Raw genomic sequence first — 57671 nt, 5'->3', positions numbered from 1 at the left:
ACTTGCCACAGCCAGAAGGGCCGAGGAAAACAACAAACTCACCGGCCTCTATGCTCAGGGAAATATCATCGAGCACTGTCAGGGCTCCGTAAGCCTTGGTTACGCTATTGATGTCGATGGTCGCAGACATGGGTCTCTCTTTTCTAGAAACACTTCGATGGATCACAGGGTGGCTTGCAGGCAGCCGGAGCCAAACGCCTCCTCTATTTCAACCGGATCATGCGATAGCTGAGCGGGGCCAGCTTTACCGACAGCTTGCCATCAACAATGCTGGCATCGTTTCCATCGGCAGGGGCGACCGGCTCTTCATCCGGTCCGTTGGTCTTGTCCAGCGCGTAACCGCCGATCACCTTGTCCATGGTCACGGACGAATGGGCGAAGCCTTCAAGAGATAGTTCCACATCGAGTGCTTCGCTTTCATGACGGTTGACAAGGAAGAAGCTGAGGCCGCCATCGGCCTCTGTCAGTACGCCAGCTACATCCAGATATGGCACATTGTTGGCAAAGTCCGTTTCATACCCTTCCACGTCGACCGCCAGATCCAGCGCAGTGCCGCGGCCATATTTGGAGGCATAGAGATAAGGATAGAAGGTTGTCTGGCGCCATGCCGGGCCATCTTCGACGGTCATGATCGGGGCGATTACATTGACCAACTGGGCAAGACAACCGACCTTGACCACATCCGAGCGCCGAATGAAGGTGTTGAGAATGCAGCCAACGACGAGAACGTCGGCAAAGTCATAGATGTCTTCCAACAGCGCCGGGGCATGCGGCCAGCCATGTTTGCCTTCTAGAACCGGCTTGTCCTGCTCTGCGGAATGATACCAGACATTCCACTCATCAAAGGAAATATAGACGTCCTTGTTGGAGCGTTTCTTGGCCTTGATGGTTTTGATAACGCTCGAGATCGTCTCGATATAGGTTTCCAGCTCCATGGAGCGGGCGAGGAAATTCTTGGTATTCTGCTCATGATTTTCGAAATACATATGCAGCGAGATATAGTCGACGCTGTCATAGGTGTAATCGAGCACGGTATATTCCCATTCGGGATAGGTGGGCATGTTGGGCGTCGAAGAGCCGCAAACGACCAGCTCGATATCCTTGTCGAAAGCGCGCATGGCCTTGGCGGTTTCAAACGCGGTGCGGCCATATTCGGCGGCAGTTTTCTGGCCTATCTGCCATGGGCCGTCCATTTCGTTGCCAAGGCACCAGAGCTTGACGCCCCAAGGTTCTTCGCGGCCATTCTGGCGCCGCAGGTCTGACCAGTAGGACCCGCCGGGATGGTTCACATATTCAAGGAAGGCCCGGGCTTCATCCAGACCACGCGAACCCAGATTGACCGCCAGCATCATCTCGGTTTCAGCCTTGGCAGCCCAATCGGCGAATTCATGAATGCCGACCTGATTGCTCTCGGCGGTGTGCCAGGCCAGATCGAGTCTTACGGGGCGCTCTTCCTTGGGGCCAATACCATCTTCCCAGTTATAAGCTGAAACGAAGTTGCCACCGGGATAGCGCACGACAGGCACATCCAGTTCTTTCACTAGATCCAGCACATCCTGTCGGAAGCCCTGTTCATCAGCACTGGCGTGGCCGGGCTCATAAATGCCGCTGTAAACAGCACGGCCGAGATGCTCGACAAACGAGCCATACAAGCGAGGATCAATTTTGGCGACGGTAAATTCTTTGTGCGCAGTGACTGATGCACGCATGTTGGCTCCTCCCAATTATATCATGATTTATGATATTATTCAGTAATTATGATACTAACAGAGGGGGCAACATACCGTCAACAGGTTGTTGGGAAGAGAATTAAAACCCAATTTTCTGATATATTACGCAATTTCGAGATTTCATAAACCACTTAATGGCTTATCATCTTGATCTTGCGCCTCGTTTATCCGCATTCTTGATTAACTTCCCATTCACAAACGGCAGCTAAGTCCTTAGTCTAAGCACAATATCCTGATCATAATTGCCAAAGCCGCGACCAAAAATATTGAGCCCTCCAGGATTTTTGGCCTCATCCGGCACAGCAATCCGCACCCGGATCGAACGATGATCATCAAGCTCCAGATCAGCCAACGTGATGTCGGACACGCGCATGCCATCGACATAGGTGCCGTCAGCCGTGACGCGGAAACTTTTCAAATGACCATATTGAGAGCCCGCCAGTTTCCACCAGTCAGGCGTATATTTGCCGCGCTGATCGCCATAATCCCCTGGTGCCGTCCAGACAGCTATCAGCTTGTCATTGATAGAAATATTGATATCCGATGGCCAGTCATCCGATGTCCCCGGCACTTCAGATGAGAGCTCAAGAACCAGTTCCAGCTCCTTGATCTCCTTGCCGGCAATGCGAGCATTGTTGGGGAACTGATATCGGACATATCCCTTTGTAAACCATAGCAAACCAGCTTTCATCCGCTCTGGCGAATGAAAGGTATCGGGGCTGTCAAGGAAGCCAATGATGCCCTCACTGGAGCAAAGGCCACAGGGAGCCGTCGTATTGCAGCCGGAATAAAGCCCGACCGGCATAGCCACCTCGATCAGATCCTGATCGGTCTGTTTGGGCTCCTTGAAGGAGAGCACCACCTCATCATAGGCGGTGCGACAGATTTTCTGGCTCCCCTTTTTGGCCTTCTGACTCTCGGTCTCGATGAGCCCTGCTTTTTCAAGGGAGTTCACGTGAGTAGAAGTGGACGATTGGGGCAACCCAAGCACATCGGCTATGTCATTAACATTCATCGGGCCCTGCTTGTTGAGCAGGGTCAGAATGGACAGCCGCGCAGGAGCGGCCAGACTTTTGAGAATGTCTATTCCGTTTTCCGGCGTAATCAGCATATATCGTTTACTCATCCCACTCACCTCACTTTTTCGATATATATCTGATTTCTTGATTTTTTCCAAGCAAAACCGGATAGAATCCCCCATTTGCCGTCCACCCCACGGCCAACTGATGCCATTTCAATGGGTAAAATAGCCTTCCATCGGACTTGATGGAGGTAATTCACATCGATTTATTGAAAACTATTGCCGAGATCGGACCGCAGGCTCTTGAAGTCTTCCAGAGAGCGCATGGTCTTGTCTTCATCAATCGCAGCCAAATCCAGAATGACGGCATTGGCTATGGTCATCGGCACGACGAGGGATTGCGGCTGACCGGCCTCGCCGCGTGAGGCGGCTATATGCACATGGGGAGCGGGATCAATCCGCGCGCCCGAAAGATCCGTCAAAGCCAGCACCCGTGCGCCGCAGCTTTCCGCGATCCGCCGGATATCCAGCAACACGCCGGAGGGTTTGCGGAAACAATTGAGCCAGACCACGTCCCTCTCCGTCAGAGCTGCCAGTTTTTCCGGCAGCAAATGCAACTGACTTGAGAGGTCTTCTGCCGCATAGCCTGAGCGCACCAGGCGCCGGGCGATCAGATGCGACAGGGCTTCGGCGTGGCCCGTGCCGAAAATATAGATGCGTCTTGCTTTACTCAAACTAAGCGAAAAGGCACGGACTTCCGCATCAGTCACACTGTTGCGAACCTGCTCCAGCGCGGCAATTTCTCCATCCAGCATAGACGCCAGCAGGCCTGTTTCTTCGGCCTTGACCAGACGAGCCGCCATACGCGCTGAAGCATGCTGGAAATCATCGCCCCGCTCGATCAGATTTGTTTGCAAAAAGGCGCGGAACTCAGGATAGCCCTTGAAACCTAGCCGACGCGCTAGACGCACCGCCGAGGTGGGGTGCACTCCGGCCCGCGAGGAAACTTCCTTGCCATTTTCCATGGCGGCGCGAACTGGATCCCCCATAAGCACGTCCAGAATACGTGTATCAGCTTCAGTCAGCTTGGCTGAATTCTGCTTTATGAGATCGCCCAGAAAGATTGACATTGCCGTGTTATTGCTCATTGAAGATCCAAACCATCTCAGTCTGTATTATCGCGCCCTAGCCACCACCCCATGTCGCTGGCGCGATAACGCCTTCTTTCTTCATGCCCCATCGCCATTGGTAAGCGCAAGCCCGTTAAGCGGGATTGACCCGCCCTCCGTCAGCCTTGGAGAAATAATGGGCACGATCAAGATCCACATTGATCAGCACATCGCCGCCGCCCTTGGTCAGGCTCGTGCGTTCTTCAATCAAGGTCAGACGCCCTGCATCAGTATCGCAATGAAGGATCACATCCGAGCCGGTCATTTCAGAGATCGCTATCCTGCCCGGCAAGCAAAAGTCCCCTGCCCCGGCGGGGTTGATGGAAAGAGCCTCTGGCCGTAGCCCGATTTCAATATCGGCGTCACCCTTCCAAAATGGCACCTTGTCAGCAGGTAGGAAGTTCATTGGCGGCATACCCAGAAAGCTTGCAACAAACTGGTTTGCAGGCTGGTCATAGATGGCCTCAGGGGTGTCGAACTGCTGCAAATAACCATCCTTCATCACTGCGATCCGATCAGCTAGAGATAACGCTTCGGTCTGGTCATGGGTCACATAGATGATCGTCGCACCGAGCTGGCGGTGCAAAGCCTTGATCTCGGTGCGCATGGCCACGCGCAGGGCGTTATCCAGGTTTGAAAGCGGCTCATCCATGAGGAAGGTGGAGGTATTGCGTGCAATGGCACGCCCCATGGCGACACGCTGGCGCTGACCGCCGGACAAGGCGCCCGGCTTACGATCCAGATACCGCTCCAACTGAAGGGTGCGGGCCACTTCAAGAGCGCGGGCGTTACGCTCCTTTTTGGGCACTTTGCGCAGTTCCAGCCCGAAGGCGATATTCTCTCGCACGGTCAGATGCGGATAGAGCGCGTAGTTCTGGAAAATCATGGCGATGTCGCGATGCTGGGGCAATTGCTCGTTGGCCCGCTCCCCCGCTATCAGGATTTCCCCGTCCTGACACTGTTCCAGTCCGGCGATCAGCCGCAGTAATGTGGACTTGCCACAGCCGGACGGACCGACGATGACGATGAACTCCCCATCCTCGATGTCCATGGATACGTCATGGAGAACAGGGGTGGTGCCATCATAAGACTTGTTTATGGCCCTTAGGGAAATAGAGCTCATTGGCTTGTTCCTTCCCGCATCTGGTTGCGAATGGCGACCGCAAGGCTTGGGCGATCTGTGGTGAAAATCTTCACTCCCATTGTCAAAGCCTTGCTGATTTGTGGTGTCGTATGTGCAGCCCAGCAGCCAAAGGCCAAACCGGCGTCCTGCGTGGCAGCCATCAATTCGGGGCTCGCCTTATCGATATGCACTCCAATCTCAGGAATGCCCCGCGCGCGGGCAATGTCCAGCACGCCCTTCTCTCCCAGTTGGGTCAGAACAGCCGGGCTCACGAGCCAAAGACGAGGCCGGTCGGTGTGCTTGGCGATCTCGTCCAGATAGTCCAGCAGAAAGGATGAGAAATTGGCCGTGCGCAGCATGTCTTCCTTAGCAAGCAGCTCCATTACGCGGGGCACAAAACCCTGATAAGGCTTCCCGTCAGCGCCGGGCTTGAATTCACAGCGGAAGACCACCGAACTGTCGTCAAAGATTTCACACAGCTCCTGCAACAGAATCGGACGACTGTTATGGCTGAAATTGATGACCGCCGAGAGAACCTCGCGCGTGGGCAAGTCGGCTATGGCCCCTGCCGTATCGGTCGTGCGGTCCAGCGTGGCATCATGATGCACGATGATGTCGCCATCCTTTGTGGGGTGGACGTCAAACTCCACCTCTTCCACGGCCATGGCCGCAGTGGCCGTGAAGCCAGCCAGAGTGCTGTCGCCATATTCAAGCGTGCCGCCACGATGGGATGCAATACGCGTCATGTCTTTCGTTCCTTCAAATAATGTAGCGTGAGCCCGGCTGATCGGGTTCGTCATTTTACGGCCCCCATCGTGATCCCGCGGACCAGATGGCGTTCAACAAGGGCAAAGCCGAGCAGAACCGGCAGAATGGAAATGGTGGAAGCGGCCATAACGAGGGGCCAGTCGATCACCCCTTCGCCAGGATTGATGCGATAGAGCCGGGCCAACCCCACCTGCAGCGTGTAGAGATCATCCTTGCCGATAGCGACCAATGGCCAGATATAGCTGTTCCATTCGCCGATAAAGATAAAGAGCGCCATGGACAGGATGGCTGGTCTGGACAAGGGAACAATCACACGCCAGAGCACCTGCAGGGATGTCGCGCCATCCATATAGGCAGCTTCATCGAGCGAACGGGGAATGCCGCGAATATATTGCCGCAGAAAGAAGGTCGCAAAGGCGCTCGCCATGGCTGGCAGAATAAGACCGGCATAGCTATCCAGCAGCCCCACCTTGGCCAATGTCAGGTAATTGGGGATGAGGCTGATATGACTGGGGATCATCAGGGTGGCCACCACAGCTCCGAACAGCAGATCGCCACCGCGAAACCGAAAGCGCGCAAAGGCATAAGCAGCCAGCGTGGCAATGGAAATACCGCCCACAGTGACGATGCCCGACACGATGACGCTGTTGAGCAGATAGCGGGCAAAATGATACTGCCCCACGGCGCGCCCATAATTATCGACGGTGAATTCCAGCCCGCCGGCATAGTAGGCATCGGCCGTCTGGAAAGACAGCCAGATGGAATAGAGCGCTGGCGAAAGAAACAGCAATCCGAAAAGAAGCGCAAATAGGGACTGAACGGGATTTTCAAGCTTCATAATGCACCTTCCGGCCAATCACGCGAGATTTGATGAGAGACAGAGCGATCAGCAGAATAAACAGCAACACGGCCAGCGCAGAGCCCGTTCCGATATCAAACAGGGTAAAGCCGACGCGATAAAGCATATTGACCAACATGTCCGTGGCGCTTGCAGGGCCGCCGTGAGTCATCACATTGACAATGGTAAAGACCTGAAACGCCTCGATAACGGAGATAACCAGCAGAAAGTAGGTGGTTGGCATCACCAGAGGCATGGTAACGCGGCGAAAGACATGAAAACGGCGCCCGCCATCGACGGCAGCGGCATCGTAAAGTTCCTGCGGGATCGCCTGTAGACCGGCGATATAGATGACGATGTCATAGCCAATCTGCTTCCAGGTATTGACCAAAATCAGCACCAACAGCGCCAACTGCGGGTCTTGCATCCACGGGATTTTGCCCACGCCGATATGCTTGAGCAGAGCGTTGGCGACCCCATAGTCGGTGGAGAAAACCCACGAAAAGACGACGGCGATGGAAACGGTGGACGTGACCGAAGGCAAAAAGAATGCGCCACGCAACATACGCGGAGCGAATTTCTCCGATGTCAGGAAACTGGCGGCCATCAATGCCAACGCCAGACGCAAAGGCACGGAGATGATGGCAAAAATCGCCGTTATCTTCACCGAGTTCCAGAACTCGGTCGAGGTGAGCAGCAGCTGATAATTCTCAAGCCCGACAAAGGGCTTGGTGGCAGACATGAAGTCCCATTCACGAAAGCTAAGATTGATGCTCGTGGCAATCGGGATATAGGTAAAGACCGCAATGAAGGCCAAAAGCGGCAGAATGTAGAAATAGGGCAAGAACTTGCGGGCCATGGAGGCAACCTGTTGCAGATGGGTCTTGCGGCGGGGACTGCATGCAGCCCCCGCCCTGTAAGACACTCAGAGACTATGAAACCTTACTTGGCCAGACGGGCCGCTTCTTCGCGGGTCTTGGTTGCGAATTCAGAGAGGACGTCCTTGACGTCGCGCTGACCAAGAGCCATGGCTTCCCAGAGGCCATATTCGCTGGCACGCATCCAGGTAACCACCGGCGGACGCGGGCGACCACGGGCGAAGTCGAGCTGGTTGATGGCCACGTCGATGCCCGGCTTGCCAGCCAGTGCGTCTTTGGCAAGATCCTGCTCTGCCGTGTGCTTGTTGATCGGCATATAGCCGGTGCCAGAGAACCAGATCGCGTTGGATTCAGCAGACGCAGCAAAGCTGATGAACTTGTAGGCCGCGTCCTTGACGTCCTGTTCTGCGGTGGAAAGAATGCCAATACCGGCACCGCCGATTGGTACAGAGCAGACCTTGTTGCATGGCATCGGAAGCACGCCCAGATCATCTCCAAGGGCCTTTTTGGACCGCACATAGTTGCCGGTGGAATTCATCATGATGCCGACCTTGCCGGACAGAAAAGCGTCGCGGCCGCCTTTTTTCTCGTCGGTCACACCATCTGGCGAGGCAACATGATGCTCATGCACCAGAGAGGCCATCCACTGATAGGCTTCGATGGTATTGTCAGAATCAAGCAGGATTTCGCCGGTTTTGGAATCGATGAGGTCGCTGTCATTGTCCATCACCAGACCCCAACGGGCAAACTGCCCCGGGGCAACAATGCCGGTGATGCCATCATCGCCGAGCTTCTCGGTGATCTGTTTGGAAACCTTGAGCAGATCATCATAGGTTTTCAGAGCAGGCTCTTCAGTAAAGCCTGCGCGCTCGAAAATGCCTTTGTTGTAATAAAGCACTGGCGTGGAGGAGTTGAAGGGCACGATATAATTCTTGCCTTCAAATACACCAACCTCGCGGGCAAAGCCGAACAGATCCTCTTTGAGCGGATCATTGTTCACATAATCAGTTAGGTCCGTCAGCACACCACGATCAGCGAAAAGACCATAGCGCGTCACTTCCATGATTACAGCATCAGGCTCGCGGTGGGCAGGAATGGCAGCCTGTAGTTTGGCCACGATGTCGTTATAGTTGCCGATGAATTCGGGCTTGATTTCGACGCCGGGATTGGCAGCTTCGAAATTATCAATGATCTTTTCAAGGGCCTGACCGTTTGGTTTTTCCGGGTTGAAACTGTGCCAGAAAGTAACGGTGGTGGCGGCCATGGAAATATGGGCTGAACCGACGAGAGCGATCAGACTTGCTCCGGCCAGTTTAATGAAATTGCGGGTCAAAGGACTCTCCTTGCAACTAAAATTGCAGTAAATTACAAGGAGCAATTACAATAGCAATATAACAGCTTTTGTACGCCAGAATGAAAATTTGATGACAGGCAGCAATGCGCAAACCCGCTAAATTCCTCTATTTTTTCTAAAATTCAATAACTTGAAAGAGATATAAGACAAAACTCCTCAGCCGACAATTCTGCATAAGGAGCGTTGCAGACAGGTCTAGCACGCTCGTCTGACACTTTTAGGACAAGGGCGAGCTTAGTCTTTGTCGCCGATGAAGTCAGTGGAGACATGACAGCTGGTGCATCCCGCACCGCTGCTTGGGCAGGCATGGCAACTCTTGCGCCCTTTCCAAAGCCGGATATAGAGATAGCCGATCGCTGCGGCAATCACGAGCCCGAGGCCCAGTGAGTCCCAAACACCTTGCAAGGCTGATGCAGCCTCTGTCGCCGATTGCATTGCTTGCGTTTCCATAGCGGTCTCCTTTCATCGTGAACCGCTCCAGGTCTGGTCCCTCGCCGGTTCGACAACCAGCGAACCAAGATCAACCTTCCGCTATATGCCAGTCTACAACCGCTGCGTTCCTCTGTCTGCCCGTAAAGAAACGGATGGTTTGATGGTTAGCTCCGCTCCCGATCGCTTCAAAACGCGTCAATAGCGAAATCATCCATATTTGCGCAATTATTATCACTATTCTTTTGTCATAAAGAAAAACTGTTGAAAAGCACCTCTCACCGACCTGTGAATCAGTATTCATGCCGGTTGTCTGAAGAAAAACACACTAGCCTCACTCGGTGTAATGATAGATATCCCCGGTGGTGAGAAATTTGCGCCGATCTGCAGAAATGCGATAGTAGGACGGGCTCACACCCATATATTGCTTGAACATGCGCGAGAAGAAATAAACGTCATTATAGCCCACCGCGAGCGCCGTTGCGTTGACGCTTTTACCGGTCAACAGGATGTTCATTGCCTTCTCCATCCTCTTGAATTCCATGAACTTTCTCGGCGTGTAGCCAATCTTGGCCTTAAATGCCCGACGGAAGTAATCGTCATTATAGGGCACTGAGGCAATCAGGCGTTCGGCTTCATCCTTATCCAGAGGGTCGCGCGAGATCTGGGCGGCAATCAGCATGACATGCAGCGACAAAGCATCCTGCCCTCCCAGGTTCTGCAAAGAGTCCTCGCTCCAGCGCACAAAGGCACAATCGAGATAGGCCAGCAGGATCACCATGAAGAGATGCACTTGCTGCAGAGTTGTAGACGAAGATGGCGCGATTGAGCGGTAATAGCGCACCAGCGATTCCAGCTGTTCCCAGTTGGGCAACTGCACCACCGGCTTGAGTTCCATCTGCTGGATCAGGTCCACATTATCAAACAGTGTCAGCGTGAAATGTTGAGCAACTCCAGTATATTGGTCGCCATGATCAAGACGGCCTTCAAAATGCGATCCGGCAGGAATCAGCATCGCTTCGCCACGCTGCTGACGCACTTCAACACCGTCGAGAAAATACTGCGCGCCCCCCGTCAGACAGACAACCAGGTCATGCACATCGTTTGACTTATGCACACTCCAGGTTGAGGAATGGCGCATCTTAATCGTTGATCTTGAAAGATTCAGGTTCAACGAGGTGGCCGGAATTCCCTCCAAAATCGAATGTTCGGTTTTATCCATGATTTTGTTCATAATCCTTCATTCCATTCGCATCAGCACCGTGTTGATATGCGCGAAACAAGAATACTGGAGGAAATCAGAAGACGTCCCTTGCTTCTGTTGGTATTATCAAGAGGGTGACCTCGGAAATTCACTCTCATGATGTGCACTAAAATGAACATCTCGCATATCCATGTCAATATGTAGACGTCGTTTCGTGCATCAACCTTTAGGAATGCAACTCGATTTCCCGCGGATTCCTCGGCTGTTTGCCAAGGGTCCGGATTGTTTGACTGTCGGGTGGGGATTGGAGCCCTTGCCATAGGCAGCTCATTTCACGGTGATGAGCCGCGTTTGCAGCCATCATCCTTGTGTTAAACACCTAACGGGAGGATAGAGCCTTGGGCGGCGAAAATCGCTATCTCGGTCTTGCCTACCTGTCACCCTACATTGTGGGGTTACTGGTCTTTACGGCTTTTCCCTTTGCTTACTCATTCTATCTGAGCTTCACGGATTATTCCCTGATGAGCTCGCCGGAATGGGTTGGCCTGGACAACTATACCAAGCTGTTCACCCGGGACCGCACCTTTGACAAGTCACTCAAAGTGACCTTGATCTATGTGTTCTCAACGGTTCCGCTCAAACTGGTCTTTGCACTGTTTATTGCAGTCATCCTGAACTACAAGCTGAAGGCCATCAACTTTTTCCGCACAGCCTATTATGTCCCTTCCATTCTTGGCGGATCGATCGCGATCGCCGTGCTGTGGCGCTATGTTTTTGCTGACACAGGTCTGGTCAACATGGTTCTGGGAGCTGTTGGTATTGAGGGTATCAACTGGTTTGGCGATCCGACCAACGCGCTGTTCACCATCACGCTGTTGCGCTGCTGGCAGTTTGGTTCGGCCATGGTGATCTTCCTTGCTGCCCTGCAGGGGGTCGACAAATCACTCTATGAGGCTGCCGCCGTGGATGACGCCAACCAATGGCAAGTCTTCCGCCACATCACGTTACCGCTGATCACACCGGTGATCTTCTTCAACCTGATCATGCAGAGCGTGCAGGCTTTCCAGGAATTCAACGGCCCTTACATCATCACCAATGGTGGCCCGCTGAAATCAACCTATCTGTTGCCGCTTTACATCTATGACAAGGCCTTCAGGAACTTCGAAATGGGCTACGCCTCGGCGATTGCCTGGATCCTGTTCACCATGATCATGGTTCTGACCGTTGTCGCTTTCTGGTCTTCCAAAAAGTGGGTCTATTACGCTGGCGACAAAAGGAGCTGATCCCATGACCGTAGAAGTAGCTAATTCCTCGATTGCCGAAGATATGGATCGGGTCAATCGACAGATTGCCCGCCGTCAGAAGATCAACTCAATGGTCCGCTATGTCCTGTTGATCGCAGTTGGATTTGTGATGCTCTATCCGTTGATCTGGCTGGTAGGCGCATCCTTCAAGACCAACTCCGAGATCTTCACCAACCCGGGCTTCTGGCCCAAAGAACCAACCATCAGCGGCTATGTGAAAGGCTGGCAGACATCCACGCCCTACACCTTCGGGCATTTCTTCTGGAACACCTTCCTGATCATTCTGCCCAAAACGATCGGAACATGCATCAGCGCGTCGCTGGTGGCCTATGGCTTTGCCCGCTTCGAATTTCCGTTCAAGCGCGTGTTCTTCTCGCTGCTGATCGCAACGTTGCTGCTGCCAAACGTGGTGACCCGTATTCCGCAGTATCTCCTGTTCCGCGACATGGGCTGGCTTGATACCTTCCTGCCGCTCTGGGTGCCTTCGGCACTCGCGGGGGATGCGTTCTTCACCTTCATGCTGGTGCAGTTCCTGCGCGGTATTCCACGCGATATGGAAGAAGCGGCTCGTGTGGACGGCGCGAACAGTCTGCAGACCCTCTGGTACATCGTAACGCCGCTACTGGCGCCTGCGCTGATCTCGGTCGCCCTGTTCCAGTTCATGTGGACCATGAACGACTTCCTTGGTCCTCTCATCTATCTGTCCTCGGTAGACAAATTCCCTGTCTCCCTGGCTCTCAAACTATCCATCGACACGACGGAAGCCTTCGACTGGAACCAGATCCTGGCAATGTCCGTGCTCGCAATCACGCCTGCGCTGATCGTCTTCTTCATGGCGCAGAAATACTTCATCGAAGGCATCTCAACAGGCGGAGTTAAAGGGTAAATCATGGCACACCTTCAACTTAAGAAACTCGTAAAACGCTATCCCAACGGCTTCGAGGCTGTCCACGGCATCGATCTGGATGTTCAGGATGGTGAGTTCATGGTGCTGGTCGGCCCGTCGGGCTGCGCAAAATCCACCACGCTGCGCATGGTTGCCGGTCTGGAAACCATCACCGGCGGTGAAGTCCGCATCGGAGAACGGGTGGTCAACACCCTCGCTCCGGGACGTCGCGGCATCGCCATGGTGTTCCAAAACTACGCGCTTTATCCGCATATGAAAGTGAAGAACAACCTTTCATTTGGCCTGCGTCTTGCTGGCCGCCCCAAGGATGAGATCACAGCGGCAACCGCCGAGGTTGCTGAAATTCTGGAGATTGAGTCCCTGCTGGAACGCTTGCCAAAAGAGCTTTCTGGCGGTCAGGCCCAGCGTGTGGCGCTTGGACGTGCCCTGATCAAGAAACCGGAAGTTTTCCTGTTTGACGAACCGCTTTCCAACCTTGATGCCAAGCTGCGCGCGTCCATGCGTGTCCGCATCACGGATCTGCATCGCCGTCTCAAGGAAGAAGGGCGTCCGGCTACGGTCATTTATGTGACCCACGACCAGACGGAAGCCATGACCATGGGTGATCGCATCTGTGTCATGAAGGACGGCCACATCATGCAGGTTGCCGATCCGGTGACGCTCTATGACAAGCCGGAAAATGCCTTTGTGGCAGGTTTTATCGGCACGCCCGAAATGAACCTGATCCCGGCAGACCTGTCGATTGCAGGGTCTCACAGCCTCAAGATCGGCACCCAGACCATTGGTTTGCAGGATACCCTCGCCTCTCGCATTCAGGCATCTGCCGACAATAGCGAAGTGACGCTGGGCATTCGTCCGCAGCATTTCCATCTGGTCGACGATGGCACGCCGGATTCACTGACGGGCGAAGTTTCAGCGCTCGAATTCATGGGCCATGAAGTCTATCTGCATGTGAATGTAGAAGGCCATTCGCTCATCGTGGTTGTTCCGGGTGAAGAATATGACCCCTCCAAGGTGCGTGGTTCCAAGGTGACTCTCAAGGTCAATGAGGCCCGCGCCCATATCTTCGATCAGGCAAGCGGCAAGAATATTTCGCTTACCTAAGTCCTCCAGCACCTGTTGGCGGTGGCTCGACCGCCAGCAGTTGTCACCTGTCTGCGCTCAGTTCCTCCTCCTTCTCTTCTGCTGAGCGCAGACGCCCCCTCGAGCCACATTCACTGACAGGAGTGAAACTCTTGAAATCTACTGCGACTTTCCTGACGATTCTGGCTGCCGCGACGGCTCTTAGCGCATCAGTCAACGCCGCCGAGCTGCGCATGTCCTGGTGGGGTGGCGGAAGCCGCCATGAAGCAACCCAGGCCGCGCTGAAAATCTGTGGCGAGAAATATGGCCACACGATCAATCCGGAATTCACCGGTTGGAAAGGGTACCTGGAAAAACTGACCACACAGCTGGCTGGTGGCACAGAAGCCGATATCATGCAGGTCAACTGGCCATGGCTGCCGCTCTTCTCCTTCAAGGGTGATGGCTTTGCAGATCTCAATAGCTTCAAGGACACCATCGACCTCAGCCAATGGACAGATGCCCAGCTTGATGCCGCCACCATGAATGGCAAGCTCAATGGCCTGCCGCTGGCGACCACCGGGCGGGTCTTCATGTTCAACAAGACCGTATTTGACAAAGCTGGCCTTGATCTGCCCAAGGACTGGAGCGAGCTGATCGCCGATGCTGCTGTCATTCAGGAAAAGCTGGGTGAGGATTCTTACCCGCTGGAAGTGACCGAAGACAATCCGGTGCTCATCATCATGCTGATTGCCACCCAGAGAACCGGCAAGGACATGATCGATCCGGCAACCAACCGCATGGCATGGTCACTGGAAGAGCTGACCGATGCGGTCAAATTCTACGGCAATCTGGTTGACAAGAACGTCACCCGCAGCTGGAAGTCCTGGGCCTCGGAAGGCAATATCAAGCTTTATGAAAGCCCGAAATGGTCCGATGGCAAGATCGCTGGCTCTTATGAATGGGATTCCACCTATTTCAAATATGCCGATCCTCTTGAAGGCAAGGGCGAGCTGGTTCCCGTTTCCATGCTGAAGGTGGATGGCGCTGTCACTGAAGGTGTCTATCGCAAGCCATCTATGGTCTTTTCCATTTCCAAACGCAGTGAAAACCAGAAGGCCGCAGCGGAAATTCTCAACTGTCTGCTGACCGAGAAGGAAGGCATCGAGGCACTGGGCGCGACCCGTGGCCTCCCCGCCTCCAAGATTGCAGCCCAGACGCTGATGGATGCAGGCGTTGTGCGCCCCGAACTGGTCTCCGCCAACAAGATCGTCATGGCAGGCACAGGACCAACCGTTTCGCCATTCAACGAGCATCCTCGCATTCGTGAGAGCTTCAAGGATGCCATCGAGATGTATGCCTATGGCGAGTTCAGCGCGGAAGAAGCCGCTGATGAGATCATCTACAACGTCAATGACATTCTGGAAAAATACGACCAGTAAAGCAAGCAAGTTAGCGCCGGGCGGGGCACACCCTGCCCGGCGTCCCGACCCAAGATGAGCGAGAAACCATGATGACTATCACCGCGTCGGCAATCACCGCGCGAACAGTTGCCCTTTGTCTGAACCCGGATGGAAAAGCACGCTTTTTCCTGCCGCAAAAGAGCCACTGGACGCTTTACAAGACTGGAGAAATCGTGCGGTCGGGTGAAACGGATCGCGTGATCACCTTCATCGATTGCCTTGACCCTGCAACGCAGTATGTCTTTGAGGTAGACACTGGTGAGAGCTTCACCTTCACCACGGCAGAATGCGCTGGCCGGGTTGATATCAGGGATTTCGGAGCCCGCACGGAAGCGGCCAATAACGGCGCGGCGATTGCGGCTGCACTCGCTTCGGTTCCCGTGGGCGGAGCGCTTGCCATCCCGGAAGGACGCTGGCAAACGGGGCCCCTGTTTCTTAAAAGCGACATGACGCTCCATCTGGAGCCGGGTGCAACACTCGTTTTCATCACCGACCGTGATCAGATCCCCATTTTGCCCGCCCACACGGCTCAGGGCGACATGCTCGGCTCGTGGGAAGGGCTGCCCGATGCCTGTTATGCCTCCATCGTCACGGCCATCGGCTGCACCAATCTGGAAATCACCGGCTCGGGCACGCTGGATGGCGCTGGCGCCGAAGGCGACTGGTGGAGCTGGCCCAAGGAACGCCGCAATGGCGCGCGCCGCGCCCGCACCCTGTTCCTCAACAATTGCGAGGCGGTGACCGTTTCGGGCATCACCGTGCAGAATTCTCCTTCATGGACTGTGCACCCGCTCTATTGCCACGACATCGAATTTGTTGCTCTGGCCATTAAAAACCCGGCCGACTCTCCCAATACGGACGGGCTCGATCCGGAATGCTGCAGCGATGTGTTGCTTGAAGGCATTCATTTCACCGTGGGTGACGACTGCATTGCCATCAAAGCCTGCAAACGCGGTGACGATGGCTCGGACGATCACATCCGGCCGTGCGAGCATATCACCGTGCGCCATTGCTATATGGAGCGCGGCCATGGCGCGGTGGTCATTGGCTCTGAGATGAGCGGCTCTGTGCGCCATGTGACGGTTGAGCATTGCGAATTTCTGGGCACGGATCGTGGCTTGCGTCTCAAGACGCGACGCGGCCGTGGCGGTGAAATCGCTCATGTCCGATGCCGCAACATCATTATGCAGGAAGTCCACTCGGCCATCGTGGCCAACTGCTTCTATTTCTGCGACCATGATGGCCGCTCTGAATGGGTCCAATCCCGTGCGCCCTACCCGGTCGACGCCTCGACCCCTTCCATCCACGACATAGAGATCAGCGATCTTGTAATCCGTGACGTCCGCGTTGTGATTGGCGCCTTTTATGGCCTTCCGGAAATGCCCATTCGCTCCGTCTCAATCAACAATATCCATGCAAGCTTCGATAACAGCACCGAGGGGGATGTGCCCGTGATGGCTCTCCAAGTCCCGACCTGTCATCATGTTGGTTTCTCTACGGAATTTGCCGAATTGAATTTCCAGAACGAGCATGAGTATTTCCCTCTTTCCATTGAAAAAGAATAGGCAGACACATGTTGACTTCTTATTTCCGCCATTACGCAGAGACCTACAGCGCCTACAAGAGCGGTCCGATATGTTATGAAGATGGCTGCCTATATCGCGGGCTGATCACCCTTTATGAAGCGACAGGGGAGCAAAACTGGCTCGATACCCTCATTGCCTTTGCCCAGAAGCAGGTCGCACCTGACGGAAGCATGACGGGCTATGAGCTGGAAGAGTATAATATCGACAATATTCTTTCAGGCCGGGCTTTCCTCTATCTCTACAAGAACACGAAAGACGAGCGTTATTTGAAGGCTTGCCAGACTCTGGCTAAGCAGTTGGAATCCCACCCCAAAACAGACGGTGGCAACTATTGGCACAAAAAGCGCTACCCCTATCAGGTGTGGCTTGATGGCCTCTATATGGGCCTGCCGTTCCAGATCGAATATGGCCAGATGACTGGCGATGAGGCGCTGATCGACAACGCCATAAGCCAGCTCTCCCATGCACTTGAGATCATGGGTGTGGGGCAGAATGGTCTTTATGCCCATGGCTATGATGAATCCCGCGCACAATCTTGGGCAGACAAGGAAACGGGTCTTTCTCCCGCTCATTGGAGCCGCGCCATTGGTTGGTTGACCGTTGCGCTCGTCGATATCTGCGACCTTGTCGGCAAAGAGAAAATGGGGCCGGTCTTTGAACGTTCCGTTGATCTGCTTGGCGAGATCGTCAAACTGCAAAGAGAACAAGGCGCCTGGCTTCAGGTGATCGATCAGCCAGACCTTGAAGGCAATTATCTGGAAAGTTCCGCAACGGCCATGTTCAGCTACGCGCTTTTGAAAGGCGCCCGTCTAGGGCTCGGTGCGGAGTTTGTTGCACCGGGCCTCAAAGGGCACGCCTATCTGGAGCAGTTGGTTGCCGATAGTGATCCGCAGCTATTGCCAAACATCGTCTGTGTTGCCGGTCTTGGCGGCTTTGATGGCAACTATCGCGATGGGACGGCCGAATATTATGTAACTGAGACCATCCGGGCAGACGACGTCAAAGGCGTCGGGCCTTTCATGATGGCGTCAGCGGAAAAGCTGTTGCTTGAGAAATGACAAAATAGCTGCGCATTTGCCTTCGCAGCAATAGACACTGACTTAGATGTCAGTCGCCTTGAAAGCCCGGACAGACGCCCGGGTTTCTTTTTTGCTTCTTGCCAAAGAGGCAAAAAAAAGCCCCGTCATGACCTACGGGGCTTTTAGTTTGCTTACAGTTTTTACTTGTGGCCCAACGCCTGCTCTTTTTGCTCTGACCATCTACCGACCATGACCTGTCGGTGAGCTACTTGGAGCAGGCTAATTGGAACCTGGCGGACCGGATGTCCCCCTCGCCCATGCGGGTGGAAGTGACAAGAAACGGGAGGGGCATACGGCCTACGCCTTTTTCTTATTCTTATTTCTATGCGGGCTTTTTCTTCTCCGTCTTGAGGGTTACAACGCTCGCACTTTGTTCTTTCGCGCTTTCTTGCAGCGCCTTGGCTTCCTGCCGTTTGGCTTCTTCGCGCTCGTAGGCTTCGATGAAGGGGCGGCCGTAATAGCTGTCCATCATGATCTGCTTGAGCTCGGAGATGAGCGGGAAGCGCGGGTTGGCGCCGGTGCACTGATCATCAAAAGCAGCCACGGCCACTTCATCAATCTTGGCAAGGAAGTCGGCTTCGGCAACCCCTGCATCCTTGATGGAAGCGGGGATTTCCAGATCTGATTTCAGCTCTTCGATCCAAGCGATCAGATTTTCAACCTTGTTCTGCGTACGCTCACCGCCCAGCCCCAGATGATGGGCAACCTCGGCATAGCGAGCCCGTGCCTTCGGCCGGTCATACTGCGAGAATGCCGTCTGCTTGGTTGGGTTGTTGGTGGCGTTGTAGCGGATGACGTTGGAAATCAGCAATGCGTTGGCCAGACCATGTGGCAGATGGAAGGCTGCCCCGAGCTTATGCGCCATGGAGTGACACACGCCAAGGAAGGCGTTGGCAAAGGCGATCCCAGCGATGGTGGCGCCGCTATGCACATGTTCGCGAGCAACCGGATCATTCGCCCCGTTCTGATAGGCTGACGGCAGATTTTCCTTGAGCAATTTCAGCGCCATCAGCGCCTGCCCATCGGAAAATTCGTTGGCCATGACAGAAACATAGGCTTCCAGCGCATGGGTCACCGCATCGATGCCGCCAAAGGCCGTAAGGGACTTGGGCATATTCATGACGAGGTTGGCATCCACGATAGCCATATCCGGTGTCAGTTCATAATCGGCAAGAGGATATTTCTGACCGCTGACATCATCCGTCACCACGGCAAATGGGGTGGCTTCCGAGCCGGTACCCGAGGTGGTCGGGATGGCGATCATCATCGCCTTCTCGCCCATTTTCGGGAATTTGTAGATGCGTTTGCGAATATCCATGAAGCGCAAGGCCAGATCCTTGAAGCTGACATCTGGATGCTCATACATCACCCACATGATCTTGGCTGCATCCATGGGCGAGCCACCACCGATGGCGATGATCAGATCAGGATTGAAGGCATGGCATTTCTCGGTGCCCTTGCGGACGATGGAAAGCGTCGGATCGGCCTCCACATCGGCAAAGATGTCGACATCAATGCCCTGCGCCTTGAGCAGGCGAACAGCCTCATCGACATAGCCATTGGCAAAGAGGAACCGGTCGGTCACGATCAACGCGCGCTGTTTGCCCTTGAGATCCTTGAAGGCTTCAACCAGACAGCCGCGACGGAAATAAATGGATTTTGGAACCTTGTGCCAAAGCATGTTTTCCTCGCGTTTCGCCACGATCTTCTTGTTGATCAGATGCTTCGGCCCGACATTTTCAGAGATCGAGTTGCCACCCCATGAGCCACATCCGAGCGTAAGCGATGGGGCCACATTGAAGTTATAAAGATCACCGATGCCGCCTTGCGAGGAAGGCATATTGACCAGAATACGGGCGGTTTTCATCTTCTTGCCAAAGTCCTCGACACGGTCGGAGCATCGGTCCTGATCGGTGTAGAGAACGGAGGTGTGCCCAATGCCACCAAGGGCGACCAGCCGGGCTGCAGTATCGGCGGCGTCCTTGTAATCCTTGCGGCGATAAAGGGCGATGGTTGGCGAAAGCTTCTCATGCGCGAAGGCTTCATCTTCCACGCCATCCACCTCGGCCATGAGCACTTTGGTTTCCTGTGGCACGCTGAAACCGGCGAGTTCGGCAATCTTGTAAGCGGACTGGCCAACGATTTCACTGTTGAGACGGCCATCCGGGAACACAGTACGGCGCAGTGCGTCGGTCTGTTTTGGCGAAAGGATACAGCCGCCATATTTGGCAAAGCGATCCAGCACGGCCTCATAAACTGCATCGACGATAACCACCGCCTGCTCTGAAGCACAAATCATGCCGTTATCGAAGGTCTTGGACATCAGGATCGAGGAAACCGCACGCTTGATGTCGGCATGTTCATCAATCACGACGGGGGCATTCCCTGCGCCCACACCAATAGCCGGTTTGCCGGAAGAATAGGCTGCCTTCACCATGCCCGGGCCGCCGGTGGCCAGAATGAGATTGATATCGGAATGGCGCATCAGGGCGTTGGAGAGATCCAGTGTCGGTTCATCAATCCAGCCGATAATATCCTTTGGAGCACCAGCAGCAACAGCCGCTTCAAGCACCAGTCGCGCCGCTTCGCAGGTCGCCTTTTTGGCGCGTGGATGCGGGCTAAAGATAATGCCGTTGCGGGTTTTAAGCGAAATCAACGCCTTGAAAATGGCGGTAGAGGTTGGGTTGGTCGTCGGCACGATGCCACATATGACGCCAACGGGCTCGGCGATGGTCATCGTGCCACCAGCCTCATCCTCTTCAAGGATGCCGCAGGTGGGGGTATCCTTGTATTTGTTATAGATATACTCGGAGGCAAAGTGGTTCTTGATCACCTTGTCTTCGACAACGCCCATGCCGGTTTCCTCAGCAGCCATCATCGCAAGCGGAATGCGTGCGTTAGCGGCAGCAAAAGCGGCCTGACGAAAAATGCGATCAACTTGTTCCTGGGAGAAGCTTGCAAATTTTGCCTGCGCGTCTTTCACACGGGCAATCTTAAGATCAAGCTCGGCGGCATTGGTAACAGACATTTGTTACTCCGTATTTCAGACGCACCAACCCGTTCCGAGGCTTTCTGCACCCGGTTGGATCTGCGTCACATGTTGATTATCGCGTGCCCTGACGGGTGCCACGCGCCCCGCTCCAGCGAAAAAGCTGCCTGCATGCCATACAGGCGGGCCCTCCTCTGCCAGTTTCTCTTCATTACCCTTTGCGTGTAACGATACTGGCCGCCTTAGCAATAAACACAGTTTATAGTATTGAGGACAAAGACGAATTACGGAGCTTTACGTAACCTGCCGTTTTGCGCGGAAATCAGCGCTTCCCGCTTCATACCGGCCCGCTGCAACCGGCAGCAATCCTAGAGAAAAACAAATTTTTCCTAATTCAAAAATTCTGTGACTAATTTTTCCAAACGGTGAATTGCCTGAATTTTCCTTCTTTTCCCTACCCTGAACTTTTCATTATACATGCCTGTTATGCATTTTTTGCATATCAGATAGACAATTTGGGTGTCAACAAGCCTATAATCCTTCCAAAAAGTCCACCTCAGCTTCAATCGGCGGCAAGCCGGACCGACGCTGCCGCAAAATGGTCAGGCGCTTGGGTCGACCTGGCAGCAAGGTGAAACAATTGTCCGAATAAAGACGATCCCCGCCATGATGGTAGGAGACGAAGAAAGCAGGCTTGTCCGTTTGCAACTCGATCTCGCTATCACCGGTCGGCGTTGTCAACTCTTTGGCTGTGATGGTTGGCCGCTCGATGTGATAGTCTTTGGGACGCTTGGGCCAATAGTCATTCTCGCCCTGAATGGCCCCGTCTTCACTGCTCCAGATGATGTGCAGGATAGCATCCTCGCCGATCTCCTCATGCGACAGGGCCATCGCCTCGATGCTGCAATCAGTCGGCACATCGATAACGCAATCGCCCAAGGCACGCACAGCTCCCGTCATGGACACAACTTCCAGCCGAATAGAAAGGGTAACGGGCAGCGGGCTGTCATTCACCGCAAAGATGCTTACCTTTCCTCTCTGGGTGCCCGGTTGGGTGTCTTGTTGGGGGGCTGGTTGGGCAGTAACAAGCACCGGCGCATAGAAGCGCCTTGCCATATAGTGCAACAGCTTCCAGCCACCACCATATTCAAGGCTCGACCAGCTGGCCACCGGCCATGTGTCATTCAATTGCCAATAGAGCGTGCCCATGGTGCGTGGTTTGTTGCTGCGCCAGAATTCAATCGCCGTCTTCATGGCCAGTCCCTGCCCGATCTGACTGAGATAGGTCATATCCCGGAAGCCATCGGGAAAACGGAAATAGCGAGCGATTGTCTCAACGATTCGACTGTTCCCACCCTCATTGCGTTGATGCACGTCCATGATCGGAGATGAAACATTGCGATCCTGCGGCTCGGTAAAGCTCTCGATCACGCGCATGGAGGGGAAAGACTGGAAACCAAATTCGGAGCAGAATCGCGGGCGCACTGAGCGGTAATGCTCGAAATCCTTAGCCGAGTGCCATACATCCCAGAAATGCATGTCACCAGCTGTGTCATCATGCCAGCTATCACCGAAATTGAGCGGCCCGATGGAGGGCGAAGAGGGCCAGAAGGGAATCCCCGGATCTTCCTGAGCGAGGCATTCTTCAAGGGCGAAGTTCAGCCGCTCATACATAGCCAGATAACGGTCGCGATCCTTCTTGCTCTCGTCGAACCAACTGATCGCGCCAACCAGCTCATTGTCACCACACCAAAGGGTCATACACGGATGTCCAGAAAGCCGCCGCACCTGCTGTCGCGCCTCTTCGCGCACCAGACCGAGCCAATGATGATTGGCTGCGGGGTAGAGATTGCAGGCGAACATAAAATCATGCCAGACCATGATGCCCAGTTCCGAGCAAAGCTCATAGAACCAGTCCTGCTCATATTGACCCCCGCCCCAGACACGGATCATATTCATGTTGGCCTCAACAGCCGAGGTCAGCAGATCGCGGGCCTGCTCTGGCGTTGCACGCGCTGGCAATGCGTCGCCGGGTATCCAGTTTGCACCACGAGCAAAGATCTCTCGACCATTAATGCGGAAGGCAAAGCGCGATCCGATATCGTCCTTGTCGGTCACCAACTCCACAGTGCGCAGGCCGACCCGCCGGTTTATGCTCTGACCGTCCAGCATGACGGTTAGGTCATATAGGGGCTGGCTTCCCTGCCCGACAGGCCACCAGAGCTGAGGCTCTTTGACCTCTATCTCAAGGGTTGCCTTGCCCTCGCCGGGCCAAATGGTGACAAGGTCACTTATGACTCGCCCGTCGAAATTGGCGGCGAGCGTCAATTCTGCAGGCTCGAATGCCTCGTAAAAGGCAGTCAGTTCCAAGCGTACCTTTCCTTGCTCGTGGTGCTGGCGCACCAGCACATCATCAAGGCGCAGTTTGTCGATGCGTTTGAGGGTCACGCCACCATAAATGCCAAGCGGCGATAGGGCGATGTTCCAGTCCCAGCCAGCATGACATTGCGTCTTGCGCAGGAAATTATAATGCGGCAGTCGGCAGTTCCAGAAGATGTAGGGAACGGGAAAAGGAAAGGCATCCTTGGCAGCCTGCGCCACTTTGCTGTTAGAGAGGAACCGTATGGATAGCAGATTTTCACCCTTTTTGAGCGCCGCCCCGAGCCTGAAATCAGAGCGCAGGAACTGGCTTTCACAGCGCCCGATTTCGACATGATTGAGCGTGATGATTGCATGACAATCCACGTTGAAAAAGCTCAACGCATAGCGATCTGCCGGATCTCCCTCAAACAGGAATACCGTTTCGGCCTGCCAATCGCTTTCGTGAATCCAGTCAAGGCTCTCTTCGGTGTCGCGCCAGTAAGGATCGGGTATCAGCTCTTCGGCCAAAAGAGCCGAATGCACATCACCGGGCACAGCAAAGGGCACAGGACCTCCATCCGCGATGCCCTTGCTCAGGCATCGGATGGTCCATCCTTCATGAAGGGGCTGCTCGGTGGTAAGCGAAGAAAAATGCTGCGGCATCGGGGGCTGTCCTTCCGGCTCTGATATTCACCATATGCGCTAGGCTTGACATCAGAATAGGACGGAACGCCACGCTTGACCACAATGCTTGATGTATCAGCGACGAAAATTGAATGGAAACAACGGACTTCTAACGGCATGTTCGCCGGACGGGCAAGCTTCTGCGTGCAAAGACAGACCGGAAAACCAGCCTTTACGCCTCATAAGAGAGGCAGGTTTTTTTTCGTGGGAGGCTTGGAGTATGACCGAACTGAGCCAGACTTGGCGCAATTTCAGCACTGACTTTGTGTCAGGCTTTGCCCTGAGCGGGCTTTGTGATTGGTCATCCGGGTTAGAGAGGCTTTTGAGCCAGCCATGAGGCTGGAAAGTGCATCTCTGTATCGACTGTCCGATCCATATAACCGGGCAGGAAAGATTGGTATGCCTGTTTGCAGGCGGACAACTTAGTGGTCGAAATTGTCTCTGATGCCGAGAATGAACAGATCCTGTTCGTTTGGCTGACGGCCACTCTGAATATCGCTGGAAATACGGGATGCAGCGGGAACTGACATCAATACACTACCAACTGCTCCTGCAACACCTTTGATGCTATCAAACATTTTGTAATCCTCTTTCGTGTTTTTCTAAGCATTTCAACTGAGGACACAATAGCGCCAAATCCGATAAGCAAAAAGAGCTTATCTGCAAATCCTGCCTTGCACAAAATGCATAGCATTCGTTTTTTCTTTATTTCTCTTATAGTTACGCGATCAGTCATACCGCCAAGCAAGGCATTTCACCGCTATCTTGACTGGAATTCGGGCTGCCTAGACACAGACAGAAGCGGCAACGGCTTCTCCCATGGTTCAACGAAAACAATGGCAGTGTGGCCGATATTGCCCTGCGCCAATCGGGATGTACCCTTATCAATGGTGAGGGCATTGGGGTTGCCATGGATATCCATACGCGCCCCTTCCACCTCTGCCGCATCAAACCAGGCCCCCGTCTGCAAGGCGATGCAATCGCGCCGCAAATCCGGGTCAAAGTGAACACCAGCAAAGGTTGCCCCGCGTGCATTATGAAGCCTGACGATGCTCCCCGCCTTGATGCCTCTTTCTGCGGCCGTGTCCGGATGCAAGCGGCAGACCTCCCGCCCCTCTATCTTGCTTTGCAGAGATTCAGAGCCCTGATCATTCTGGCTGTGCAGGCGCGTGTCTGACTGGGCTGAAATCATATGCAACCCACCTTGCGGCGCGTTTAGCGTGCTTTCTACCGGCATCAGCCAAGCTGGGTGACCGGGACAATCATCCAGTCCGAATGAGGCAATGGTCTCGTTGAACAGCGTGATCTTGCCACTTTCCGATCCAAGTGGGTGCTTTTCCGGGTCCGCAATATAATCGGCAAGCGCAATGCGGGTCTCTTCATCGCCTTCGAGTCGGACATGCCCTTGCTGTTTGAACTGGTCAAACTCGGGTAGCTCCATGCCCTGCTCCTGAGCGAGCGTGCGGGAGCCCTCCCAAAGCCAGCGCAGCCACTCTTCCTGCGAACGCCCTTGAGTGAACGCCTCTTCCAGTCCCATTTTTCCCGCGATGAGGCGCAGGATTTCATGGTCGTCTCTAGCCTCGCCAACCGGCTCATGCACCGGCGACATGGAGATAAGAGATGGTTCGGTCTTGCTGAGCATGATGTCCGTGCGTTCCAGCGGCGTGGTGGCGGGAAGCACGATATCGGCGCGGCGAGCGGTGGCTGTCCAGCCCTGCTCGAACACCACGACGGTTTCAGGCTTCTGCCAGCCCTTCTCGAGACGCAGCAAATCCTGATGATGGTGGAAGGGGTTACCGCCAGACCAGAGCACCATGCGAATATCGGGATAGGTGCGCACTATACCATCATACTGATAGCTTTCACCCGGATGCAGCAACATGTCGGTGATGCGGGCAACGGGGATGAATTCATCAATCGGGTTTGTGCCCTGCGGAATGGACGGCCATGCCATATTCTTGGTGGAACGCCCGATGGAGGCCACGCAGCCATAGCCGAAACCATAACCGGTGCCCTTCTGTCCGATTTGTCCCAACATGCAAGCGAGCGCCAGGCCGGCCCAGATCGGCTGTTCACCATGATCCGTACGCTGAACACCCCACGCCACATTGATCATGGTGCGGCTAGCGGCCATATCGCGGGCCAATTGGCGGATCGCCTCAGGCGCCACATCACAGATGGGGGCGGCCCAGTCGGCGCTTTTGGCTTCCTCGCCCGTCTCTCCGAGCAGATAGGCGCGCAACTTTGGCCAACCAGAGGTGTATTTTTGTAGGAAGGCTTCGTCATGCAGGCCTTCCACCAGCAGCGTGTGGCAAAGCGCCAGCATGAGCGCAGCGTCCGTGCCTGGGCGGATGGAAAACCATTCTGCGTTGGGCATGTCGCTCTTTTGTGGCGAGACATTGACCATGCGGCCTTTCATCTGGCTAAGCCACTGCTCAGTCTGGTGCCGCGCGGTGCCAGAAGAAGCAACCTGCGCCGGACGCCCTGAAATTCCGCCAAAAGCAACAAGCATGGTGCAATGCTCGTTGATATGGGCCCAACTGGTCATCTGGTCCTGAAACTGTCCTTGAAGCATTCCAAGAATATGGGGAATGAGCACCTCGCCTGCCGCATGGGAATAGGTTTCCCGCGCCCGCACGAAACCGCCCGCCAGATTGAGAAAGCGCTTTAACTGGCTTTGCGCATGATGGAAGCGCCCGGCGCTCGCCCAACCATAAGAACCGCCATAGATTGCGCTGTTGCCATGGGTCTTACTGATGCGGGTCAGCTCTTCAGCCACGCGGGCAGCGGCCTCGTCCCAACTGACTTCAACAAAGGCATCATCATCGCAACGCTTGGCCCCGCCATCGCCTTCCAGCCAGCCCTTGCGGATCGCAGGCTTTAGAATGCGGCTATCAAGATTGCGCGAAGCACTGAGCCAGCCCTTGCCGATGCGCGAGGGTGCGGGATCATCCGCGACAGGTTTGAGTGCGTTGTCGTGGACTTCATAGGCACCCCAGTGCGCAGCGGTGTATTTCATTGTGATCATCTCTTGCGGCAGGATTGGTTTATACAGCGAAAGTATGTTGCTTTCATCGCTAGCATTTTGCGGGCCTGCTAGGCAAGCGATTGTAAAAGCCGGTCTGAACACCTTATATAAGAAAGATAACGGAAAACCCTTAGCCAACGCCACAGGAAGAGACCGGATAGTTTTATGGCCCAGCCAAACACACGCCCAGCCACAACATTTGCCTTTGACAACAGCTTTGCACGCTCGCTCGAAGGGTTCTATGTGCCATGGCAGGGCGAACAGGCGCCAAAGCCCCGGATTGCCCACCTCAACGAAGCCCTTGCAGAACAGCTTGGCTTGTCACTGGATGCTTCTGACGAGACATTGGCCGCGATCCTTGCTGGCAGTGAGACAGCCGAAGGCTCCGAACCGATTGCACAGGCCTATGCGGGGCATCAATTTGGCGGTTTCTCACCCCAGTTGGGAGATGGCCGTGCGCTGTTGCTTGGCGAATTGCTTGATACCGAAGGACAGCGTTTTGATCTTCAGCTGAAGGGCTCGGGCCGCACGCCCTTTTCCCGTGGCGGCGATGGCAAGGCGGTGCTCGGGCCGGTTTTGCGGGAATATATCATGGGGGAAGCCATGCATGCGCTCGGCATCCCGACCACGCGCGCCCTTGCTGCCGTAACAACGGGTGAACAGATCCGACGGCAGGGCCTTAAGCCCGGCGCCGTTCTGGCGCGCGTGGCATCGAGCCATATTCGCGTCGGAACGTTCCAGTTTTTCGCAGCGCGAGGGGCATGGGACGGCGTGAGCAAGCTGGCCGATTACACCATCATGCGTCATTATCCAGAGCTGATAGACAAGGAGAACCGCTATCTGGCTCTGTTTGAAGCTGTGGCTCGACGGCAAGCACAGTTGATCGCGCAATGGATGCAGGTCGGTTTCATTCACGGGGTGATGAATACCGACAATGTTGCCCTTTCCGGCGAAACCATTGATTACGGCCCCTGCGCCTTTATGGATCAGTATGATTCCGCCACGGTCTTCAGCTCGATTGACCGCAACGGGCGCTATGCCTATGGCAGTCAGCCCCAGATCGGGCAGTGGAATCTGGCCCGCTTTGCCGAAACGCTGGTGCCTCTGATCGCGCCAGATGACGAGAATCTCGCCGCCGAACTGCTCACTGATGCGCTCACGGAGTATATGGCCAGCTACAAACAGGCGTGGCTCACAGGCATGGGCCGCAAAATCGGCCTTGCGTCAGCAGAAGGCAAGGACACGGCCCTTATCCAGATTCTGATGGGCACGCTGCAAGGTGAGCATGTCGACTTCACGCTCTTTTTCCGCCGCCTTGGCGACAGCCTGGTGAGCACGGAAGGCAAAGTGGCTCTTCTGGCATTGTTTGATGATCCGGAAGCCATCGCCGGATGGTTGAAGGACTGGCAGGCAAGGCTGGAAGAGGAAGGTCGCCCGGCGGACGCAACTGCCGAAGCGATGGCCAAGGTGAATCCGATCTATATTCCGCGCAACCATCTGGTCGAGGCGGCCTTGCAAAAGGCGGAGGACTTTGCCGACCTCAGCGAAGTACGGCAATTGCTTGATGTGCTCTCCAATCCCTATGAAGAGCGCAAGGGGTTGGAAGACTATGCCCGCCCTGCCCCGAGCGATTTTGGCCCCTTTGTCAGCTATTGCGGAACCTGACCGGCTAATGCCGTCAGGAAAGCGGCCCTTCAAAGATGCGACGACGGGCGTTGCGGATATGCTCCTGCATCCGCATACGGGCGGCATCCATGTCGCGCGCGCGAATGGCGTTGAAGATACGGTGATGCTCTTCCTGCACGATGACGCGGCGGGCCTGCTTGCTGCGGGATGAGAGATTACGCGAAATATCCATCGCTTGCAGGGATACCTCGGTCAGCGCCTGAAAGGAACTGACGAAGAAGTGGTTGTCCGCCGCCTCGCAGATTGCAAGATGAAAGCGGTAGTCTTCCCCGGTTCCCATGTCGCCGGTTTCAATGGCATCATCCATGCGCTTCAGCTCGATGGACATCTTGTCCAGATGCTCGACACCGGCCCGCTCGGCCGCAAAATAGGCAGCTTCGCCTTCCAGCATGATACGATATTCATAAGAGCGCTGAATGTCGGCAATCGATTCAATGGGCGCAAATTGCAAAAAGCTGTCGTCTGGCCTCTTCAGCACGAAGCTGCCTGAACCGCGGCGAGAAGCCACAAGGCCGCTTTCACGCAAGCGCGCAATGGCAGCGCGTACCGTGGGGCGGGACGCTCCGAGGTCTTCAGCCAACTCGGCTTCGGTCGGCAGCTTGCTGTTTTCAGGATAAACGCCGGTCACAATGCGGCTCAGAAGCGCCTCATAAACGGCGTCGGCAAGGCTGGGGGCTTTCTGGTTGGTCGGGCTAGATTGCGTCACGGGTCTTTTTACCAATTGAGCAGGCGTGCGGGCTGTCCAGCGACGCCGCTTGACTTGAATTACGGTCTTTTTGAATCGGATGATACTTCGATTTGCGGCAGACGGTATCACCGATTGCCAAGGCGATCAATCTTGGCAGCTTATGCTTAAGTATGCCCAAATTGCATACAAAAGACTTAATCAATGTTGCAACACTCATGGGTCACATGAATTCTTTGCGCTTCTCAAATGGCCTATGGACTATTACCTAAGAAGTCAAGCAAGGGCACCCCAACGAGACGAAGCGCACAGGCTTCCGGCGGGTGTCTAAACAGTCAACAGATTTCCGGGAGCGCTTTGCTGCCCGTGATGGAGAAAAGAAATGTCGATCAGACCAATTCTTTCCACCACCCAAGCTCAGGAAACCATGGAAGGGGCTGGCGTGCGCCTGCACCGTGCCTTCGGCTTTCATGATCCCAAGCAGTGCGACCCGTTCCTGCTGTTCGATGATTTCCGCGGCGACGACCCGGAAGATTTCATTCGTGGCTTCCCCTGGCATCCGCATCGCGGCATCGAAACCATTACCTATGTGCTGAATGGGTCGGTAGAGCATGGCGATAGCCTGGGCAACCATGGCAGCCTCGGCGCTGGCGACATCCAGTGGATGACGGCCGGCTCTGGCATCATGCATCAGGAAATGCCCAAGGGAAACGAGAAGGGCCAGATGCATGGCTTCCAGCTCTGGGCCAACCTGCCGGCAAGCCTCAAAATGACGGCGCCGCGCTATCAGGATGTTGAAGCCAAGGAAATTCCGCAGGTCATTGATGACGATGGCACCAGCGTCAAGGTCGTTGTCGGTGAGTTCTGGGGCAAACGTGGCCCAGTCGACGGCATTGCAGCTGATCCGCTTTATCTGGATATTTTCGTTCCGGCTGGCGTGCGCAAACGCTTCAAGATCGACACCTATCGCAACGCCTTTGCCTATGTCTTCGAAGGCGCAGGCAAGTTTGACAATTCCTCCAAGCCACGCGGCATCCTGCTTGAAAAGGAAGTCATGGGTGAAGAGGTCAATATTCGTGACATGTCCGGCAACCGCACGCTGATCAATTTCGGCACCGGAGACGAAGTGGAAGTTCTGGCCGGTCCGCAAGGGGTCCGCTTTTTGCTGGTCTCGGGCGCGCCTCTTCAGGAACCCGTCGCCTGGCATGGTCCGATCGTGATGAATACCAAGCAGGAAATCCATCAGGCCATTCACGAATTGCGTAATGGAACCTTTATCAAGCCGGCTCATTAAGTCAGTAGGCCGGGAAAACTTTTAAATACAAAAACAGGCAGAGACAAAACCAATGGCAAAAGTACTCGTTCTTTATTATTCCGCATATGGCCACATCGAAACCATGGCCAACGCTGTTGCTGAAGGCGCAAAGGCCGAAGGCGCTGACGTCACCATCAAACGGGTTCCGGAACTTGTTCCCGAAGACGTGGCAAAGGCCTCTTACTACAAGATGGATCAAGAAGCCCCTATCGCAGATCCTAATGAGCTTGATCAGTATGATGCCATCGTCGTTGGCGCAGGCACTCGCTTCGGTACAGTTGCTTCCCAGATGCGCAATTTCTGGGATCAGACCGGTGGCCTCTGGGCTGCTGGCAAGCTGACCGGCAAGGTCGGCTCGGTCTTCACCTCCTCTGCGACCCAGCATGGCGGTCAGGAAACCACACTCATGGGCTTCATTCCGACCTTGCTGCATCATGGCATGGTGGTTGCAGGTCTGCCTTATGCATTCCAGGGCCAGATGGGTATTGAGGAAATGAAGGGTGGCTCCCCTTATGGTGCAACCACCATCACCGATGGTGACGGCTCCCGTCAGCCTTCCCAGATCGAGCTGGAAGGCGCTCGCTATCAAGGCTCTTACGTCGCCAAGCTTGCTTCCAAGCTTGCTGACTAACCTCTGTTTGTTGCGAGAAGAACGCGTATAAGCGGTGAAAACCGCAACCAAGGCCAACAAGAACAATAAAAACAACATCTCTGGTCTGGAGAAAAAACCAGCCTCCAGACCAGACAAGACTTAAAACAAAAGCACCGACAAGAAGGAAGGAAACATTATGGGACTGCTCGTTGATGGCAAATGGCATGATCAGTGGTATGACACCAAATCCACCGGCGGGCGCTTCGTGCGCAAGGATTCCGCTTTTCGCAACTGGGTGACGGCCGATGGCTCCGCAGGCCCCACAGGTGAAGCCGGTTTCAAGGCAGAAGCCGGGCGCTATCATCTTTATGTTTCCTATGCATGCCCATGGGCACACCGCACCCTTATTTTCCGCGCCCTCAAAGGGCTTGAGGACATGATTTCGGTTTCCGTGGTCAACAGCTTCATGGGCGAAAATGGCTGGACCTTCGAGGACGCCGATGGCGTCATTCCCGATCCTCTCTTCGGCGCTCGCTATCTGCATGAAATCTACACCAAGGCCGATGCGACCTATAGTGGACGCGTGACAGTGCCGGTGTTGTGGGACAAGAAAACCGGCACGATCGTTTCCAACGAGTCATCCGAAATTATCCGCATGCTGAATTCCGCTTTTGACGGCATCGGCGCAACAGCGGGTGACTACTGGCCGGAAGCCCATCGCGCAGAAATCGAAGAGCTGAATGAGCGGATTTATAACACCGTCAACAACGGCGTCTACAAGGCCGGCTTTGCTACAACGCAAGCGGCCTATGAGGAAGCGCTTGTTCCTCTGTTCGAGACGCTGGACTGGCTGGAAGAGCGGCTTTCAAAATCGCGTTTTCTGCTGGATTACGGCCAGACGGAAGCTGATTGGCGCCTGTTCACGACCCTTATTCGCTTTGACTCGGTCTATTACGGCCATTTCAAATGCAATCTGCGTTCGATTGAATCCTATCCGAACCTGTCCAACTATGTGCGCGACCTTTATCAGCAGTCAGGCGTAGCCAAGACAGTACGGATGGATCACATCAAGAACCATTATTACGCCAGCCATGACATGATCAATCCGACACGGATCGTGCCCATGGGCCCTCAAATCGACTATGGCCGGCCACATAACAGGGTGCAATTGAAGGCGGCCTAAATGCTGAAAAGCATTTAGAAAATTCAGCAACGAATAGATGTGAAGCAAGAGTGATGTCATCACTCTTGCTTTTGCTTTTTTAAGTAATCAGTGCACTCATTCAGATAGGTGCACAGGATTGTCTTTCGATGAGCTCGCAAGAGATCAGATTGACAAAGTTCGAGTGTTCGCTCCCCTTGACGATTTCAGAGACTGCACGCTGCCCCATTTCAAAATAAGGCAGGCTCACGGTCGTCAACTGAGGCCGAACATGTTCCGAGATGGTTTTGAAATCATCAAAACCCATGACAGACAGCTCGGAAGGCACTTTGATCCCCAGATCCCCAGCAGCATTCATAACCATGAGCGCTATGCGGTCATTGCCACAAATGATGGCCGAAGGTCGATTGGGTGCAGCCAGCACTTCACGGGCCTTTTCATAGGCGATGTAAGTTTCGCCGACATCGAAATAACCCGAAACGCCCAGATGGCACATGTCCGAATTGAGCGAGAGCCCCTGCTTTGCCATCGCCTTGGAGATCCCTTTCAGGCGCAATGAGGTGGCCGGATCTTCATGGGGCAGCGAGATAATCGCGATATTTCGATGCCCCAGTTCCAATAGATGCGATGCCTGCAAATAACCACCCGTTTCGTCATCAGGCAATATGATCTTGCCATTGCTATTGACAGGCGTGCAATTCATGTAAACCACACTTTCGTCACCAAAGCAGTCGGCATGGTTGACATATTGTCGATGCTGGGAAGCATAAATAAAGCCAGCCGCCTTGTATGTGCGAAACATTCGGCAGATTCCTGCGAGATTCTGCATTTCGCTTTCAAGCGACCCCACAAGCAAAATCCGGCCATGCGAGAGCGCTTCGGCTTGTGCCCCGCGCAACAACTCGACCGAATAAGGCGAAGTGGCAACATTGTCTGCTATAAAACCAATAAAGGAGAACTGCTCCAGATTGTTGGTTCTTGTTGTGTATTTTTCAAGGTATCCGGTTCGTTCCGCTACCTCGTAAATGCGCTTGGCTGTCTCTTCACTTGAGCATCTCTTACCGCGCAACGTAAGAGAAACAGTCTTATTAGAGACGCCAACTTCTCTAGCAATATCTGCTAAAGTTGCCATTGCCCACCCCACGGAAATAATAAAACGCTCTCATGTACAGACCCCAAATACAAACAAGAGAGCGTGGTCGTAATTCCAGCATATCTGTTAAATCACACGCGCATTTTTAAGCAAAAGACAGGAGGATATAAGCAGATACGCTGACCCCAGAAAAGAATCAACGCGCAATGGTTGAACCCACCTTTTATTGTCAAAATTGCTCTTTGTTTGCAAATAGAAATTTCCATTAGCCCTTGTTTTAAATCGGATATATTGTCACGGACACAGTTGTACAAAATCTATTTTTTCAATCTATTGGTTAGATTTCTCCAATTTGTCACAATAACCAATTCGTCTATTTGAATATTTCATGAAAGATAAAATTTTCATAAAGTTTGAAATTTACAGATTTTACAAATTCTCGCGTCCGGCCTGCAACGCGGGAAAACAAGCTTGTTATGCATAGACCAGTCGTCTATGCATATTGAAGCAGCAAAGATCTGTTACGGATCTGCGAGCTCTTCAAGATTTCACTTTGTTTGATCTATTTTCTTGCCTGAAAAGTCCCCAGCTCAAGTAAAGGCTCCCTTTCATGTCAGCGATCAGTTCTCCAAGAAATCTGGGCATCTTCTTTGCCATTCTAGCCACGATCATTTTCTCGATGCATGACGCAATTTCCAAATTGCTCGTGATGGATCATTCCGTCTGGTTCATCATGATGGTGCGCTACTGGTTTCATCTGATTGTCGCCATCATCTGGGCATTGATGAGCAAAGAGGGCCTCGCGGGAGCAGTGAGAACTCCGCGCCCGTTTTTGCAGATCTTGCGCGGTGTTTTGCTGGTCACAGAAATCGCTCTCATTATCTACTCCTACAGCATGCTCGGCCTTGCGGAAGTAACAACCATCATCATGGTGCATCCGCTTATCGTAACCGGTCTTGCCGCGGTCTTTCTGGGGGAAGTGGTTGGATGGCATCGCATCGGAGCTTTGGTTGTGGGACTGTTGGGTTTGGCGATCGCCATGCAGCCAAGCGGCAATATCTGGGGCTATGGCGGGTTCGTGGCTTTGGCGGCGACCTCTTCCTTTGCGCTCTACCAGCTGTTTACGCGCCTGGCGAGCCGCCATGACACTACTCTGACGTCTTTTTTCTATGCTGGTCTCATTGGTGTTATCGCGACCACATGGCCGGGGCTGCAAATGGCTCCTGCCCTGTCCGAGATGAACTTTCCCTTGCTGGCAGGCGCATGCATCTTCAGCACGGCGGCCCATTTCAGCGTCATGAAGGCCCTGTCTCTGACAGAGGCAAGCGCCATTCAGCCCTTCACCTATATGCAGATCGTCTGGTCCATTCCCATCGGTTTTCTGGTGTTTGGCGATCTACCGATCTGGTCCACCATTCTGGGCGCCATCATGATTGTTGGAGCCGGGCTTTATGCCATTCATCGCAGCAATCGCTGATGATGAATGCGCAGACCGGCAGCTTTAGAACCGCTTAGAACACCGCCCTGTTCCTAGATCTAAGGTCTATAGGCTTCTGCATAAGACGGACCGAACAAGCGACTGGGGCCCCTTGCTTCCGAATTATGACTATATTCCATATTGTTAGATATCCTTCCCTTTTCTAGAATATAGAGAAGGGTTCAATGGTGGATTGGCATTGCATGATGGTCATACCGTCGCGTTATTTCGATATCGAATATCGCAAACGACCCGTTCGCATCGGCGAAAAGGCCCAATATAGAATAATTGGCCGCGCAGAAGCGCTAAAGGGGCCTTGAAGTCGACACGGACGCTTCTTGCAGTGTTCCGGCAAAATGTGTGCGTCCCCCGCATGTTCCCTTTCCAGATTGCCATGTTCGGCAGATCTTTGCCGTCGACCACAGTGTGTCACAGGCTTTTATCTCTCCGAACGCGGCAGAGCGAGAAGGAGGAAGCATCATGACCATCAAGAGCATTCTCTATGCTTATAGCGGAGAACAGGATGAAGGGAGCGGTCTCGACTTCGCGATCAAGCTCGCTCATCATTATGACGCATGGCTCACTGGAATCGTGAGACATGGCTATTCCAAGATGGAACGGCGCATCGCAACGATTGTGTCTGACGAGGTGCATCTGGCCGTGCAGAACGCCGAGAAAAAGCGGATTGCCGATATAACGCAGCGGTTTCAGGACACAGTCAAGGCAGCCAGCCTTGAAGGCCGTACCAGCTTCATTGATGTCGAACCGCAAATGATGACCTCGGTCTCCGAGATCGCCCGCTGCTATGACATGGTGATTACTGGCAACCACCCCGAAGACGAGCAATATGAGTTTCTAGCCGCCTATCCCGATAGGATTGCACTGCAAAGCGGTCGGCCGGTTGTCGTCGTTCCGGATGGTTTCAAAGCCAAAGGACCAGCACGCAAGGTACTCATTGCCTGGGATGGCAAACGCACCATCGCCCGCGCGGTTGGCGACGCCATGCCAATGCTGGAACAGGGCACTCAGGTCACCCTATTGACTGTGGGCGCCTCCCATACGGTGGACCAACATCCAGACCATGGGATTATGGGGCTGTTGGAGCGACATAATGTGGAAGCATCCCACATCCATGACCGCGGCACAGGGCGCTCGGTCGCCGAAACCATTACTCAAACAGCAGACGAGATGGGCTCCGATCTGATTATCATGGGGGCTTATGAACACTCGAAATTTTCGCAAGACATTTTCGGCGGCGTGACCACCGAAATGCTGCAGAGTGTAAAAGTACCGGTCTTCATGGCCCACTGAAGGCCAGAGACGGGACGTTTGATAGTGGTAAGTGCGTCAGTCGGGATCAATAAGAAACTTGCACCTATTGACCCACGAAGCGTTCAGCTGGCGACATGAAGGATGGTTTCCAACGTTTCCCTGGGCAGGGGAAGCGGATTGCCCTTCATGGATGACGACATAGCGGACGCTTCGGCGACAGAAGGGATCTGGGCCGCCTCCAGCCCCAGATCTCCCAGACCGGGCAAAGCGTTGGCGCGAGACCAGCTTGCCAATTGATCAAACGCCTGATCGGCGGAGCATCCCAAGGCTCCGCCGATACAGTTTTTGACAAAGGCAAAGCGCTCGTTCAAATCGGAACGCACTGTCTCGCTCAGATCTTCGCTTGTCTGCACAGCCTCTTCATTCGCACTTAATACATATGGCAACAGAGCACCGCATAGTGCACCGTGCGCGCCCCCTGTAACGCCTCCCAGCACACCAGCCAGACCATGTACAGCGCCGAGCCCGGCATTGGCCAACGCAAGGCCGCCACACAGGCTGGTCCAAGCCAGAGCATCTCTGGCTGCTTTGTCTTCGGCTTCCATCAGCCTGGTCAAGGCTTTCATCCCCTTGGGGATCGCATCGTAACAGATGAGGTCTGTTAGCATATTGGCCTTACAGGAAAGATAGGGTTCGATGACCTGAGTCACAGCATCCAGCCCGCTGGCCAACGTAATGGCGCGCGGTAGATTGTCCGTCAGCGCCGGATCGACAATGGCCATGTTCGGCAGCATGCGCGGATCTCTGAGCGAAACCTTGCGCGCAGCCTCAGGCACAGTGAGCACAGCATTCTTCGTCACCTCGGCACCTGTGCCTGCCGTCGTTGGAAACGCGGCAAAGGGCAAAGGCTCTTGTTCCAGTGGCAATCCCTTGCCCACGACTTCCAGATGGTCCATCGCCGGACGCAATGCAGGCACCAAGGCAGCCAAAGCCTTGCCCGCATCGATCACCGCCCCCCCTCCGATCGCAACAACAGCGCGTACCCGCGTTGCGCGCGCATGAGCGACACCGTCTTCTATAAGAGCAATGTCTGGCTCCTTTGGAACGGAGAAACCAACCACCTCCACACCCTGCTCTACCAGAGTGTCTGATAGCCATTGCACGCGCCTGCCGTCACGCCCATGCACCAGAAGCAGGGGCGATCCCAGCTTTGCTATCTCTGATATGGCCTGTTCAGCTTTGCCGCGCCCGAAGTGAATGGCCGAGGCCGTCATGAACTGAAAGGAGGTAGAAGAGAGTGACATTGAATGCTCCGAGAAATGTAAATGGCCGAGCTATGAAAGAACGCTTCTAACATCAAAAGCCCCATAGCCTTGCACGTCAAGACAAGACCTGCATGCGCCGCGCATCGGAACACATTGCAGCGCACCATAAAACATACGTATAAACATCTAATTTTATTGAATTTTTTGTTCAGGTTCCCTTCAATTGGCGCCATCGACTCTCACCTGACCCATGCTTTGAGCGCATGGCAGAGCCGCTCGTTTGAAAAATTGCCTAAAACCAAAGGATTAGTTCTAAATATTAAACAGTCCCCCCTTAACAACATTTGCGTTGCAGTGCAAAAACCTCATCAGCATAAGTGTTTATACGGAATTATTTCCCCTGAATCGATGATTTTTGGGTACATCTTTTTTCGCCGACTGTACCGCGTGAGCTATGCATTTACTGCAAATCGCTCATTACAGCTATTATCATATTGATTTTAAACGTTTTTTTATCACAAATTTGGAACCATTCAGTTTGCGTCCCCCTAGGGCTTTGATATATACTGTACTCGAAAGTCAAGGAGGGAGTTCTTACTAGAACAAGGCTGCAAATCTCAAAATACTTCTTTCTTGCTAAAAACCCAGGCTACTTCCCCGATTTAGGCGAGCGGCACGTTCTGCTTGCAACGGGTGAGCTATGCCCAAATGATGGTTGTTGAGCCATCACACGAGACCGAAGCGAATTTACTCGTTTAACAGTGAGGATACCAACTATGAATTATATGAGTGATAAACCCGTTGTCGCCGATCCTTGGCAGGGTTTCTCTGATGGTGAATGGCGCAACAAGATCGATACGCGCGGCTTCATCCAGGAGAACTACACTCCATATGATGGTGACGACAGCTTCCTCGCAGACGCTACCGACCGCACCAAACAGCTCTGGGAAGAACTGGGCGTGCTGCTGAAGAAAGAACGCGAAGCTGGTGTCCTCGACGTTTCCGCGATCCCGACATCTATCGCTGCTCATGATGCTGGTTACATCAACAAGGACCTGGAAGTCATTGTTGGTCTGCAGACCGATGCGCCTCTCAAACGCGCCATCATGCCAAACGGTGGCCTGCGTATGGTTGAAGGCGGCATGGAAGCATTCGGCTTCAAGCCTGACGAAACCGTTCATGAAATTTGGACCAAATACCGCAAAGACCATAACCAGGGCGTTTTCGACGTATACAGCCCTGACATTCTGGCTTGCCGTAAGTCCGGCGTAATCACTGGCCTGCCTGATGCTTATGGCCGTGGCCGCATCATCGGCGACTATCGCCGTATCGCTCTTTATGGCATCGACTTCCTGAAGACCCAGAAGAAAGCCGAGTTCGACGAACTGAACGATGCTGTATTCGACATGGACACCATCCGTCTTCGTGAAGAGCTTTCCGAACAGTTCCGCGCTCTTGAAGAACTGCGTGAAATGGGCCTGAAATACGGCGTGGACATGTCCAAGCCTGCGACCAACGCTCGCGAAGCCATCCAGTTCACCTATATGGGCTACCTCGCTGCTGTTAAAGAACAGAACGGCGCGGCAATGTCCTTCGGTCGTACCTCTACCTTCCTTGACATCTATATCAAACGCGATATGGAAGCTGGCCTGCTGACCGAAGAACAGGCACAGGAAATGATCGACGACATGGTCATCAAGCTCCGCATCGTTCGCTTCCTGCGTACGCCGGAATATGATGAGCTGTTCTCTGGCGATCCAACTTGGGTTACCGAATCCATCGGCGGTATCGGCCTTGACGGTCGTTCCCTGGTTACCAAGAACTCCTTCCGCGTTCTGAACACACTGTTCAACCTGGGCCCTGCTCCGGAACCAAACCTGACTGTTCTGTGGTCTTCCAAACTGCCGCGCGGCTTTAAGGATTTCTGCGCAAAAGTTTCCAAGGAAACCTCTGCCATCCAGTATGAAAACGATGACCTGATGCGTCCGAAATGGGGCGACGACTATGGCATCGCATGCTGCGTGTCCGCTATGGCCATCGGCAAACAGATGCAGTTCTTCGGTGCTCGCGCCAACCTCGCAAAATGCATGCTCTATGCAATCAACGGCGGCGTTGACGAAAAATCCGGCAAGAAGGTTGCTGAAGGTCTGGAACCAATCAAGGGCGACATTCTTGACTATGATGAAGTCATGGCAAAATACGATATCGCCATGGAATGGCTGGCCAAGACCTACGTGAAGGCTCTGAACGCTATCCATTACATGCACGATAAATATGCCTACGAACGCATCGAAATGGCTCTGCATGACCGTGACATCCTGCGCACCATGGCTTGCGGCATCGCTGGCCTGTCCATCGCAGCCGACTCCCTGTCTGCAATGAAATATGCCAAGGTTCATGTGATCCGTAACGACGAAGGTCTGGCTGTCGACTACAAGATTGAAGGCGACTATCCTGCATTCGGTAACAACGATGATCGTGTTGACGAAATTGCATGCTACCTGACCGAAACCTTCATGAAGAAAGTTGCTGGTCAGCCTTACTTCTATCGTGATGCAATGCCAACCCAGTCCATCCTGACCATCACCTCCAACGTGGTCTATGGCAAGAAAACCGGTAACACCCCTGACGGACGTCGCTCTGGCGAACCATTTGCACCGGGTGCCAACCCAATGAACGGCCGCGACAAAAAAGGCTTTGTTGCTGCTGGCGCATCGGTTGCCAAACTGCCATATGACTTCGCACAGGACGGCATCAGCTGGACCGCTTCGGCAACCCCAAGCTCCATGGGCCACAACGACAACGAACAGATCCGCAACCTGGCAAACTGCCTTGACGGTTTCTGCGATGCCGGTGGCTTCCATGTGAACGTCAACATGCTTCGCCGCGAAACTCTGGAAGACGCAATGGAACATCCTGAGAATTATCCTCAGCTGACCGTCCGTGTTTCCGGTTACGCTGTGAACTTCATCAAGCTGACCCGCGAACAGCAGCTTGACGTTCTGAGCCGCACCTTCCATGACCACATGTAAGGTTGAGCTCAAAGCTCATCTGACCTGAAATGAGACGAGCCGGAAAGCACCGCTTTTCGGCTCTCTTTTTGCCGCTAATCTGTTCGCACCCCTCTGTGCATCTGTGTTCCAATCACCATATATCTGGTATGGTTCTAGCAATGATGCTAATGAGAAGCGACAGCATCGACTGCGGACCCGCAGGCCGAACATCCTGCAAAGCGCCTTGCTGCCCTTCCGCACGCGCCGGAAAGCAAGCGATAGGCACTGTCACCAGACCAAACGTTCCCCAAAGGAGGGCCGGCCTTGAGCACAGCCGAAAACCAATCCCACGTACATGAACGCAAAGATCCGTCCGAATATGGCTTCCTGCATTCCATGGAATCCGGCGCAGCCGTTGATGGGCCGGGCATGCGCTTTGTCTTTTTCATGTCTGGGTGTCAGTTCAAATGCCTCTATTGCCATAATCCGGATACTTGGAAGCTTCACAATGGCACCTATCTCGACATCGACAGCGTGCTCAAGGAAATCAAGGGGTATGCCCGCTTTCTCAAATTCGCTGGCGGGGTAACCTTCTCGGGCGGTGAGCCGATGATGCAGGCGCCTTTCGTAGGCGCTGCGGCACGCGCCATCAAAGAGAAATATGACCTTCATATTGCGCTCGATACGCAGGGCTTTCTGCATGGCAATGTGGAGGACGACTGGTTTGATGCCTTCGATCTGATCATGCTCGACATCAAGCATATCAATCCGGACACCTATCTGGAACTGACGTCTCAGCCGCTGCAGCCAACGCTTGATTTTGCCCAGCGCATGGTGCGCCTGAAGAAGGAAATGCGCATACGCTATGTGCTGGTTCCTGATTGGACGGACGCCAAGGAAGACGTTGAAAAGATGGCCGATTATGTCGCGAGCCTCGGTGATCTGGTTGAGCTGGTCGAGGTTCTGCCCTTCCATCAGCTGGGGACATCCAAATGGGAAAAACTGGGGCTGGAATATAAGCTCAAGGATCTTAGGACGCCGACACCGGAAGAAGCAGAAGCGGCTCGCGATATCTTCCGTGCACGCGGGTTGACCGCGACCTGATTTGCGCTATCGATACAAAAACTCAAAAGGCCCCTTTCCATGGCTCATATGGAAAGGGGCCTTTATTTTGCGTTTGGCTTTTTTGGAGGAGGCAAACCTGTCGATCCCCCCCTCCGGACGAGATGGCTTAAAAGGCGTCGAGTTCAACCCGCAAGCCAGCTTCCGCGCTTGAGCGTTCCATGGCCTCAATCAAACGCTGAACCGCCAGCGCATCGCGCCCCGGCGCGACCAAGCTGTCCGCCTTGCCTTCTACGACGTCGGCGAAGTTCTCGATGATCTTCATATGCCAGTCGGAGGGGAAGGCCATTGGATCGGCTCCGGCTCCGGAATTACCCTTCTCTGCGAAATTCTCTTCGGTTCCGTCGCGCCAAATAAGCCGCAGACTTCCCCCTTGGAGAATGACTGACCCCTTGGTGCCATCGATGCGGATGGATTCCGATGAACCGGGGAAACTCGCGGTTGTCGCACAGATATTACCCACGGCTCCGGATTCAAACAACACGGCGGCGCTGGCAAAATCTTCCGCTTCCATTTCATGCAACTGAGTGGTGGCCAACATGGCCTGCGCAGACTTAACCGGCCCGAGCAGGTGCAACATCAAATCCAAGACGTGAATGGCCTGCGTGATCAGCACGCCCCCGCCATCCTGATCGTAGGTCCCTCTGCCGGGCTGGTCGTAATAGTCTTGCGAGCGCCACCAGGGCACATCCACGCGCACCATAGCGATCTCGCCAAGCTGCTTTTCATCAAGCAGTTTTTTCAGGCGAAAAGACCCTGGACGAACGCGATGTTGGAGTACGGTTCCCAAGTGCACCCCAGCCTTTTCACACAGTTCGACAAGCTCAGTTGCTGCCGGAAGGGTGCGCTCAAGCGGCTTTTCCATCAGCACATGTTTTCCAGCCTCGGACAGCAGCTTTACGATATCCAGCCGGCTATCGGGCGGTGTCAGCAGCAAGACTGCGTCTGTTTCACTGTCCTCGGCAATGGCTTCCAGAGACGGAAACGCCTTGACCTGCATCGCCTCGGCGGCGGATGCCAACCGGTTCTTGTTTCGCATGTAAAGCCCGGTCAACTCGACACGCTCATGTAAGGACTCAAGCGCGGCAACATGGGCACGCGCGGCCATCCCCAACCCAATTACTGCAAGCTTCATGGTCCCTCCATCACCCGGCCTATTCTTTGTCTGGTTGATCCAGACTTTGGTCTGCCGGTGCATTCATCTTGCTTCCTGTAACGATGATCGAAACAGTCCTGTTTGGCAAGTCATGTTCTGGTATGGCGGCTAGTGTGCGGATGCAACAGCCGTTTTTAAACAACGGTCTTCGTGGCCGGTTGCTTACCGCACCTTTTGTTGTCGCAAAGGCTAAATTCAAGTATAGGAAATACTTCAAATATCGTTCATCATCTGTTTAGCGAGCGGCAGGACTGTCTTGATGCCGTCCCTCCCGTTTCTTCAGCCCTGTAGGTGTATCATGGCAAGCAGCTATTTCCGCCCAACTTCCCTACCCACTCCCTTGGCTGGCCTGGCGCTTGGCATTGGCAGTCTGGGCTGGTGTCTTGAGAATACCGGCCTGTTTACAGGCATGGCAGCAACCACAGGCGCCATTCTGAGCGGCATCCTTCTTGCCCTGTTGTTGGTCAAGTTCCTCAGGGCTCCGAACCTTCTCAAAGACGAGCTCAAGCATCCCGTGATCGGTAGCATCCTGCCGACCTACAGCATGGCTCTGATGCTTGTGTCTGCCGCTATTAGTGGACGGGTTGGCACCGGCCTGTGGCTTCTGGCGGTAAGCCTCCACATTATCCTGCTGCTGATTTTCTTTTGGGAGCGAGGAAAGAGCTTCCGATTGCCGCAACTGGTGCCCAGTTGGTATATTCCGCCTGTCGGCATTATTGTGGCAGATCTTACAAGTCCGGGAGGCAGTTGGGCAGGATTGGCGATGGCGCTTTTCTGGTTCGGGCTCATCAGCTATGCCATCATGCTCCCTGTCATGATCTATCGGCTCATTTTCGAGCCGGAAGTGCCCGATGCAGCCAAACCGACCATTGCCATTCTGGCGGCTCCTGCAAGCCTCTCGCTCGCGGGCTATCTGGCGATTTCCCCAGCCCCTTCCGGGCTGCTGGTTTTGATGTTGCTCGGCATCGCCATTCTGATGACGGCGATCACCTATCTGGGCTTTATCAGACTGCTTCGTTTGCCCTTTTCTCCGGGCTATGCCTCCTTCACCTTCCCCATGGTGATCGGAGCCACCGCACTTTTCAAATCCGTTCCCTTTCTGGCGCAGTGGGGCGCAAGCGATGGCACAGTGGCGACACTCCTCTGGCTGGCCAGACTGGAGCTGATCGGAGCAACGCTTGTGGTGGGTTATGTTTGCTGGTGTTATGCGCGATTCTTTCTGGCCAAACAGGCAAAGCCAGCAAACAATCACTGAGATTCGCGTCATTCCAATCGAAAAGGCGGTATTGCGCTCTATTTGCAACCCTATTGTCTATAAGATGACATAATTCGAATATAGAGAATTATAACATGAGCAGTAATCCGTATATTCCTTTAAAAAGGCAGTACACATGATGCTATACAAGCGGACCAGGCTTCCACGCATCTTCGGCTCATGAGGACCTTTTCCGGCCCTGTTTATCAAGACTTACAGAGCACCGGCCGGCGACAATCAAGACGAGACTGTCTGGCTGGGCCTTTCTCGGAGATTGTTATGACCAGCAATGCACCTCAGAAATATTCTAGTGCTATTATCCTTCTACATTGGCTTGGCGCATTATTAATAATCGGCCTAATTATCGTTGGTTCTCTTATGGAGGACATGACGGGAGCCAGCAAAATGCAGCTTCTTTCTTTTCATTATTATGCAGGTCTGGCCACCGGCGCCCTATTTCTAATACGGCTGGTGTTCTTTTTCATCAATGCACGCCCTGCTGCAGATCCTTCCTGGCCGCAATGGCAGGCAAAAGCCTCAAAGGCTGTTGAAGGTCTTCTCTATCTTCTGCCACTTATCATGGTTGCAACCGGCATGATCGCCATGTCGATCTACGGGCTGAGCAGCTTTGTCGAGAGTGGTGACTATGAAGGGTATCAGGCCGCTCACCGTATCTGGCCGATGCTTGTGCATAGCCTCACGGCCAATTTGCTCATTGCAGCGCTGGTGTTGCATGTGCTCGCTGCGCTTTATCATCATTTCGTGCAGAAAGACCATGTGTTCGATCGCATCACTTTCCGAAAGACGAACTAACGGCAAACCCTCCGGGCCGTCAGGCCCTTGCATAGGGGCATGCATTGAAGCGTAAGCATCGTGCCAAAGCGTAAAAAAAGCCGCTGCAGGATTTCTCCCGCAGCGGCTTTTTTCTTAGTGTAAGGATGTCTGTTTCTTATGCCTCAAATTCAATGAGCAGATCCTTGGCATCGATTTTGCCACCCGGTGACACATGCACTTCCTTGATCACCGCATCGCGTTCGGCATGAATGCCGGTTTCCATTTTCATCGCTTCGATGGTGAGCAGCAGATCGCCCGTGCGGACTTGCTGACCGGCCTTGACGCCGATGGTAGCGACAACACCGGGCATCGGGGCACCGATATGATTTGGATTGTTCGGCTCGGCCTTCGGACGCATGGCGGTGGTGGACTTGACCATGCGGTTCGGTACGGTGACGGAGCGTGGCTGGCCGTTCAGTTCGAAATAGACCTTCACGTCGCCTTCATCGTTGGTCTCCGAAATGGCCTGCATGCGGATTTCCAGCGTCTTGCCCGGAGAAATCTCTGCCGAGATCTCTTCGCCCTGCTCCATGCCATAGAAGAAGGTTTTTGTTGGCAGCGTGCGCACCGGACCATACATGCGATGACGGCCCATATAGTCGAGGAACACCTTCGGATACATCAGATAGCCGTTGAGATCCTCATCATCGATGGCAAAGCCTTCCAGCTCTTCGGAAAGCTTGGCACGCACCTCTTCCAGATCCACCGGAGGCAAATGCTTGCCCGGACGCTCGGTATTGGGTTTGTCCCCCTTGAGCACCTTCTCGATGATATTGGCCGGGAACCCTCCTTTCGGCTGGCCCAGATTGCCGCGCATCATGTCGATGACAGAGTCCGGGAAGGATAGGTCAACCGTTGGATCTTCCACCTGTTTACGTGTCAGCCCCTGAGATACCATCATCAGAGCCATATCGCCGACCACCTTGGATGACGGGGTCACCTTCGGGATATCGCCGAACATCAGGTTTACGTCAGCATAGGTCTGGGCGACTTCGTGCCAGCGCTCTTCCAGCCCCATGCTGCGGGCCTGTGCCTTGAGGTTGGTAAACTGTCCGCCGGGCATCTCATGTAGATATACCTCGGAAGCCGGTGCGGCGGTGCCGCTTTCAAAGGCCGCATACTGGCCGCGAACCGCTTCCCAATAACGGGAAATATCGCGGATCGCTTCTACATCAAGACCGGAATCCCGATCGGTATTGCGCAGAGCCTCGGCGATGGACCCAAGGCAAGGCTGCGAGGTAGAGCCGGAGAAGGCGTCCATGGCAGCATCCACCGCATCCACACCCGCTTCGCTTGCGGCCAGAACGGTGGCGGCGGAAATACCGGAGGTGTCATGGGTGTGCAGATGGATGGGCAGGCCGACCTCTTCCTTCAGGGCCTTGACCAGCACGCGCGCTTGGGCAGGCTTCAAAAGACCGGCCATGTCCTTGAGGCCGAGGATATGCGCACCAGCGTCGCGCAGCTCCTTACCCATCTTCACATAATAGTTGAGATCATATTTGGCCCTGTTTGGATCATAAATATCGCCGGTGTAACAGATGGTGCCTTCGCACAGCTTGTTATTTTCCAGCACAGCATCCATGGCAACACGCATATTCTCGACCCAGTTGAGGGAGTCGAACACGCGGAACAGGTCAACGCCCGAGATGGCGGCCTGTTTGACGAAGCTCTGGACCACATTGTCCGGATAATTGGTGTAGCCAACACCGTTTGATCCGCGCAGCAGCATCTGGATCATGATGTTGGGCATATGGCTGCGCAGATCGCGCAGACGCTGCCATGGGCATTCCTGCAGGAAGCGATAGGCCACATCGAAGGTTGCCCCACCCCACGCTTCAACGGAGAAGAGCTGCGGCAGGTTGACCGCGTAACTCGGTGCCACCTTGATCATGTCAATGGAGCGCATCCGGGTTGCCAGAAGGGACTGATGTCCATCACGCATGGTGGTGTCGGTCAACAGCAGTTGCTTCTGCTCCTTCATCCAGTCGGCAACCGCCTGCGGGCCTTTCTCATCAAGCAAGTTGCGGGTGCCTGCTGCTGGTTTCTCCGCCCGAGGCGCTGGGATGACAGGTGCGCGCAGCCCCTCGGCCGGGCGCGGTCTATCCTTGGCTTCAGGATGCCCGTTCACTGTGATATCGGCGATATAGGTGAGCACCTTGGTGCCACGGTCGCGCCGCTTCTTGAAGTCAAAGAGTTCCGGCGTGGTATCGATGAATTTGGTCGTGTAGCTATTTTCGAGGAAGGTCGGATGCTTGAGCAAATTCTCGACAAAGCGGATGTTGGTTGAAACACCGCGCACACGGAATTCACGCAAGGCGCGATCCATGCGAGCAATGGCCTGTTCTGGCGTTGGAGCCCATGCGGTCACCTTGGTCAGCAGACTATCATAATAGCGGGTGATGACACCGCCGGTGTAGGCGGTGCCGCCATCAAGACGCACACCCATGCCGGTGGCCGAACGATAGGCATTGAGACGCCCATAGTCGGGGATGAAGTTGTTTTGCGGGTCTTCAGTGGTCACACGGCACTGCAGGGCGTGGCCGTGCAGCTGGACCTCTTCCTGACTGGCAACGCCGGTGGCTTCCTCGATGGTCTTGCCTTCGGCGATCTTGATCTGAGATTGCACGATGTCGATGCCGGTCACTTCTTCCGTCACCGTGTGCTCGACCTGTACGCGCGGGTTCACTTCGATGAAGTAGAAGTTACCGCTCTCCATGTCCATCAGGAACTCGACGGTACCGGCGCATTCATAATTTACGTGCTTGCAGATCTTGTAGCCTAGTTCGCAGATTTCCTTGCGCTGTTCTTCGCTTAGATAAGGCGCAGGCGCGCGCTCGACCACTTTCTGGTTCCGGCGCTGCACAGAGCAATCGCGCTCAAACAGGTGATACATGCCACCGTGGCTGTCGCCCAGAATCTGAACCTCGACATGGCGGGCCTTGATGATCATCTTTTCCAGATAACCTTCGCCGTTGCCGAAGGCGTTTTCGGCTTCGCGCCGACCTTCGCGGATCTTGCCTTCCAGTTCATTCGGCCCATTGATCGGGCGCATGCCGCGACCGCCGCCACCCCAGCTGGCTTTCAGCATGAGGGGATAGCCGATCTTTTCGGCTTCACGGGCGATCTCTTCCATGTCATCGCCCAACACTTCGGTTGCCGGGATAACCGGAACACCCGCCTCGATTGCCACCTTACGCGCCGACGCCTTGTCGCCAAGCTTGCGCATGGTTTCCGCTCTCGGGCCGATGAAGGTGATTCCGGCCTCGGTGCAGGCATCCACGAATTCGGGATTCTCGGACAGCAGCCCGTAGCCTGGATGAATGGCATCGGCGCCAGATTCCTTGGCAACGCGGATGATCTCGGAAATGGAGAGATATGCAGCAACAGGGCCCATGCCAGCCCCAACACGATAAGCTTCGTCCGCCTTGAACCGGTGCAGGGAGAGTTTGTCTTCCTCCGCATAGATGGCAACTGTTCGCTTGCCCAGCTCATTTGCTGCGCGCATGACTCGAATGGCGATTTCGCCACGGTTAGCAATCAGAATCTTCTTGAAGTCAGCCATAACTATTCCCGGTTTCTGTCCCTTGAGCGAGCCCCTAGATGCCTCTCGCCGAAGGGTAAGGATGATCGAAAAGGATGGGTTCCTGTCCCGCCCTCTATCTCAAGCCCGTCCCCGACGGCCTTATTGGATAGGGCACTGCATTATCACGTTATACGGGTAATTCTACCAAGCACTTTTGTGAGAAATATACCTATTGTCGCATCGTAATACAGGTTTTGTGGACATTGCCTCCTCCCTTGATTTATATCAAATCGAAAGCGAAGAACAATAGCCCTTCAATGACTTGTGGACCATCGTCCCCTTTTGTCATCGTCATAGCCGAAGTGGAGACAATCAGTCTTCGCTTTTCAAAATCGACGTGAAGAGCGCTCGCACGGTGTCGCTCATGGGTTCGGGCGCGCGGCTTTTCTCATTGACATAAACATGAACAAAGTGGCCGCGTGCTGCCGTTACCAGGTCATCATTGCGGAACAGCCCGATTTCATAGCGCACCGAGCTGGTGCCGATATGCGTGATCCTCAAGCCTACGGTGACCACATCGGGGAAAGAGATCTCCTCAAAATAGTTGCAGCCATTTTCCACGACGACGCAGATCTGCTCATCATTGGCCACATCAAGGGATGTATTTTCCATCAGCCAGCCAGCAATGGCACTGTCAAACAGGGAATAATGAACAGCGTTGTTGAGGTGACCAAAGCTGTCATTGTCGTTCCAACGAGTCGGAACCACCTGAAACGTCTTGTAGTCGGCTCGTGTATCAGGTCCAATACGCATAGTGTCGTCTCACTGAATGTATCAAGATAGCAATAATGGCGCGCTTAACGACGGGTATTCCGCTTATAAAGGATCAGCGCCCTACGGGTGCCCGAGCCAAAATCGGCGTCGATGGCACTTTTGTAGAAGCCCTTGTCTTTAAGAATGATCTGTACGGCCTTGCGTGTTTCTTCAGAGAGCACGCCGGGGGCTTCAAAGAATATTTGCTGCGTGTCCTTGTCATCCTGCACATAGGCTTTTAGCAACAGGGTTGCTGCCTGCTGGGGGCTGCGCTCAACGCCTTGCCCGCGATCATAGAAGATGCCCAAATCGGCTGACGCTTCGGCAATGTCTTTGTCGCTGGCCATCTGGTAGAGCTCCGCAGCGCGCTTGTAGTTGCGCGCGGTGCCCACACCATCGCGATACATGGAGGCAGCGAACACCATGCCGCCCGGATTGCCGGCCTCTGCGGCCTTCTCAAACCATTGAAGGGCCTGCGCCTGATCCTCGGCGACCTGCTCACCATTCTTGTACATGACGCCCAGATAGGCCATGGATTGGCCGCTGCCAAGATCTGCCCCTTTTTGGGTCGCAGCATGGGCAAGCGCTGGCTTGCCTGCCTTATGCAGCCCGCGTGTCAGCTGGGTATAGAAGCGTGCTTCCTGCGGATAGGCGGCAATGGCGTCCTGACAGGCGGCGATCACTTTGTCTGCATCAAGATCGGCATAGAATACCCCTTTGGCAACGGCATCGGGATCGAAAGGATGGGCAGCCATGCGGTCACAGGCCATTTCTGGTGCGGGTGCGACAGGCGTTTGTTTCGCAACGGGGTCAGTTGCTTTTGGCTCGGCACTCTCGGGCTCAACGCTTGGTGCTTCAGGTTCCTTTGCTAAAGGAGCGTCAGCCTTTTCCTCGACAGATGCCTTCTCTGGAACTTTCTTTGTTGTCTCCAGCGTAGCGGTTGGCTTTGACGCTTCTTCAGGTTGGGCCATTTGAGAGGCAGCAGATGCCTCTGGTGCAGGCTCCTTAGCCATGGAAGGCTCTTCGGGCTTAACTGGCTCTGTTATATCATCTGTCTTGGGTTCAGAGGTTTCTTCAACTGGCGCCTTTGCATCGGCGGCCTCTGCTCCCGAGGGTTTTTCTACCGAGGGTTTTGCGGTTTCAGTCTTTTCTGCGACAGGAGCCTTTTGATCATGCCCCATCTGATCGGTTGTAGCGTCGGCTATTTCGGGTTCTGCCGAGTTGACCTCAGCGGCTTTGATTTTGGCTTCGCTCGAAGAGAGGATCATCGGCTGATTGGCCAAGGTCTTGATGGTTACGCGATAGCCCTGCTCGGGCATATTTTCCGGCTTTGCGCTGGGTTCAGCGATGATCACGCCATCCCCAAGGCCCTGCACGCTCCATTCAACGGTCGATTGACCATCTGCACCATCGGCATCCTTGCCGGAAAGTGGCGTGTCGAATTCGACTTTGTCACCAATGGCAACCATGCTGTCTTTGGGCAGGACCAGCTCGATGGCTCCCGAGTCATTGATAGACGACACAGTGGTTGTGACATCGACCGCCTGGGCATGGGACAGGACCGTGGAAAGCAGCAAAGACACGCCCCCAAGTCCTGCGCCTCTTAGTACCATCCTGCCTGTTCCAATCCAATTGCCAGCCATTCTCAAACCCCTTATTTCGCCAAATTCGACGCGAATCTTTGCTTAACACAATATAAAAGCGTTACCATTTTATGAGCCTGTTTGCATAATTTTGGCACAGACAATCAAGTCATTTTGATTGTTTGCCATGACTGTAGAAGAGCAAATGCAGCGCAAAAGCGCCGCAGTGCCGTCCGCATGAGAGGTGACAAGCGCAGCTTTACAGGCCGTATCAAAAGGGGACAAACGCGCATCAATCAAAAACATTTTATTTCTCTTATGACATATTTGCTCTCAAAATCGTCGCAATAATGCTACATACTGTCAGAACTCGTTTGTTGCTTACATTTCATAAATGCCGCCAACCTCTCGCTCATAGCCTATTATCATTGAGAAGAAAGAGATAGCGGACCGTTCATTGATGACCGGAGGGGACCCATGGCCCGGATTCTATCTGCGATAGTCGCTCTAATTCTCATTTCATTTTCCGCATCGCAAAAGGTATGGGCCCTTGATGGCACCTATCGTGATGAAGTGATCCTCTCGCGAGATACGGATTTTTATGGCTTCGACTTCAAGACGCTGAAAAAGGTGACGCTGGATCAATGTCAGTCGGCCTGTTTGAAGGCCCAAAACTGCAAGGCCTTTACCTATAATGTCAAAGCCGAATTCTGCTTTTTGAAATCCGATTTTGCCAAGGCAACCCCGTTCAAGGGCGCGATTTCAGGGCGCATCGCCCCCCGCTTTGAAGAAGAAGATATCGGCAAAGCCGCTCCCCTTACCAATCTGCCACAGAGCATCCATAATGCCGCCGCCAAGATGTATAAAGAGGTGTCATCCTCTAGCCCCGACGTTGGAGCTGGCACCATCGGCTTTGATGAGCTGATCAAGCGCGGCTATGGCGCAATGGACTTTAATGATCCAACCCGAGCCATGGATCTGTTCCGTAGCGCTTTGGCGATATATCCCGAAGCGAGCGACATCTGGCACGCCTACTCACAGGCTGCGGCGCAAGCTGCCCGCACCACTCAAGACTTGAGAGAAGCCCGCACGGCACGGGCCTCAGCCATCAATGCAGCTCTCAATGCCTATACGAGTTCTCGCACGCGCACCAATCGTGCGGCGGCCCTCTCCCAGCTTGCCCGCGCACTGGAGGCGACAGCACGCTTCCGCGAAGCTATAGACAGTTTCAAGCTAGCGCTAGAAATGCGCGAAAATCCGGCAGACCGCGCAGACTATCGCCGCCTTCTGGAAAGCCATGGTTTCCGCATGATCAATCACAGCATTGATGCGGATTTGCAAAATCCGCGCATTTGCATTCAGTTCTCCGAAGAACTGAAAAAGGGCTTTGGCGATTATGCCTCCTATATCCGCATCAACCAGCAAGAGCCCAAGGCGCTTGATGTGAGCAAGCGGCAGATCTGTGTGGAAGGGCTTGCGCACGGCAACAGCTATCAGTTGGATGTACGCGAAGGCCTGCCTGCGGACAATGGCGAGCAACTGCTTTCCAACCTGCAACTTGATCTATATGTGCGCGACCGCAAGCCGGGCATGCGCTTTAGCGGCAACAATTATGTGCTGCCAGCCAGCAACCGCCGTGGTCTTCCTCTGGTGTCGGTCAATGCCGATGAAGCCAAGCTAGCGCTCTATCGCATCAATGACCGCTCTCTGGCGCAACTGGTGCGGGGCTCCCGTTTCCTCAGCCAACTTGAAGAGTGGCAGCTTTCAGACCTCACAGAGACCATGGGCTCTCCGGTCTGGGAAGGCTCAATGGCGATTACTCCGGAAAAGAACCGTGAAGTGGTCACCGCCATTCCGATCGACGAGGCCCTGCCCGAGCGCGAGCCGGGGGTCTATCTCATGACGGCCGCCGCCACGACCATTGATCTGAATGACTATCCCTCGGCTGCAAGCCAGTGGTTCGTGATTTCAGACATCGGACTGACGACCTTCTCGAGCACCAAATCCCTGCCCGCAGGCGGCAGCAGCCAGGCCGGTGGTGATCTGGGCGGCCTTCAGGTCTTTGCGCGCTCGCTGGAAAGCGCAGCACCGCTCTCCGGCATCAAGGTTAAGCTTATCGCCCGCAACAACGAAATTCTGGGCAGCGGCACCAGCGATGCCACCGGCATGGTCACCTTCGATGCCGGGCTCATGCGTGGCTCGGACGGATTGGCTCCGGCGGTTCTGACGGCCAGCAATTCAGACAAGAATGATTTTGTCTTTCTCGATCTGACCCGAGCCGGTTTTGACCTCTCTGATAGAGGTGTCACCGGTCGGCCGTCGCCGGAAGGGGTCGATGTCTATGCATGGACCGAGCGTGGGGTCTATCGCCCCGGCGAGGAGGTGCATGTCTCTGCTTTGGCGCGCGATGACACCGCCCGTGCTGTTAAGGATCTGCCGCTCACCTTCTCATTCTTGCGCCCCGATGGCGTGGAAGCCCAACGTCTGATCGGCTCTGGCAAGGCGCTTGGGGGGTATTCAGTGGATCTGCCCCTTCTCAGTAACGCCAAGCGCGGCGGCTGGCGGGTTCAGATCTTTGCCGATCCGAAGAAACCGGCCCTTGGCGAAGTGAGTTTCCTTGTCGAGGATTTCATCCCTGATCGTACCGATATGACCCTGACGCCCGACGGAGACGTTGTTGCCGTTGGCGATAGCGCAACCGGTGCCATCGAAGGGCGCTATCTTTATGGCGCTCCGGCTGCCGGTCTCGCCCTTTCCGGCGATATACTGGTGCGCGAAACCCGCAAGATGGATGGCTTTGAAGGCTATCTCTTTGGTCTGGCCGAAGAAGAAGATACCGGCATAGAGCGGATACCGCTGGGCCCACTGCCCGCACTGGATGCCGAAGGCAAGGGCCAATATGACTTCAGCCTCGGAGCGTTGCGTGCCTCCACCCGCCCCAAGATCGCTGATCTGGTTGTGCGGATGCAGGAAGGCTCCGGCCGCGCCATTGAGCGTCGGGCGCAATATCGCGTCGAACCCGACGATATCATGTTGGGCATCAAGCCCCAGTTTGACGGCAATCAGGTGAGCGAGAATAGTGACGCACAGTTCCAGCTCATAGCCGTATCTCCGGATGCCAGCCGGGCGAGCCAATCTAGCGTGGATTGGTCCCTCGTCAAAATCGAGCGCCAGTATCAATGGTATCGCAACGGATCTAGCTGGTACTCGGAATCGGTGGATTTGGAAAGCAAAGTGGCTGACGGTCAGGTCGATCTGGGCACGGGCGATCCTGCCAAACTGTCTCTCCCGGTTGAATGGGGCCGGTATCGGCTGACCCTTGGCGACAGCACCAGCGTTGAATTCCGCGCAGGTTGGGCCAGCGCAGGCTCACTCGATACGCCAGACGGGTTGGAGCTGGCGCTTGACAAGCCAAGCTACAAGGCTGGCGAGACTGCCAAGCTGAAGGTTTCGCCGCGCTTTGCAGGCAAGCTTCTCCTTGCCATCGGCACAGACCGGATCCGCAAGACGCTGTCTGTCGATGTTCCGGCTGAAGGCACCACGCTCGACATTCCGGTGGAAGAAGACTGGGGCGCTGGCGCCTATCTGCTGGCCAATCTCTATCGCCCGTCCGACAAAGGTGCGTCGCGCAATCCGATGCGAGCCATCGGTGTGGAATGGCTGGGCGTCTCGCCTGAAGAGCGCGCCCTTTCCATCAGCATGGAGGCACCAGAAACCATCCGCCCACGTGAACAGATGGAAGTTCCGGTCAAAGTTGATGGCCTCAAGGCCGGAGAGGAAGCCTATGTTACGGTGGCTCTGGTGGATGAGGGCATCCTCAATCTCACCGGATACAAGACGCCTGATCCTGTCGGGCGCTATTTCGGCCAGCGGCGTCTGGGCGTCGATATTCGCGACCTTTACGGCCGTCTGATCGATGGCTCGAATGGTGCTTTCGGTGCCCTGCGCACGGGCGGTGACGGCGGAGGACCACAGATGGATGCCAGCGGCGATGTGCCGACACAGGAACTGGTTGCCTTCGTCTCCGGCATCGTGCGCCTTGATGAAAATGGCGCAGCCAAGGTCTCTTTCGACATTCCGCAGTTCAACGGCACCGCGCGCCTGATGGCGACCGCCTGGACCGACGATGCGGTTGGCAGCAGCGATGAAGACGCCACTATCCGCGACCCAATCGTTGTGCATGTCAGCTTGCCCAAGGTTCTGGCACCGGGCGACACCTCCCGCGCCATTGTCGAACTGACCAATCTGGAAGCCCCCGAGGGGGACTATCATCTGGAATTGATCACCAGCGAGAGCCTTGCGCTGGATATCGCCAAGGCACCAGAAACCGTCACCCTCAACAAGGATGAGATGGTCTCCCTCTCTGTGCCCCTTACCGGGTTCAAGGAAGGCATGGGCGATGTCACCGTCAAGCTGACCTCCACTTCTGGCGACGGACTGGGCATTCTTTATGATGCGCAGATGCCGGTGCGCTCTGGCGTGCTTCCGCTGACCACCGTGACCCGCGTGCCGCTAGCCGTCGGGGGCGGTGAGCTGAAGCTGGATGCGGCATGGATGGCCGGATTGCAAAAGCACAATGCTACCGTCTCGGTATCGGTGAATGAACCGGGCACCTATGATGTTGCCTCTCTGCTCATGCAGCTGGATCGCTACCCCTATGGCTGCGCCGAGCAGATCACGAGTCGTGCCCTGCCTCTGCTCTATGCCAAGGAACTGGCCTTCAACCTGCCTGAAGAGCTGGCTAGCCTTTCAGGCACCGCTATGAAGGAACGCATCCAGAAAGCCATCGACAAGCTCTTGTCCTATCAGAGCGACATGGGGGGCTTTAGCCTTTGGGGCGGCGGCTATGTCGACGATCCATGGCTCACGGCCTATGCCACCGACTTCCTGACAAGAGCACAAGAGCAGGGCTTCAAGGTGCCAGAAGTAGCAATGAAGCGGGCCTTGCAAGACATCAAGAATCGCCTCGCCTATCAGAGCGATCTGCAGCGGGATTCTGCCAGCGTTGCCTATGGTCTGTATGATCTGGCACGCAATCGCATGGCCTCGGCCGGAGACCTGCGCTACTATGTGGAGACCAAGCTGGATAGCTTTGACAGCCCCTTCTCTCGGGCCCAACTGGGCGCAGCACTCGCGCTCTATGGGGATCGCACGCGCGCCGAACGGGCCTTTGATTCAGCCCTCTGGCTGGCGGAACGGCGCGAAGGCAACATGGCGATATCAGAAGGCAGCGTTTACAGCTTCTCAAGCCTTCAGCGCGATGTGGCTGGCATGTTGGCGCTGGCTTCCGAGGTCAGCCCTGCCCTAGGCAACCTTGAAGGGATCAAAGCTCTTGCCCGCCGCATTCATGATCCGGAAAAGCGTCTCAATACGCAGGAACAGGTCTGGATGGTTCTGGCAGCTCGCGCACAGGCAGAAGCCACCGCTGATCTGGGTATCGCGGTTAATGGCGTGGCCAGTTCGGGGCCTCTGGTGGCCGCCTATAATGGGCAAGCCATCGATGAAGAGCCTGTCACCATCGTCAATGGCGGCGAAGCCCCTCTGGAAGCGCTCGTAACCGTGGTTGCTTCACCATCAGAGCCTCTGCCTGCAGGTGGAAACGGCTTTGCCATTTCGCGCAGCTATCACGCACTGGATGGCAGCCCGGTCAATGTGGCTGAGATCAAGCAGAATGAACGCCTTGTCGTGGTGGTCAATGCGACCCAGTTTGACGATGTGCCTTCTCGCCTGATGATCAGCAACTTGCTGCCGGCTGGTCTTGAGGTAGAAAATCCGCATCTCGTGAAAAGCGCCGAGCAACAGAATTTCAGCTGGTTGCCGAAGACGGATGTCGCCCATGTGGAATTCCGCAAGGATCGGGTGCTCGCAGCCATCAACCGCGAACAGGGCGGGGTCAAGGACTTCACCATCGCCTACACGGTGCGGGCCGTCTCTCCGGGCAGCTTCATGCATCCGGCTGCGGTGATTGAAGACATGTACCGGCCTGAAAAGGCGGCACGCACAGCAAGCGGCTGGATGAATGTCATCCGCTAGGAAGAAACGAGCACGTCCTTGTTGAAGCTGCGTAACAGACAGAAAGCCATGCCGAAGATGCTCTTTGGCATGGTCGCTGGCTTGGGGTTTCTCATCCTTGTAGGTCTGGGAAGCGTCGGCGGCTTCTTGCTCTTTGACCGGGTCAATCCGCCACCGCTCGACAAACTCACAGATCTCTCCGTTGAAGTGGTCGACCGGGATGGAGCCTTGTTGCGCGCCTATACCAACAAGGCCGGTCAATGGCGCCTTGGCTCGGATCTTGATGGCGTCGATGCCGAATTCATCGACATTCTGCTGACTTATGAAGACAAGCGCTTCTGGGACCACGCAGGCGTAGACCTGCGCGCCATCCTGCGGGCCAGTTGGCAGTTGCTCTCAAATGGCCGGATCATTTCGGGCGCATCCACCATATCCATGCAGCTTGCCCGCCTTCTTGAACCACGCGAGAAACGGAGCTTCAAAGCCAAATTCTGGCAGATGTTGCGCGCCCTGCAACTCGAAGAACGCATGAGCAAGCGGGAAATTCTGACCGCCTATCTCACGCTCGCCCCCTATGGCGGCAACCTTGAGGGCATCCGCGCGGCATCGCTCGCCTATTTCGCCAAGGAGCCCAAAGAGCTGAGCTTAGCGCAGGCCGCGCTGCTGGTGGCCCTGCCCCAGTCGCCAGAGGCCCGCAGGCCGGATATTTCGCCCAAGCGCGCCCTTGCTGCACGCAACACCGTACTCGAGCGCATGGCAATCGCCGGTCTCATACCCGAAAGCGAAGTGACCCGTGCTTCGGCGCAACCGCTGGAGTCTGTGCGTCATACCATGCCGCAATTGGCGGCCCATGTGG

The 57671-nt window shown here is 54.7% G+C and carries 41 protein-coding genes (2 of these 41 cut by a window edge); 18 read left to right on the top strand and 23 right to left on the bottom strand.

What is annotated here, in order from left to right:
• The 11 genes from BM258_RS01005 to BM258_RS00950 form a co-directional block, all read right to left on the bottom strand.
• On the bottom strand, positions 1-130 hold the 5' end (the start) of the coding sequence (locus BM258_RS01005; protein ID WP_090067945.1) for an ABC transporter ATP-binding protein. Its footprint begins 983 nt before the window's first position; 130 of the gene's 1113 nt are visible here — the first part of the coding sequence; the start codon lies at positions 128-130; the stop codon falls past the left edge of the window.
• 73 nt (positions 131-203) lie between these two features.
• Positions 204-1709: an arabinosylfuranosidase ArfA gene (gene arfA, locus BM258_RS01000; RefSeq protein WP_090067943.1), complete on the bottom strand. Its 1506-nt coding sequence runs from the start codon at positions 1707-1709 to the stop codon at positions 204-206.
• Positions 1710-1935: 226 nt separating this feature from the next.
• The gene (locus tag BM258_RS00995; protein WP_090067941.1) at positions 1936-2856 is read right to left on the bottom strand and encodes an ArsR/SmtB family transcription factor; all 921 of its coding nucleotides are present in this window, start codon (positions 2854-2856) and stop codon (positions 1936-1938) included.
• A 161-nt stretch (positions 2857-3017) separates the two neighbouring features.
• Positions 3018-3899, bottom strand: coding sequence for a MurR/RpiR family transcriptional regulator (locus BM258_RS00990; protein ID WP_090067939.1), 882 nt, complete (start codon positions 3897-3899; stop codon positions 3018-3020).
• 115 nt (positions 3900-4014) lie between these two features.
• On the bottom strand, positions 4015-5043 hold the full coding sequence (locus tag BM258_RS00985) for an ABC transporter ATP-binding protein (protein ID WP_090067937.1): 1029 nt from the start codon (positions 5041-5043) through the stop codon (positions 4015-4017).
• On the bottom strand, positions 5040-5789 hold the full coding sequence (locus BM258_RS00980) for a glycerophosphodiester phosphodiesterase family protein (RefSeq protein ID WP_090067936.1): 750 nt from the start codon (positions 5787-5789) through the stop codon (positions 5040-5042). Before BM258_RS00980 ends, BM258_RS00985 begins: the two co-directional genes overlap by 4 nt.
• 50 nt (positions 5790-5839) lie before the next feature.
• Entirely contained in the window at positions 5840-6649 is an 810-nt protein-coding gene (locus BM258_RS00975; protein ID WP_090067934.1) for a carbohydrate ABC transporter permease, read from the bottom strand.
• On the bottom strand, positions 6639-7508 hold the full coding sequence (locus tag BM258_RS00970; RefSeq protein ID WP_090067932.1) for a carbohydrate ABC transporter permease: 870 nt from the start codon (positions 7506-7508) through the stop codon (positions 6639-6641). Before BM258_RS00970 ends, BM258_RS00975 begins: the two co-directional genes overlap by 11 nt.
• Before the next feature lie 83 nt (positions 7509-7591).
• Positions 7592-8860: an ABC transporter substrate-binding protein gene (locus tag BM258_RS00965; RefSeq protein ID WP_244544549.1), complete on the bottom strand. Its 1269-nt coding sequence runs from the start codon at positions 8858-8860 to the stop codon at positions 7592-7594.
• 255 nt (positions 8861-9115) lie between these two features.
• Positions 9116-9331: a hypothetical protein gene (locus tag BM258_RS00960; RefSeq protein ID WP_090067930.1), complete on the bottom strand. Its 216-nt coding sequence runs from the start codon at positions 9329-9331 to the stop codon at positions 9116-9118.
• 313 nt (positions 9332-9644) lie between these two features.
• On the bottom strand, positions 9645-10451 hold the full coding sequence (locus tag BM258_RS00950; protein WP_175527858.1) for a helix-turn-helix domain-containing protein: 807 nt from the start codon (positions 10449-10451) through the stop codon (positions 9645-9647).
• Positions 10452-10912: 461 nt separating this feature from the next.
• On the opposite strand from BM258_RS00950, the gene BM258_RS00945 reads away from it, so the two are divergent.
• The 6 genes from BM258_RS00945 to BM258_RS00920 all read left to right on the top strand — a co-directional run bounded on the left by BM258_RS00945 (position 10913) and on the right by BM258_RS00920 (position 17894).
• A complete protein-coding gene (locus BM258_RS00945; RefSeq protein WP_090067924.1) occupies positions 10913-11797 on the top strand; it encodes a carbohydrate ABC transporter permease in 885 nt (294 codons plus the stop codon).
• Positions 11798-11840: 43 nt separating this feature from the next.
• A complete protein-coding gene (locus tag BM258_RS00940) occupies positions 11841-12704 on the top strand; it encodes a carbohydrate ABC transporter permease (RefSeq protein WP_244544577.1) in 864 nt (287 codons plus the stop codon).
• A 3-nt stretch (positions 12705-12707) separates the two neighbouring features.
• Positions 12708-13829 carry an ABC transporter ATP-binding protein gene (locus tag BM258_RS00935; RefSeq protein WP_090067919.1) on the top strand — a complete coding sequence of 374 codons (1122 nt, stop codon included), beginning with the start codon at positions 12708-12710 and terminating at the stop codon, positions 13827-13829.
• A 131-nt stretch (positions 13830-13960) separates the two neighbouring features.
• Positions 13961-15229: an ABC transporter substrate-binding protein gene (locus BM258_RS00930; RefSeq protein ID WP_407062691.1), complete on the top strand. Its 1269-nt coding sequence runs from the start codon at positions 13961-13963 to the stop codon at positions 15227-15229.
• A gap of 68 nt (positions 15230-15297) precedes the next feature.
• Complete coding sequence (pglA, locus tag BM258_RS00925) at positions 15298-16815, top strand: polygalacturonase PglA (protein ID WP_090067917.1); 1518 nt, start codon at positions 15298-15300, stop codon at positions 16813-16815.
• An 8-nt stretch (positions 16816-16823) separates the two neighbouring features.
• Positions 16824-17894, top strand: coding sequence for a glycoside hydrolase family 88/105 protein (locus BM258_RS00920; RefSeq protein ID WP_090067915.1), 1071 nt, complete (start codon positions 16824-16826; stop codon positions 17892-17894).
• 343 nt (positions 17895-18237) lie between these two features.
• Here the strand turns inward: BM258_RS00920 and adhE are convergent, their stop codons facing one another.
• The 4 genes from adhE to BM258_RS00895 form a co-directional block, all read right to left on the bottom strand.
• The gene (adhE, locus tag BM258_RS00915) at positions 18238-20943 is read right to left on the bottom strand and encodes a bifunctional acetaldehyde-CoA/alcohol dehydrogenase (protein WP_090067911.1); all 2706 of its coding nucleotides are present in this window, start codon (positions 20941-20943) and stop codon (positions 18238-18240) included.
• A 492-nt stretch (positions 20944-21435) separates the two neighbouring features.
• On the bottom strand, positions 21436-23928 hold the full coding sequence (locus tag BM258_RS00910; protein ID WP_090067909.1) for a beta-mannosidase: 2493 nt from the start codon (positions 23926-23928) through the stop codon (positions 21436-21438).
• A gap of 443 nt (positions 23929-24371) precedes the next feature.
• Positions 24372-24527, bottom strand: coding sequence for a hypothetical protein (locus BM258_RS24380; protein WP_175527857.1), 156 nt, complete (start codon positions 24525-24527; stop codon positions 24372-24374).
• A 182-nt stretch (positions 24528-24709) separates the two neighbouring features.
• A complete protein-coding gene (locus BM258_RS00895; RefSeq protein WP_090067903.1) occupies positions 24710-26968 on the bottom strand; it encodes a molybdopterin-dependent oxidoreductase in 2259 nt (752 codons plus the stop codon).
• A gap of 174 nt (positions 26969-27142) precedes the next feature.
• Here BM258_RS00895 and BM258_RS00890 point away from each other — a divergent pair, with 174 nt between their 5' ends.
• Positions 27143-28642: a protein adenylyltransferase SelO gene (locus BM258_RS00890; RefSeq protein WP_090067901.1), complete on the top strand. Its 1500-nt coding sequence runs from the start codon at positions 27143-27145 to the stop codon at positions 28640-28642.
• A 13-nt stretch (positions 28643-28655) separates the two neighbouring features.
• Here BM258_RS00890 and BM258_RS00885 read toward each other — a convergent pair whose 3' ends face one another.
• Positions 28656-29369 (bottom strand): FadR/GntR family transcriptional regulator, encoded by a 714-nt coding sequence (locus BM258_RS00885; protein WP_090067899.1) that lies wholly within the window; start codon positions 29367-29369, stop codon positions 28656-28658.
• 361 nt (positions 29370-29730) lie between these two features.
• On the opposite strand from BM258_RS00885, the gene BM258_RS00880 reads away from it, so the two are divergent.
• The 3 genes from BM258_RS00880 to BM258_RS00870 all read left to right on the top strand — a co-directional run bounded on the left by BM258_RS00880 (position 29731) and on the right by BM258_RS00870 (position 32438).
• Positions 29731-30642 (top strand): pirin family protein, encoded by a 912-nt coding sequence (locus BM258_RS00880; protein WP_090067896.1) that lies wholly within the window; start codon positions 29731-29733, stop codon positions 30640-30642.
• A gap of 52 nt (positions 30643-30694) precedes the next feature.
• Positions 30695-31294 (top strand): NAD(P)H:quinone oxidoreductase, encoded by a 600-nt coding sequence (gene wrbA / locus BM258_RS00875; RefSeq protein WP_090067894.1) that lies wholly within the window; start codon positions 30695-30697, stop codon positions 31292-31294.
• Between the two features lie 157 nt (positions 31295-31451).
• On the top strand, positions 31452-32438 hold the full coding sequence (locus tag BM258_RS00870) for a glutathione S-transferase family protein (RefSeq protein WP_090067891.1): 987 nt from the start codon (positions 31452-31454) through the stop codon (positions 32436-32438).
• 100 nt (positions 32439-32538) lie between these two features.
• Here the strand turns inward: BM258_RS00870 and BM258_RS00865 are convergent, their stop codons facing one another.
• Positions 32539-33549, bottom strand: a complete 1011-nt coding sequence (locus BM258_RS00865) for a LacI family DNA-binding transcriptional regulator (protein ID WP_090067889.1) — start codon at positions 33547-33549, stop codon at positions 32539-32541.
• 571 nt (positions 33550-34120) lie between these two features.
• On the opposite strand from BM258_RS00865, the gene BM258_RS00860 reads away from it, so the two are divergent.
• The gene (locus BM258_RS00860) at positions 34121-34987 is read left to right on the top strand and encodes a DMT family transporter (protein ID WP_090067887.1); all 867 of its coding nucleotides are present in this window, start codon (positions 34121-34123) and stop codon (positions 34985-34987) included.
• A 480-nt stretch (positions 34988-35467) separates the two neighbouring features.
• Complete coding sequence (locus BM258_RS00855) at positions 35468-36298, top strand: universal stress protein (RefSeq protein ID WP_090067885.1); 831 nt, start codon at positions 35468-35470, stop codon at positions 36296-36298.
• An 83-nt stretch (positions 36299-36381) separates the two neighbouring features.
• On the opposite strand, the gene BM258_RS00850 is transcribed toward BM258_RS00855, so the two are convergent.
• Positions 36382-37563, bottom strand: a complete 1182-nt coding sequence (locus BM258_RS00850) for an iron-containing alcohol dehydrogenase (protein ID WP_175527856.1) — start codon at positions 37561-37563, stop codon at positions 36382-36384.
• A 737-nt stretch (positions 37564-38300) separates the two neighbouring features.
• Here BM258_RS00850 and pflB point away from each other — a divergent pair.
• A complete protein-coding gene (pflB, locus tag BM258_RS00845) occupies positions 38301-40556 on the top strand; it encodes a formate C-acetyltransferase (protein WP_090067883.1) in 2256 nt (751 codons plus the stop codon).
• A gap of 285 nt (positions 40557-40841) precedes the next feature.
• Positions 40842-41621: a pyruvate formate-lyase-activating protein gene (gene pflA, locus BM258_RS00840; RefSeq protein WP_210186614.1), complete on the top strand. Its 780-nt coding sequence runs from the start codon at positions 40842-40844 to the stop codon at positions 41619-41621.
• 127 nt (positions 41622-41748) lie between these two features.
• Here the strand turns inward: pflA and BM258_RS00835 are convergent, their stop codons facing one another.
• Positions 41749-42774 (bottom strand): Gfo/Idh/MocA family protein, encoded by a 1026-nt coding sequence (locus BM258_RS00835; RefSeq protein ID WP_090068895.1) that lies wholly within the window; start codon positions 42772-42774, stop codon positions 41749-41751.
• Positions 42775-43093: 319 nt separating this feature from the next.
• On the opposite strand from BM258_RS00835, the gene BM258_RS00830 reads away from it, so the two are divergent.
• On the top strand, positions 43094-44050 hold the full coding sequence (locus BM258_RS00830; protein WP_090067882.1) for a TDT family transporter: 957 nt from the start codon (positions 43094-43096) through the stop codon (positions 44048-44050).
• 180 nt (positions 44051-44230) lie between these two features.
• Positions 44231-44863 carry a cytochrome b gene (locus BM258_RS00825; protein ID WP_090067880.1) on the top strand — a complete coding sequence of 211 codons (633 nt, stop codon included), beginning with the start codon at positions 44231-44233 and terminating at the stop codon, positions 44861-44863.
• Positions 44864-44999: 136 nt separating this feature from the next.
• On the opposite strand, the gene BM258_RS00820 is transcribed toward BM258_RS00825, so the two are convergent.
• The 4 genes from BM258_RS00820 to BM258_RS24375 form a co-directional block, all read right to left on the bottom strand.
• The gene (locus BM258_RS00820; RefSeq protein ID WP_090067878.1) at positions 45000-48446 is read right to left on the bottom strand and encodes a pyruvate carboxylase; all 3447 of its coding nucleotides are present in this window, start codon (positions 48444-48446) and stop codon (positions 45000-45002) included.
• A gap of 333 nt (positions 48447-48779) precedes the next feature.
• Positions 48780-49220 (bottom strand): acyl-CoA thioesterase, encoded by a 441-nt coding sequence (locus BM258_RS00815; protein WP_090067876.1) that lies wholly within the window; start codon positions 49218-49220, stop codon positions 48780-48782.
• Positions 49221-49264: 44 nt separating this feature from the next.
• Complete coding sequence (locus tag BM258_RS00810; RefSeq protein WP_090067874.1) at positions 49265-50863, bottom strand: tetratricopeptide repeat protein; 1599 nt, start codon at positions 50861-50863, stop codon at positions 49265-49267.
• 69 nt (positions 50864-50932) lie between these two features.
• Positions 50933-51109 carry a hypothetical protein gene (locus tag BM258_RS24375; protein ID WP_175527854.1) on the bottom strand — a complete coding sequence of 59 codons (177 nt, stop codon included), beginning with the start codon at positions 51107-51109 and terminating at the stop codon, positions 50933-50935.
• A gap of 171 nt (positions 51110-51280) precedes the next feature.
• Between BM258_RS24375 and BM258_RS00805 the strand changes: the two genes are divergently transcribed.
• Together BM258_RS00805 and pbpC are read left to right on the top strand one after the other, a co-directional pair.
• Positions 51281-56836 carry an alpha-2-macroglobulin family protein gene (locus BM258_RS00805; protein ID WP_090067872.1) on the top strand — a complete coding sequence of 1852 codons (5556 nt, stop codon included), beginning with the start codon at positions 51281-51283 and terminating at the stop codon, positions 56834-56836.
• A 48-nt stretch (positions 56837-56884) separates the two neighbouring features.
• Positions 56885-57671 carry the 5' portion of a penicillin-binding protein 1C gene (gene pbpC, locus BM258_RS00800; RefSeq protein ID WP_244544548.1) on the top strand. The gene runs 1322 nt beyond the window's last position, so 787 of the gene's 2109 nt are visible here — the first part of the coding sequence; its start codon is at positions 56885-56887; the stop codon falls past the right edge of the window.

It is taken from the genome of Cohaesibacter marisflavi, from assembly GCF_900115225.1.
GTDB lineage: Bacteria > Pseudomonadota > Alphaproteobacteria > Rhizobiales > Cohaesibacteraceae > Cohaesibacter > Cohaesibacter marisflavi.
Note: the sequence above shows the minus strand (reverse complement) of the source record. Positions and strands in the feature narration are given on the sequence as shown.

Coding starts and splice junctions, on each gene's coding strand:
- BM258_RS00865 (WP_090067889.1), bottom strand. CDS start 33,549: ATGGCAACTTTAGCAGATATTGCTAGAGAAGTTGGCGTCTCTAATAAG.
- arfA (WP_090067943.1), bottom strand. CDS start 1,709: ATGCGTGCATCAGTCACTGCGCACAAAGAATTTACCGTCGCCAAAATT.
- BM258_RS24375 (WP_175527854.1), bottom strand. CDS start 51,109: ATGTTTTTGATTGATGCGCGTTTGTCCCCTTTTGATACGGCCTGTAAA.
- wrbA (WP_090067894.1), top strand. CDS start 30,695: ATGGCAAAAGTACTCGTTCTTTATTATTCCGCATATGGCCACATCGAA.
- BM258_RS00895 (WP_090067903.1), bottom strand. CDS start 26,968: ATGAAATACACCGCTGCGCACTGGGGTGCCTATGAAGTCCACGACAAC.
- BM258_RS24380 (WP_175527857.1), bottom strand. CDS start 24,527: ATGTTTGATAGCATCAAAGGTGTTGCAGGAGCAGTTGGTAGTGTATTG.
- BM258_RS00980 (WP_090067936.1), bottom strand. CDS start 5,789: ATGACGCGTATTGCATCCCATCGTGGCGGCACGCTTGAATATGGCGAC.
- BM258_RS00870 (WP_090067891.1), top strand. CDS start 31,452: ATGGGACTGCTCGTTGATGGCAAATGGCATGATCAGTGGTATGACACC.
- BM258_RS00970 (WP_090067932.1), bottom strand. CDS start 7,508: ATGGCCCGCAAGTTCTTGCCCTATTTCTACATTCTGCCGCTTTTGGCC.
- BM258_RS00920 (WP_090067915.1), top strand. CDS start 16,824: ATGTTGACTTCTTATTTCCGCCATTACGCAGAGACCTACAGCGCCTAC.
- BM258_RS00805 (WP_090067872.1), top strand. CDS start 51,281: ATGGCCCGGATTCTATCTGCGATAGTCGCTCTAATTCTCATTTCATTT.
- BM258_RS00815 (WP_090067876.1), bottom strand. CDS start 49,220: ATGCGTATTGGACCTGATACACGAGCCGACTACAAGACGTTTCAGGTG.
- BM258_RS00855 (WP_090067885.1), top strand. CDS start 35,468: ATGACCATCAAGAGCATTCTCTATGCTTATAGCGGAGAACAGGATGAA.
- BM258_RS00985 (WP_090067937.1), bottom strand. CDS start 5,043: ATGAGCTCTATTTCCCTAAGGGCCATAAACAAGTCTTATGATGGCACC.
- pflB (WP_090067883.1), top strand. CDS start 38,301: ATGAATTATATGAGTGATAAACCCGTTGTCGCCGATCCTTGGCAGGGT.
- pglA (WP_090067917.1), top strand. CDS start 15,298: ATGATGACTATCACCGCGTCGGCAATCACCGCGCGAACAGTTGCCCTT.
- BM258_RS00960 (WP_090067930.1), bottom strand. CDS start 9,331: ATGGAAACGCAAGCAATGCAATCGGCGACAGAGGCTGCATCAGCCTTG.
- BM258_RS00825 (WP_090067880.1), top strand. CDS start 44,231: ATGAGGACCTTTTCCGGCCCTGTTTATCAAGACTTACAGAGCACCGGC.
- BM258_RS00990 (WP_090067939.1), bottom strand. CDS start 3,899: ATGAGCAATAACACGGCAATGTCAATCTTTCTGGGCGATCTCATAAAG.
- BM258_RS00910 (WP_090067909.1), bottom strand. CDS start 23,928: ATGCCGCAGCATTTTTCTTCGCTTACCACCGAGCAGCCCCTTCATGAA.
- BM258_RS00810 (WP_090067874.1), bottom strand. CDS start 50,863: ATGGCTGGCAATTGGATTGGAACAGGCAGGATGGTACTAAGAGGCGCA.
- BM258_RS00860 (WP_090067887.1), top strand. CDS start 34,121: ATGTCAGCGATCAGTTCTCCAAGAAATCTGGGCATCTTCTTTGCCATT.
- BM258_RS00975 (WP_090067934.1), bottom strand. CDS start 6,649: ATGAAGCTTGAAAATCCCGTTCAGTCCCTATTTGCGCTTCTTTTCGGA.
- BM258_RS00850 (WP_175527856.1), bottom strand. CDS start 37,563: ATGTCACTCTCTTCTACCTCCTTTCAGTTCATGACGGCCTCGGCCATT.
- BM258_RS00995 (WP_090067941.1), bottom strand. CDS start 2,856: ATGAGTAAACGATATATGCTGATTACGCCGGAAAACGGAATAGACATT.
- adhE (WP_090067911.1), bottom strand. CDS start 20,943: ATGTCTGTTACCAATGCCGCCGAGCTTGATCTTAAGATTGCCCGTGTG.
- BM258_RS00950 (WP_175527858.1), bottom strand. CDS start 10,451: ATGCGCCATTCCTCAACCTGGAGTGTGCATAAGTCAAACGATGTGCAT.
- BM258_RS00935 (WP_090067919.1), top strand. CDS start 12,708: ATGGCACACCTTCAACTTAAGAAACTCGTAAAACGCTATCCCAACGGC.
- BM258_RS00880 (WP_090067896.1), top strand. CDS start 29,731: ATGTCGATCAGACCAATTCTTTCCACCACCCAAGCTCAGGAAACCATG.
- BM258_RS00940 (WP_244544577.1), top strand. CDS start 11,841: ATGGATCGGGTCAATCGACAGATTGCCCGCCGTCAGAAGATCAACTCA.
- BM258_RS00890 (WP_090067901.1), top strand. CDS start 27,143: ATGGCCCAGCCAAACACACGCCCAGCCACAACATTTGCCTTTGACAAC.
- BM258_RS00835 (WP_090068895.1), bottom strand. CDS start 42,774: ATGAAGCTTGCAGTAATTGGGTTGGGGATGGCCGCGCGTGCCCATGTT.
- BM258_RS00830 (WP_090067882.1), top strand. CDS start 43,094: ATGGCAAGCAGCTATTTCCGCCCAACTTCCCTACCCACTCCCTTGGCT.
- BM258_RS00820 (WP_090067878.1), bottom strand. CDS start 48,446: ATGGCTGACTTCAAGAAGATTCTGATTGCTAACCGTGGCGAAATCGCC.